Origin of the sequence: Methylophilus sp. UBA6697, from assembly GCF_002454655.1 — a bacterium.
Lineage (GTDB): Bacteria > Pseudomonadota > Gammaproteobacteria > Burkholderiales > Methylophilaceae > Methylophilus.
The window spans coordinates 1-53,519 of the sequence record NZ_DKJH01000040.1 but is presented as its reverse complement, the minus strand read 5'-3'; the positions used below and the strand labels follow the sequence as shown (position 1 = coordinate 53,519).

At 50.8% G+C, this 53,519-nt stretch carries 55 protein-coding genes; 21 read left to right on the top strand and 34 right to left on the bottom strand.

Going from position 1 to position 53,519, the window contains the following annotated elements; all coding sequences use genetic code 11:
* Positions 1-149: 149 nt before the first annotated feature.
* From B3355_RS10610 to B3355_RS10560, 11 genes are all read right to left on the bottom strand, one after another.
* Positions 150-788, bottom strand: a complete 639-nt coding sequence (locus B3355_RS10610) for a hypothetical protein (protein WP_292783602.1) — start codon at positions 786-788, stop codon at positions 150-152.
* A gap of 166 nt (positions 789-954) precedes the next feature.
* Positions 955-1,383 (bottom strand): EamA family transporter, encoded by a 429-nt coding sequence (locus tag B3355_RS10605; protein WP_292783599.1) that lies wholly within the window; start codon positions 1,381-1,383, stop codon positions 955-957.
* 129 nt (positions 1,384-1,512) lie between these two features.
* On the bottom strand, positions 1,513-2,202 hold the full coding sequence (aqpZ, locus tag B3355_RS10600; RefSeq protein WP_024929986.1) for an aquaporin Z: 690 nt from the start codon (positions 2,200-2,202) through the stop codon (positions 1,513-1,515).
* 251 nt (positions 2,203-2,453) lie between these two features.
* Positions 2,454-2,822 (bottom strand): VOC family protein, encoded by a 369-nt coding sequence (locus tag B3355_RS10595; RefSeq protein ID WP_292783596.1) that lies wholly within the window; start codon positions 2,820-2,822, stop codon positions 2,454-2,456.
* 65 nt (positions 2,823-2,887) lie between these two features.
* Positions 2,888-3,313 (bottom strand): VOC family protein, encoded by a 426-nt coding sequence (locus B3355_RS10590; protein ID WP_292783594.1) that lies wholly within the window; start codon positions 3,311-3,313, stop codon positions 2,888-2,890.
* Positions 3,314-3,322: 9 nt separating this feature from the next.
* The gene (locus B3355_RS10585) at positions 3,323-3,679 is read right to left on the bottom strand and encodes a hypothetical protein (RefSeq protein WP_292783592.1); all 357 of its coding nucleotides are present in this window, start codon (positions 3,677-3,679) and stop codon (positions 3,323-3,325) included.
* Positions 3,672-4,193, bottom strand: coding sequence for a GNAT family N-acetyltransferase (locus B3355_RS10580; RefSeq protein WP_292783590.1), 522 nt, complete (start codon positions 4,191-4,193; stop codon positions 3,672-3,674). Before B3355_RS10580 ends, B3355_RS10585 begins: the two co-directional genes overlap by 8 nt.
* Before the next feature lie 83 nt (positions 4,194-4,276).
* Entirely contained in the window at positions 4,277-4,597 is a 321-nt protein-coding gene (gene sugE / locus B3355_RS10575; protein ID WP_292783588.1) for a quaternary ammonium compound efflux SMR transporter SugE, read from the bottom strand.
* 105 nt (positions 4,598-4,702) lie between these two features.
* Positions 4,703-5,140, bottom strand: a complete 438-nt coding sequence (locus B3355_RS10570) for an SRPBCC domain-containing protein (RefSeq protein WP_292783585.1) — start codon at positions 5,138-5,140, stop codon at positions 4,703-4,705.
* A 105-nt stretch (positions 5,141-5,245) separates the two neighbouring features.
* Positions 5,246-5,872 (bottom strand): hypothetical protein, encoded by a 627-nt coding sequence (locus tag B3355_RS10565; RefSeq protein WP_292783583.1) that lies wholly within the window; start codon positions 5,870-5,872, stop codon positions 5,246-5,248.
* 16 nt (positions 5,873-5,888) lie between these two features.
* Entirely contained in the window at positions 5,889-6,275 is a 387-nt protein-coding gene (locus B3355_RS10560; protein WP_292783581.1) for a hypothetical protein, read from the bottom strand.
* A gap of 137 nt (positions 6,276-6,412) precedes the next feature.
* Between B3355_RS10560 and B3355_RS10555 the strand changes: the two genes are divergently transcribed.
* Positions 6,413-7,396 carry an integron integrase gene (locus tag B3355_RS10555; RefSeq protein WP_292783579.1) on the top strand — a complete coding sequence of 328 codons (984 nt, stop codon included), beginning with the start codon at positions 6,413-6,415 and terminating at the stop codon, positions 7,394-7,396.
* Here B3355_RS10555 and B3355_RS10550 read toward each other — a convergent pair.
* The 7 genes from B3355_RS10550 to B3355_RS10520 form a co-directional block, all read right to left on the bottom strand.
* Positions 7,393-7,914: an HPP family protein gene (locus tag B3355_RS10550; protein WP_292783577.1), complete on the bottom strand. Its 522-nt coding sequence runs from the start codon at positions 7,912-7,914 to the stop codon at positions 7,393-7,395. The genes B3355_RS10555 and B3355_RS10550 overlap by 4 nt on opposite strands.
* Positions 7,915-7,992: 78 nt before the next feature.
* Positions 7,993-10,176, bottom strand: coding sequence for a putative bifunctional diguanylate cyclase/phosphodiesterase (locus tag B3355_RS10545; RefSeq protein WP_292783574.1), 2,184 nt, complete (start codon positions 10,174-10,176; stop codon positions 7,993-7,995).
* A 150-nt stretch (positions 10,177-10,326) separates the two neighbouring features.
* On the bottom strand, positions 10,327-11,253 hold the full coding sequence (locus B3355_RS10540) for a rhodanese-related sulfurtransferase (RefSeq protein ID WP_047518234.1): 927 nt from the start codon (positions 11,251-11,253) through the stop codon (positions 10,327-10,329).
* A gap of 108 nt (positions 11,254-11,361) precedes the next feature.
* Positions 11,362-12,033, bottom strand: coding sequence for a formylmethanofuran dehydrogenase subunit C (locus B3355_RS10535; RefSeq protein WP_292783568.1), 672 nt, complete (start codon positions 12,031-12,033; stop codon positions 11,362-11,364).
* Positions 12,030-12,956 (bottom strand): formylmethanofuran--tetrahydromethanopterin N-formyltransferase, encoded by a 927-nt coding sequence (gene fhcD, locus B3355_RS10530; RefSeq protein ID WP_024929962.1) that lies wholly within the window; start codon positions 12,954-12,956, stop codon positions 12,030-12,032. Before fhcD ends, B3355_RS10535 begins: the two co-directional genes overlap by 4 nt.
* Positions 12,956-14,623, bottom strand: coding sequence for a formylmethanofuran dehydrogenase subunit A (locus tag B3355_RS10525; protein WP_292783566.1), 1,668 nt, complete (start codon positions 14,621-14,623; stop codon positions 12,956-12,958). The genes fhcD and B3355_RS10525 overlap by 1 nt, the downstream gene beginning before the upstream one ends.
* Positions 14,620-15,828, bottom strand: a complete 1,209-nt coding sequence (locus B3355_RS10520) for a formylmethanofuran dehydrogenase (RefSeq protein ID WP_292783563.1) — start codon at positions 15,826-15,828, stop codon at positions 14,620-14,622. Before B3355_RS10520 ends, B3355_RS10525 begins: the two co-directional genes overlap by 4 nt.
* Before the next feature lie 265 nt (positions 15,829-16,093).
* Here B3355_RS10520 and ndk point away from each other — a divergent pair, with 265 nt between their 5' ends.
* Genes ndk through der form a run of 12 tightly spaced genes read left to right on the top strand, consistent with a single transcriptional unit; the run spans position 16,094 to position 28,033 of the window.
* The gene (ndk, locus tag B3355_RS10515) at positions 16,094-16,498 is read left to right on the top strand and encodes a nucleoside-diphosphate kinase (RefSeq protein WP_019882099.1); all 405 of its coding nucleotides are present in this window, start codon (positions 16,094-16,096) and stop codon (positions 16,496-16,498) included.
* A 55-nt stretch (positions 16,499-16,553) separates the two neighbouring features.
* Positions 16,554-17,672 (top strand): 23S rRNA (adenine(2503)-C(2))-methyltransferase RlmN, encoded by a 1,119-nt coding sequence (rlmN, locus tag B3355_RS10510; RefSeq protein WP_292783560.1) that lies wholly within the window; start codon positions 16,554-16,556, stop codon positions 17,670-17,672.
* 3 nt (positions 17,673-17,675) lie between these two features.
* Positions 17,676-18,476: a type IV pilus biogenesis/stability protein PilW gene (pilW, locus tag B3355_RS10505; protein WP_292783558.1), complete on the top strand. Its 801-nt coding sequence runs from the start codon at positions 17,676-17,678 to the stop codon at positions 18,474-18,476.
* A complete protein-coding gene (locus tag B3355_RS10500; protein ID WP_292783556.1) occupies positions 18,477-19,715 on the top strand; it encodes a helix-turn-helix domain-containing protein in 1,239 nt (412 codons plus the stop codon).
* 2 nt (positions 19,716-19,717) lie between these two features.
* Positions 19,718-20,998, top strand: coding sequence for a flavodoxin-dependent (E)-4-hydroxy-3-methylbut-2-enyl-diphosphate synthase (gene ispG / locus B3355_RS10495; RefSeq protein ID WP_029512353.1), 1,281 nt, complete (start codon positions 19,718-19,720; stop codon positions 20,996-20,998).
* Between the two features lie 22 nt (positions 20,999-21,020).
* Positions 21,021-22,280 carry a histidine--tRNA ligase gene (hisS, locus tag B3355_RS10490; RefSeq protein ID WP_292783552.1) on the top strand — a complete coding sequence of 420 codons (1,260 nt, stop codon included), beginning with the start codon at positions 21,021-21,023 and terminating at the stop codon, positions 22,278-22,280.
* 24 nt (positions 22,281-22,304) lie between these two features.
* Positions 22,305-23,060, top strand: coding sequence for an SIMPL domain-containing protein (locus B3355_RS10485; RefSeq protein ID WP_024929955.1), 756 nt, complete (start codon positions 22,305-22,307; stop codon positions 23,058-23,060).
* Positions 23,057-23,881, top strand: coding sequence for an ABC transporter ATP-binding protein (locus B3355_RS10480; protein ID WP_292783547.1), 825 nt, complete (start codon positions 23,057-23,059; stop codon positions 23,879-23,881). The genes B3355_RS10485 and B3355_RS10480 overlap by 4 nt, the downstream gene beginning before the upstream one ends.
* 10 nt (positions 23,882-23,891) lie before the next feature.
* A complete protein-coding gene (locus tag B3355_RS10475; protein WP_019882091.1) occupies positions 23,892-24,701 on the top strand; it encodes an ATP-binding cassette domain-containing protein in 810 nt (269 codons plus the stop codon).
* 39 nt (positions 24,702-24,740) lie between these two features.
* Positions 24,741-25,379 (top strand): YfgM family protein, encoded by a 639-nt coding sequence (locus B3355_RS10470; RefSeq protein ID WP_047518246.1) that lies wholly within the window; start codon positions 24,741-24,743, stop codon positions 25,377-25,379.
* A 6-nt stretch (positions 25,380-25,385) separates the two neighbouring features.
* Entirely contained in the window at positions 25,386-26,600 is a 1,215-nt protein-coding gene (bamB, locus tag B3355_RS10465) for an outer membrane protein assembly factor BamB (protein ID WP_047518248.1), read from the top strand.
* A complete protein-coding gene (gene der, locus B3355_RS10460; RefSeq protein ID WP_019882087.1) occupies positions 26,600-28,033 on the top strand; it encodes a ribosome biogenesis GTPase Der in 1,434 nt (477 codons plus the stop codon). The genes bamB and der overlap by 1 nt, the downstream gene beginning before the upstream one ends.
* A gap of 42 nt (positions 28,034-28,075) precedes the next feature.
* Here the strand turns inward: der and B3355_RS10455 are convergent, their stop codons facing one another.
* From B3355_RS10455 to B3355_RS10435, 5 genes are all read right to left on the bottom strand, one after another.
* A complete protein-coding gene (locus B3355_RS10455; RefSeq protein ID WP_292783540.1) occupies positions 28,076-28,528 on the bottom strand; it encodes a GNAT family N-acetyltransferase in 453 nt (150 codons plus the stop codon).
* Positions 28,529-28,628: 100 nt separating this feature from the next.
* Positions 28,629-29,609 carry a S49 family peptidase gene (locus B3355_RS10450; RefSeq protein ID WP_019882085.1) on the bottom strand — a complete coding sequence of 327 codons (981 nt, stop codon included), beginning with the start codon at positions 29,607-29,609 and terminating at the stop codon, positions 28,629-28,631.
* Between the two features lie 124 nt (positions 29,610-29,733).
* Positions 29,734-30,084, bottom strand: a complete 351-nt coding sequence (locus B3355_RS10445) for a Rieske (2Fe-2S) protein (RefSeq protein ID WP_019882084.1) — start codon at positions 30,082-30,084, stop codon at positions 29,734-29,736.
* Complete coding sequence (locus B3355_RS10440; protein ID WP_292783535.1) at positions 30,081-30,734, bottom strand: HAD family hydrolase; 654 nt, start codon at positions 30,732-30,734, stop codon at positions 30,081-30,083. Before B3355_RS10440 ends, B3355_RS10445 begins: the two co-directional genes overlap by 4 nt.
* A gap of 63 nt (positions 30,735-30,797) precedes the next feature.
* Positions 30,798-31,916: a pseudouridine synthase gene (locus B3355_RS10435; RefSeq protein WP_292783533.1), complete on the bottom strand. Its 1,119-nt coding sequence runs from the start codon at positions 31,914-31,916 to the stop codon at positions 30,798-30,800.
* 618 nt (positions 31,917-32,534) lie between these two features.
* Here B3355_RS10435 and B3355_RS10430 point away from each other — a divergent pair.
* On the top strand, positions 32,535-35,234 hold the full coding sequence (locus tag B3355_RS10430; protein WP_292783530.1) for an Rne/Rng family ribonuclease: 2,700 nt from the start codon (positions 32,535-32,537) through the stop codon (positions 35,232-35,234).
* 69 nt (positions 35,235-35,303) lie between these two features.
* Here the strand turns inward: B3355_RS10430 and crcB are convergent, their stop codons facing one another.
* Complete coding sequence (gene crcB, locus B3355_RS10425; protein ID WP_024929945.1) at positions 35,304-35,681, bottom strand: fluoride efflux transporter CrcB; 378 nt, start codon at positions 35,679-35,681, stop codon at positions 35,304-35,306.
* Positions 35,682-35,770: 89 nt separating this feature from the next.
* Between crcB and glgA the strand changes: the two genes are divergently transcribed.
* Positions 35,771-37,222 carry a glycogen synthase GlgA gene (glgA, locus tag B3355_RS10420; protein ID WP_292783526.1) on the top strand — a complete coding sequence of 484 codons (1,452 nt, stop codon included), beginning with the start codon at positions 35,771-35,773 and terminating at the stop codon, positions 37,220-37,222.
* Between the two features lie 164 nt (positions 37,223-37,386).
* Here the strand turns inward: glgA and orn are convergent, their stop codons facing one another.
* Positions 37,387-37,971, bottom strand: coding sequence for an oligoribonuclease (gene orn / locus B3355_RS10415; protein ID WP_019882075.1), 585 nt, complete (start codon positions 37,969-37,971; stop codon positions 37,387-37,389).
* Positions 37,972-38,072: 101 nt separating this feature from the next.
* Here orn and B3355_RS10410 point away from each other — a divergent pair, with 101 nt between their 5' ends.
* From B3355_RS10410 to rsgA, 3 genes are read left to right on the top strand one after another with little or no spacing between them, the layout of a single operon-like run.
* On the top strand, positions 38,073-39,320 hold the full coding sequence (locus B3355_RS10410; RefSeq protein WP_292783521.1) for a M48 family metallopeptidase: 1,248 nt from the start codon (positions 38,073-38,075) through the stop codon (positions 39,318-39,320).
* Positions 39,317-39,616: a c-type cytochrome gene (locus tag B3355_RS10405; RefSeq protein ID WP_292783518.1), complete on the top strand. Its 300-nt coding sequence runs from the start codon at positions 39,317-39,319 to the stop codon at positions 39,614-39,616. Before B3355_RS10410 ends, B3355_RS10405 begins: the two co-directional genes overlap by 4 nt.
* Position 39,617: 1 nt before the next feature.
* On the top strand, positions 39,618-40,493 hold the full coding sequence (gene rsgA / locus B3355_RS10400; protein ID WP_292783515.1) for a ribosome small subunit-dependent GTPase A: 876 nt from the start codon (positions 39,618-39,620) through the stop codon (positions 40,491-40,493).
* Between the two features lie 108 nt (positions 40,494-40,601).
* Here rsgA and B3355_RS10395 read toward each other — a convergent pair whose 3' ends face one another.
* Positions 40,602-42,473, bottom strand: coding sequence for a PQQ-binding-like beta-propeller repeat protein (locus B3355_RS10395; RefSeq protein ID WP_292783512.1), 1,872 nt, complete (start codon positions 42,471-42,473; stop codon positions 40,602-40,604).
* 363 nt (positions 42,474-42,836) lie between these two features.
* Here B3355_RS10395 and B3355_RS10390 point away from each other — a divergent pair, with 363 nt between their 5' ends.
* Positions 42,837-43,946 (top strand): GntR family transcriptional regulator, encoded by a 1,110-nt coding sequence (locus B3355_RS10390; protein ID WP_292783509.1) that lies wholly within the window; start codon positions 42,837-42,839, stop codon positions 43,944-43,946.
* A gap of 318 nt (positions 43,947-44,264) precedes the next feature.
* Here B3355_RS10390 and B3355_RS10385 read toward each other — a convergent pair whose 3' ends face one another.
* The 5 genes from B3355_RS10385 to B3355_RS10365 all read right to left on the bottom strand — a co-directional run bounded on the left by B3355_RS10385 (position 44,265) and on the right by B3355_RS10365 (position 49,858).
* Complete coding sequence (locus B3355_RS10385) at positions 44,265-44,792, bottom strand: PepSY domain-containing protein (RefSeq protein WP_019882068.1); 528 nt, start codon at positions 44,790-44,792, stop codon at positions 44,265-44,267.
* A gap of 177 nt (positions 44,793-44,969) precedes the next feature.
* A complete protein-coding gene (locus B3355_RS10380; RefSeq protein ID WP_292783504.1) occupies positions 44,970-45,764 on the bottom strand; it encodes a thymidylate synthase in 795 nt (264 codons plus the stop codon).
* Between the two features lie 20 nt (positions 45,765-45,784).
* Complete coding sequence (thrC, locus tag B3355_RS10375) at positions 45,785-47,218, bottom strand: threonine synthase (protein ID WP_292783501.1); 1,434 nt, start codon at positions 47,216-47,218, stop codon at positions 45,785-45,787.
* A gap of 43 nt (positions 47,219-47,261) precedes the next feature.
* Positions 47,262-48,575 carry a homoserine dehydrogenase gene (locus B3355_RS10370; RefSeq protein WP_292783498.1) on the bottom strand — a complete coding sequence of 438 codons (1,314 nt, stop codon included), beginning with the start codon at positions 48,573-48,575 and terminating at the stop codon, positions 47,262-47,264.
* A 56-nt stretch (positions 48,576-48,631) separates the two neighbouring features.
* Positions 48,632-49,858 carry a pyridoxal phosphate-dependent aminotransferase gene (locus B3355_RS10365; RefSeq protein WP_292783495.1) on the bottom strand — a complete coding sequence of 409 codons (1,227 nt, stop codon included), beginning with the start codon at positions 49,856-49,858 and terminating at the stop codon, positions 48,632-48,634.
* A 173-nt stretch (positions 49,859-50,031) separates the two neighbouring features.
* On the opposite strand from B3355_RS10365, the gene B3355_RS10360 reads away from it, so the two are divergent.
* Positions 50,032-50,424, top strand: a complete 393-nt coding sequence (locus tag B3355_RS10360) for an Mth938-like domain-containing protein (protein ID WP_292783492.1) — start codon at positions 50,032-50,034, stop codon at positions 50,422-50,424.
* An 8-nt stretch (positions 50,425-50,432) separates the two neighbouring features.
* Here the strand turns inward: B3355_RS10360 and B3355_RS10355 are convergent, their stop codons facing one another.
* The gene (locus tag B3355_RS10355) at positions 50,433-50,912 is read right to left on the bottom strand and encodes a DUF1439 domain-containing protein (protein ID WP_047518267.1); all 480 of its coding nucleotides are present in this window, start codon (positions 50,910-50,912) and stop codon (positions 50,433-50,435) included.
* A 145-nt stretch (positions 50,913-51,057) separates the two neighbouring features.
* On the opposite strand from B3355_RS10355, the gene B3355_RS10350 reads away from it, so the two are divergent.
* The gene (locus B3355_RS10350) at positions 51,058-51,555 is read left to right on the top strand and encodes a type II secretion system protein (protein WP_292783485.1); all 498 of its coding nucleotides are present in this window, start codon (positions 51,058-51,060) and stop codon (positions 51,553-51,555) included.
* Positions 51,556-51,626: 71 nt separating this feature from the next.
* On the opposite strand, the gene fabB is transcribed toward B3355_RS10350, so the two are convergent.
* Both fabB and fabA read right to left on the bottom strand, forming a co-directional pair.
* Entirely contained in the window at positions 51,627-52,853 is a 1,227-nt protein-coding gene (gene fabB / locus B3355_RS10345; protein WP_024929931.1) for a beta-ketoacyl-ACP synthase I, read from the bottom strand.
* Positions 52,854-52,889: 36 nt separating this feature from the next.
* Positions 52,890-53,405, bottom strand: coding sequence for a 3-hydroxyacyl-[acyl-carrier-protein] dehydratase FabA (gene fabA, locus B3355_RS10340; RefSeq protein WP_024929930.1), 516 nt, complete (start codon positions 53,403-53,405; stop codon positions 52,890-52,892).
* Between the last annotated feature and the right edge of the window lie 114 nt (positions 53,406-53,519).

The following is a 53,519-nucleotide window of genomic DNA, read 5'->3' as shown; positions in this document are numbered from 1 at the left end:
CAGCCAAAGGCAACCACCGCAAAAGCGAAGCCAGGCCCCAGATGCAAAATACTCAAACCATAAATCAAACCACGTAACAACTCAGACTCCAACCATAAAAATTTAAAACGCTTTATCCTTAAGACAATATGCCTCTGGGCAACAGTGACTTACTGCATGCCTTTAAATATCTGGTAAGTGCCACCCGTGTAATTACCTTGAAATGAACTGGCCCTGACGCCCGCAGCGACTTCCATTTCGAACGGCACACGCTCATAAGAATAAAAATAGCGCCCTTTTTGCACGCAACGATCACAAGGACTATTGTCGTAACTATACACGTCAACCTGTGCATCGCCGACCCCTTGAATGCGCTGTTGGTGATACCCGGCAAGAATCACCTTCTCAATCACCACGCCAGGCGTGGTATTAACCTGCCAGGTCACGCCTTCATAGGCCATCAGGCCCAAAATAATCGGCGTCGTCTCATCACTGACATTCACGGTAATCGTGCGCTGATCTCTTCCAGGGTTCAACAATGCGTGACATGCATTCACAGCGGAAGGTTCTAGTTTACCTGCGGCCTCGTTCATCGCCTGGCACTGCGCCCACCATGGTCGTTTATCCGCGGTTTCCGGCAGCTGCCCCTGGTAAACGCCGATCACATGCAAAGCCGCTTGTGAGGCGGATTTGGGCTTCACAACAGGCGCCTGGATGATCGTGCTAGGCACTGTGCTGCAACAACTAGCTACCAGCAGTGGCAGGCAGGCAACAAGTAGATAAGCCATTAATTGACGCTGATTCGTCATTCTTACTCTTTCTGGTCTGCGAAAACAGATCACTCATTCAAAGTGATTGATATCATAAAAAAAGCCCCTGTCGGGGCCACATGGTTTGCAATAGCCAACCCTGTTTATAAATGAATCTCCCAGCTTTGCAATAGCCAGTTTGAGCTATGCCTCTGTGAATGTGTCGTTAACGTTTGATTGCCAACACCAGCACACCGACCGCCACCAGCGCTAAGCCCAGCCATTCACGCGCATTTAAGCGCTCGCCCAAAAACAGGCAGGCAAACACCGCAACCAGCACCAGGCTCAGCTTATCCACCGGCGCGACCTTGGAGGCTTCGCCCAACTGCAGCGCACGAAAATAGCAAATCCACGAGCCCCCAGTGGCCAAAGCGGATAAGCCGAGAAAAACCAGTGAACGGCTGGGTAGCGTGAATGGATTACTCCATTTACCCGCCAGCCAGACGAACGGGGCCAGCACCAGCGTAATCAGCACCGTACGAATCAAAGTCGCAAAATCAGAGTCTATGCCTTGAATACCGATTTTGGCAAAAATGGCCGTCAGTGCAGCAAAGCAGGCCGACAGCAGCGCCCAGAACAACCATTGACTCACCATAAATGCAACTCCCGAATTTTGTAAGAGACCAGTATAGCAAGTGCGCTCATGGCGGTTAAAGAGATGACGTTTGTTTGCATAGAAATAAAAAAGACTGGCCGTAGCCAGTCTTTTTTAACTAAAACGTGATTAAGCTTTCTCGCTACCGATAAAACGGTAAATGACCGCCCCTAACACTGCGCCTACAATCGGCGCCAGCCAGAATAACCAAAGCTGTGAAATCGCCCAGCCATCAACAAACACGGCCACGCCAGTGCTGCGCGCAGGGTTCACCGAGGTATTGGTGACCGGGATAGAGATCAAATGTATCAAGGTTAAGCACAAGCCAATCGCGATCGGTGCGAAGCCTTGTGGCGCGCGCTTGTCGGTGGCACCCATAATCACCACCAGAAACATCATGGTCATAACCACTTCAGTGACAAACGCCGCCAGCAGGCTGTAGCCGCCAGGGGAATGCGCATCATAGCCATTAGAGGCAAAGCCTGCGGTCACATCAAAGCCCGCTTTGCCGCTGGCGATCACATACAATACGCCACCGGCCACAATCGCGCCCAATACCTGCGAAACAATATACGGCAGCAATTCTTTGGCCTGAAAACGGCCACCAGCCCACAACCCGATAGACACGGCCGGGTTCAGATGACAGCCAGAAATATGGCCAATGGCAAAAGCCATGGTCAGCACGGTCAAACCAAACGCCAGAGATACCCCCAGCAAGCCGATCCCTACATCAGGAAAAGCCGCTGCCAACACGGCACTACCACAGCCCCCTATCACCAACCAGAATGTGCCAAAAAACTCTGCGACATATTTTTTCATTGCGCCCTCTCCTTTTTAAATAGCCGATGGTTTACTCAACATGCGCGTGTGCTGACTCGACAGCTGGTACCGACTCACAGCATGCTGTGCGCTCAATATAGCAAACTATCGCCCTTGCAGATGCGATCTGTTAAAAAATATTAAATAGCACTATCCCAATATCACATGCCAGGCATCACACCCGCCCAAAATAAAAAAGGCCGGCAACTGCCGACCCTTCAAAATCCCCTTAACCATCATATGGTTAATGATCAATCCACATTTTGCCCAATGCGCCACAACACGCCGGATGGATCGGCAATACAAAAATCGCGCATGCCCCAGCTTTGCAACTGAATCGGCCATACTTTGACACCATAGCTCTGAATAATCCCGCTCTCTTGTATTTTGTCCCACCAGGCGTCGACATCATGCACGAGTAAATGCATCATAAAATTCTCGGCCAGATTATCCGCACAAAAATCCTGCAACAGAAAGCTCACATGCGCATAATGAAAATAAGCCACGCCGCCGCCTTCTGACGCCATGGTAAAGCCCATGTCTTTATAAAACTGCTTGGAAAGTTCGAAATTCTTGGACGGAACGAAGGCTTTGATTTCTGTGACGGTGAGATTAGACATGATGAGATTTCCCGGATTTTTTGCTGATTAGCCCGCTAGTTTGAACGAATTCTATTTTAAAAAAATTATGCCACTTCAACAACCCAGGCCGGGTTCCAGACCACTTCCCAGACATGCCCGTCCGGGTCCTGAAAGTAGCCCGCATATCCGCCCCAGAACGTCTCGTGTGCGGGTTTGATCACTCTGGCACCAGCCGATAATGCTTGCGCCATGACATGATCGACCTCTTGTGCTGAAGACACATTATGCCCCAGCGTAAACGCAGTCGCGCTGGCAGGCGTCAAAGCCAGGCCGGTATCATGGCTAATGCTCTTGCGTGGCCACAGCGCCAGCTTTAAACCCGCGGCAAGCTGAAAAAATACCACGGCACCATATTCATACTCCTGGCCAATAATGCCTTCGGTTTTAAAACCCAGTCCCTCTCGATAGAACCGTAATGACCGCTCAAGATCCTCTACGCCCAGCGTAATCACGCTAATATGCGGCTTCATTGCCATGGCCTAGTGCTTACGCGCATGCTGGCGGCTCACCTGTTGGCAAAATGCAGCGGTTTTCGATGTATCTTCAGGCTCGATATCAGCCTCAAACGCATCCAATTTATTCAGAATCTCTTTTCTGCCACGGTATTTGCGCTTGAGTTTGGCAAGCCTGTCGTCCGTCCCTACACAAGACTGGCACACCGCATGATCAATATCGGCTTGCCGTTCTTCATCGTAGCCATATTCTCCGCGCCAATGGTCACAAGCCTCGCGCTGTTCCACAAACAGCGTCACGTCTTTGGGCAATGCACCGCCTGCACTTGCTGCACCGCAAAAACATAACAAAGCGAGTGAATAAACGCTGAAAGTCTTAGCCATCAACAGGGTGCTCCGGTGTGTCGAGGATATATTGATAAAACCCCAAATCCAGCCAGCGGCCAAACTTGAAGCCAGCTTGCCTGATGGTACCAGCATGGGTGAAACCAAGCCGCTTGTGGAGCGCAATACTACCTGCATTTTCTACATCTATGCCACCCACCATCACATGTACCTGTTGATCCCTGGCCGCTGCCATCAACTGCAGCATCAATGCCAGCCCAACGCCTTTGCCTCGATGCGCCGGATGCACATAGACTGAATGTTCTACCGTATATTTATACGCAGGCCAGGCACGGAACGACCCATAACTGGCAAATCCCAGCAGTACACCCTCATGATTCACTGCGCCAATCACCGGAAAACCATGCAAGGCTTTAGCCTCAAACCACGGCAGCATGGCATCAAACACACGAGGTTTGTAATCATACAGCGCCGTCGAATGCAGAATCGCGTCATTGAAAATATCAAGGATTTGCTGCGCATGCGCCTCATGATTGCAAACAACAAACTGCAAGTGGCTCTCCCAAACAACACCAGCGCATGTGCGCTGGTTATTTTTGAATCACAGGGAGCGTATCACGCCCCCTTCAATAAAGCTTACGCAGGCGTTGCAAACTTCAAGCCGATAATGCCGACCACAATGAAGGCCAGGCTGATCAGCCGTAAAGGATGTGCCGACTCTCCCAGCAGCACAATGCCGAGGATCACCGTGCCGACTGCGCCTACGCCTACCCAAATCGCGTAGGCAGTGCCCATGGGCAAAGACTTCATCGCCACACCCAGCAAACCAAGGCTAATCACCATAGAAAGCACCGTGCCCACCGTCGGCCACACTCGCGTAAACCCCTCGGTGTACTTCAGCCCAACCGCCCAACCAATTTCAAATAACCCAGCAACCACAAGAATGACCCAGTTCATAAACACCTCACAATGAGATAGGGCCGTCCCCAATTGAAGAAAGCAGTGAGGTCGTCCCCACGCCATACGAAGCATATCACCTCAAACTGCATAGGCGAAGTGCACTTATGCGAGCTTGCTCAGCACGCGCGTCAATCTATCCAGATTTTGTTCGTTGGCTGGCTCGACAATATGCCTAACAGCTTGGGCAGTCTCAACATCCGCAAACACTTGCACCCAACTCAGCTCAGTACCATTAGTTACTGCAGTCAGCTTTACGGTCAGTGTAAATAATGGCACACAAACATGCTCAACCACCACCATGCGATCCTGCTCCAGGGCGGCAAACACATTTTCATTGGCGTAGTCTTTGCCATCCGGCCCATGCATGACAAATCGCCACTGCCCGCCTGCCTTAAACTCGAACACCTCAAATATATTAGTGAACCCTTCCGGCCCCCACCATTGAGCAAGCAACTCTGGAGATGAAAAAGCAGCGTAAATAGCTGCTGGGGAGAATGGCAAAACTCTGGAAGTAAAAATGACGCTTTCTTCGACTGGCATATGATCACTCCGAATTTATCAAAACTCGTGAAGATTAACGTTGAGTTCAGCGGCGCGCCGCCGATAGGCGGAGCGTCCCTTGCATCGATGGCTTAGGGCCAAAGTTTATAGAGACCAAGTTGTATCTCCTGAGCGAAAACCACGAATCCCGAAATCCTCAACACCCTGACGAACTATGTATAGGCGGGAGAACCCTACAGCCGTTAGACCCGATACTAGAGCGCAGCTATGTTCAGTGCCCCCAATGGACTGAACATCCCTATCGCCTTTCAGCACGGGAAGAACAAGCTCGCGTGTGCGCTGATTTGTAACCCAGTCGAAGAAGATTGACTTAGCTTCTGGGGTTACATCCAGCAACTGTTTGAGCGTCCGATGGCAAAATCGCTGCCCAGAAGAGATTGCGTGGCGCTCTATGCAGTGAATCATTATCTCCTTCGTGGTGGGGACGAATTCCGCATAAAGATTCGGCGTTGAGCGCTGGAAATAATCGTTGAGAGCATCGGACGTCGTATTGAGATTGCCAAAAGTGATGAGATCATCAAGATTCCGTGAGCCTACGTACCCCCCATCCGGCTTACCAAAGCTCGTCTCGAATGCGATTCCAGACATATGCGTGGTGACCACTAGTTCGTAAATTGCATTGGGTCGTCGGCCATCTTCAGCAAGACGGACAGAAACCTCTAGGCCGACGCCGGTACCATAAGCAGTATCTCCTCGGTATCGTTCGATCACGCGCGAATCCTTGGCCCTAACGTTTGAAGTAAGGGGCTGGCTTTAGCCAGTCCCGCTTGAATGATGGGTTAGCCAGCAATGGCTGAGAAAGCCAGAAACTAGCTCGCTCAACTGACAACTGCTGGGTTAGCTGCGGATTTGCAAGTTCATGCAAAGCCTCATTAACCAATAATGGTTCAATTTTTATATCTTCTCTGCATTCAATTGCATTAGCCCAAGCCTCAACCTCGAATGATGAAATGGTTCCTTGCGTAAATAACTGCAATGCATGATGTATTTGCGCAGCCTCTAAGCTCACTAACTCAATTTCACTGTCCCACTCAAATTGAGCTAAATCAGAGATTGCCTGCTCAATTGGCAGTTTGAATTGAATCAAGTTCTCTAAGGCGGTTTTGCGGTTCATGGCTAACGTTAATTAGACCCCAAAAACGACAATAATATTTTATTTAGTCTGGGGGCTATAAAATTTATATATTTATTTATCATAATAAAATCAATGAGGTGTATCTTTATATTACACCTGAGCTTAGGAGTTACGCTATGGAAAACACACCTGAGGTAAAGCCAGTGCCAAAGTTGTTTCCCTCTATTGTAGAGCGCTTGCGAGTGAAGCACTACAGCAAGCGTACTGAAGAGGCTTATATACAATGGATTAAACGATATATTTTGCACCATGACAAGCGACATCCGCGTGATATGGGGGTGACTGAGGTGGAGGACTTTTTAACGCATTTGGCGGTGGCACGAAATGTGTCTGCCAGCACGCAAAATCAGGCGAAAAGCGCCCTGCTCTTTTTATATAAAGAGGTGCTGGAGATTGAGCTGCCCTGGCTGGACAATGTGACACAAGCAAAAGCACCTAAGCGCATGCCGGTGGTGCTTAACAAGCCTGAGGTGCAAGCCCTGCTCAACCGGCTGGATGGCACGATGTGGCTGATTGGTAGTTTGCTATACGGTAGTGGCTTGCGCGTGATGGAGTGTCTGCGTTTGCGGGTGAAAGATGTAGACTTTGTTAAAAGGGAGATTTTAGTGCGCGAAGGCAAGGGGTTTAAAGACCGGGTGACTATGCTGCCTGCGGCCTTAATTGAGCCTTTAAAACAACATCTGCTTAAAGTAAAACAGCTGCATGATGAGGACCTGGCGGCAGGGTTTGGTGAGGTGTTTATGCCGATGGCGCTTGATAAAAAATATCCGGGGGCTGGGCGCGAGTGGTCTTGGCAATATGTGTTTCCTTCTATCAAGCGCTCAATAGACCCGTCAAATAACCAGATTCGTCGCCACCATGCTGATGAAAAAACAGTGCAACGCGCAGTAAAAAAGGCTGCCAAGGCTGGCAATATCGCTAAACTGGCCACGCCGCACACGCTGCGGCACAGCTTTGCGACGCATCTGCTAGAAGGCGGTTATGATATTCGCACGGTGCAGGAATTATTGGGGCACAGTGATGTATCAACCACCATGATTTATACGCATGTGCTCAATAAGGGCGGGCGTGGCGTGGCCAGCCCGCTGGATGTGATTTAAAACCAGTATTTGGGGTAGCTTCCCTCACGCGTGAGGTTGTTATATACCAGCGCGACAACGGTGATGACAATGGCACCAAACAGGGTGGGAAACCACAAAAACTGCCAGCTTATGGCACCCTGGCTGGCGATCAACCAGACAATGACTGGATTGGAGCCTGCGGGAGGATGTACGGTCCGTGTGAACATCATGGCCGCAATCGCAAGGCCAACTGCAATCCCTAACGCCCACCAACCAACCCCCAGTTGCGACACCACCAGCAGACCGATCAACGAACTTAAAAAATGGCCACCAATCACATTGCGTGGCTGGGCAAACGGTGCATCCGGGTAAGCAAACAAAATGACACATGACGCGCCAAATGAACCCAGCACCAGCAACTGATCCAAGCGCGCACTCATCAGCGCGGCAATACTGATGGCAATCATGCCACCCAACCCAGCCATGAGGATGGCTTTGCCAGTGAACTTTGGCGGTAATGCCGCGTGCTCACCGGCAAGTTTATCTAACAATTTCATGTCTCTCTCCCTGAGATATTGTAGTGGACCATTCGTCCGCAATGTTGCCAGAAAGAGAGCCTGCCCGGCAAGGATAGGTTAAGCCGCCGATGAATACTGGTTAAGTCCGATCAGTTGCGCAAACTGATTTGCGGGCATAGGCTTGCCAAACAACTCGCCCTGCCCCTCTTCGCAGCGTTTGGCGCGTAGATACTCGTATTGCTGCTGGGTCTCTATGCCTTCTGCAATGGCTTGCAAATCGAAAGCATGCGCGATATCCAGCGTCGCACTGACTACAGAATCGTCCTTCTTCTGCTCAAGCATGCCTTGCACAAAGCTACGGTCAATTTTAATACGCGTCAGTGGATAGGTTTTGAGCTGACTGAGCGATGCGTATCCGGTGCCAAAATCATCAAACGCAATGCCAACGCCATAGGCTTTCAGCCTGTGCAAAATATTCAGCACCACTTCATCGCCATCGAGGGCAATATTTTCTGTGACTTCCAACTCCAGGGCAGAAGGCGGCAGACCATGCCTCGCCAGTGTGGAAACTACCTCTGCATATAAATCCCCCGCCTGGAACTGCGCGCCAAACAGGTTGACGCCGATACGCAAATCAGCGCCTGTATGCCTGCGCCAATAAGACACTTGCGCACAGGCCTCATCCAGCACCCATGCACCGACGGTGGCAGCCAGCGTGCCATTTTCGAGGGCAGGTAAAAAAGAAATCGGGGCCAGAATGCCGCGTTTGGGATGGCGCCAGCGTATCAACGCCTCAGCCCCGGTCACGGTGCCGGTGGTCAGGTTAACCTGTGGCTGGTAATAGAGCAAAAACTCGCCTTCATTGACTGCGCGGTACAGCTCCATGGCATACAAGCGCCTGGCGACAGCCTCCAGGCGCAATACTGGGCTGAACACACAGGCGCGCCCACGCCCCATGGCTTTGGCTTTAAACAGGGCCAAATCAGCATCGCTGACCAGTTCCAGCGTTTCGTGGGCATGAATGGGCGCCAGCGCCACACCGCAGCTTGCAATGACGCGTACTTCATCTTCACGTATCACCATCGGCTGGGCAATTAAATTAATGGCCTGCTCCGCGAGCGCCAACGCGTACTCCGGGCTGGCTACATCAAGCAGCACAATCGCAAACTCGTCGCCACCTATACGTGCCACCACGCCTGCTGCCCCCACCATCTGGCTCAGGCGATGAGCCATTTCCTTAAGAATACTATCCCCACAGGCGTGCCCCAGGGTGTCATTGATATCTTTAAAGCTATCAAAATCAATCATGAGTACCGCAATCGGGATATTGGCAATAATCGCGTCTTCGACGACTCGGTAATACCTGGCGCGGTTAGCCAACCCAGTGAGCGGATCCAGCGTATTTTGCTGATCAGTCACAGGCGCTGTCAGTCGCTGGGCCGTAATGTCTTTCAGGATGACTTCAAAACGCATTTCACCTTCGGCTTTCCAGCCAAACAGCGAGAAGCCAAGTTGAAACTCGCTGCCGCCTTTACGTAAACCGCGCGCTTCAAAAGACATATCAAGGTCATCAAGGGATCCGGCAGCCACGGCGCGCGCAACCATGTCGCGGAAAGTCGCGCGGTCACGCTCGACCAGCAGCATTTCAACCGGCTGGCCGATACCTTCTGCCAGACTGTAGCCATGAGATTGTGCGGCAGCCGTGTTCCAGGCGGTGATTTGCCCGTGGTCATTAAACCAGACCACTGGCGTAGAAGAGTGCCCCGCATAAGAGGCAAAATCAGGCCGGGAGCGATTGGTATGCGTTTCGATGCGCTTAAGCTCCAGACGGTCAGAGACCATCTGTGCCAGTTCCTGTAAACGGCGTTGATCATCAGGAGAAAAATCGAAATGTGGCTGGTTATCCACCACACACAAAGCACCCAAGGCCAGGCCATCGGGCGAAAGCAAGCGGACACCGGCATAAAAGCGTAATTGCGCCTCGCCAGTGACCAGCGGATTATCATGGAAGCGCTCATCCTGCGTGGCATCAGGCACCACCATTACTTCCATCTGATTGATAGCGTGCGCGCAAAAAGACACGTCGCGACGCATATCGACTTCACCGACACCGGTGACCGCGGCAAAAAAGACATGGTCACTGCCTATCATATTGACAGCAGCCACTGGCATGTCAAACATGCGGGCAGCAATTTGAACCACAGGGTCCAGGCTTTTCACTAAACCTTCATTATTCAAACCATGGTCATACAAGGCTTGCAACCTTGATTGCTCATTGGCCAGTATTACAGGGCACTTCATCACAATCTCCTTATTTGAGAGCTTTTGACTGATGTCTTGGTGATCTACGGATGTATTGGTGGTCTAATGTAGTGGTTTAATTTAGCATAAATATAATTATTTTAAATGATGCCCTACAAAAAAAGCCGTAGCGGATGCCTCAGCGTGATGTTAGTCGTGATGCTTTTGCACATCCCCAATGTGGCTCTGGCCGCGCAATCTGGCCAGTTTGACTTGCTTCTGGCGTTCACGCAGCGACTCTTTTTTGTCTGCGGATAATTTATCAAAACAATAAGGGCAAGAGATACCTGCTTCATATTGTTCGCTTTGCATTTCTTCCTGGGTCAATGGCATGCGGCAGGCATAGCATTGGTCATGGTCGCCCACTTCCAGGCCATGTTTGACGGCCACGCGCTGGTCAAACACAAAACAATCCCCTTCCCACAGGCTTTGCTCTTGAGGAATGGTTTCCAGGTATTTGAGGATGCCGCCTTGCAGGTGATACACCTCTTCAAACCCCTGCTGCTTCATAAAAGAAGAGGCTTTTTCACAGCGGATACCGCCGGTGCAGAACATGGCCACTTTTTTGTGTTTGTTTTTATCCAGGTTGTCGGCCACATATTGTGGAAACTCACGGAAGGTCGTTGTCTTCGGATCGATGGCGCCCTTGAAGGTACCGATATGCACTTCGTAATCATTGCGCGTATCCAGCACAATCACGTCCGGGTCGGAAATAATGGCGTTCCAGTCTTCAGGCTTTACATACGTGCCCACCACGTCATTCGGATCTACGCCCTGCACACCCATGGTGACAATTTCTTTTTTCAGCTTGACCTTCATGCGGTAAAACGGATGACTATCCGCCCATGACTCTTTATGCTCCAAATCCACCAACCGTGGATCCTGGCGTAAATGCGCCAGAATGGCACGGATATCCTCAGGCGCACCAGCAATAGTGCCGTTAATGCCTTCATTTGCCAGCAGCAAGGTGCCTTTGATATGCAGCTTCTGGCAAGCCTCTAAAATCGGTTGTTGCAGGTCTTTGTAGTCATTCAGGGTGACGAATTTGTAGAGGGCGGCAGTGAGAAATTGGCTCATGTGAGAATGTGGTTCATTGCAAAAACGCGATTTTACCACTGTAACTCTATGATGCAAAAAGAAAAACGGGCGCAAGGCCCGTTCATCAATCATCGCAAAAGCAGTCTCTTAAGGCTGGATCACCAGGATTTCAGCTTTGCCCAGGCCACCCATATCGCCCATCCAGCGCTGCACGCGTTGGCTGCTGACCTGTGCAAAGCGGCTATCCAGCCGCTTGAAAGACTTATACAAGATATTGAGGAAAGGCAGTGTGTGAAAACCGCAGTCTATCCAGGTCGCTTGCGCGGCCGGTGTGTTCGCCAATAACAAGGTACCACGCTTCATGCCATAGCCCAGGTATGCGCCCGTTGTACCCAGTACACCCAGCGTGCCAGCCATCATGTCAGAAGCACAATAATCGCCGACGTTGCCTTCAATCAGCAACATGCCACGACGCATACGGTCGCCCGCACGGGCGCCGACGTTACCTTTGCAAATCAGCACGCCGTTTTGCAGTTGGGCGCCTAAAAAATCTCCGGCATCCCCTGTCACATTAATTTGTCCGCTGGTCATGCCAAAGCCGATATATTGATGGACAGAAGTGGTGTTTTTGAATGTCACGGCCGGGGCTTCTGAAGCCGTGTCGACACTCACTTCAAACACATCAGCCACGCTTAAGTTTGCAGCCAGTTTCATGGCTGTAATCTCGGCCACGGTTTTACCTTGCAAGGCTTGTGGCAACAAAGTGCGGCAATCGACACTGCGAGAGACAGCTTTCGCCGTTAAAGTGATGTGACTCATGCGGTGACCTCCCCGCTTAAAATTGGCCGCAGTTTAAAGTGATGCTGACCTAACTTGCCGCCGTAATTACCGGCAGAAACACGAAAAATGCCGTTTTCCTTGCCCAAGCGGCAGGCCGCTTCAATACCCGCTTTCATGGAAAGCGCAATATCTTCAAACGTCAGGCCGTTGACCACAATTTCCATCACACTTTCGACGCGCGGATCGAGCTCGCTTTTCACGACGCCTTTGAGCGTCGGGCAGAATGCATCATTGGTACTGGCAAACATTTTCGGGTATTTACTACCCACCTTGGAGCCAGAGCGCACCACGCCTCCCGGGAAAGGCATAATCACGTTAGGCAATTTGCGCATGGCATCGATCGCCGCTTCGCAGGCAGTGAGTACCTGTGCCTGGCTGGCGCCCAACACCAGGAAATTGCCGCCGCCAATGGCACGCACCATGCCGGTGGTTTCTTCGGTTAAAAACTCACCATCCATGACCGGGATACGCCAGTAGCGCTTGAGTTTGCCCGAGGCATCGGGGATTTGTTTGGACACCTGGTGACCATCGCCAAAAAAGCGTAAATGCTTGCCCAGGCTGATCATGTCTTCGGACTCAATGCCAGCAAACGCAGCCGCTGTCGGGCAAGTCAAAATACATTGTCCCATGCGCGTTTCCAGTTGCTGCATCAGCACCTTGCTGCCCATGGCGAACATCAACACACTGAGGCCTGGACGGCCATCCGGCGTTTCATCTGCAGTCAATTCACGCTCGATGCCCGCCTCTACGCCGCAGCCAATCACACTGGTGGCAAAACCAGTCATGGCATTGGCGGCGTTATACGCCCAGCGCAGATTTTGCGCGGTAATCAGGATACGCGTACCGCGCATATTGAATGCTTCGGCAAAGGTATCGTCAATCTCTACTCCGTTAATAACCATCATGACCCCTGCGTATGGTTAATGACATGGTTGCGGCCATCTTCCGCAATCTGGTCATTGGAAATTTTAAAATTATTCATTTGCATGGTGTGGTAGCGGTCAAAATACTGCTTGATATCTTTTTCTACACCCACATCAAACGAAGGCTTGGCGGTATGCGTTGCGCCCCATACTACTTTCACCACTTTGCCCTCTTTTACCACCAGTTCGCCGTCTTTAAACACCAGGTCAGGTTTGGCAAACATGGCTTCTTTATCGGCCTGATCGGTATACACCGTAATATCTGCCGCTGCGCCTATGCCCAGATGACCGCGGTCTTGCAGGCCAATCAATTTGGCTGGTGCTGAACGTGTCATGGTGGCGATTTCATACAAACTGTACTCACGATCCAATGACTTTAGGTTGCTCATGGCTTGCGCATCCAGGTTGAGCTTATCAAAAGCATCATTACGGAAGGTTTTATCCATCAGCAAGCGGATCAGGTGTGGATAGCTGGTAAACGGTGCGCCATTCGGATGATCGGTAGTCAGGAACACGCGCCAAGGATCATCGACACTCAAGAACACTTCGAGGCCAATCGCCCATTGCAAGGCATTGACGTAGTTTTCATCGCGGTATTTAAATGGCACGACACCACAGCCAGCATCGCACTCAATGTCCATAATCACCGACTTTTTCGGATTGGCAACTTTGGCGTTTAAATGCTGCATCATATTGTCACCAGAAGCGGTGACCGTTTGCCCAAACAGGATCTGGCCGACATCGGCGGTGATATGTTTATTGCTATTGATCGCCTCTGCAATATTGGCCGCAGCAGAAGAAAACTTTTTATCGCCCTCGGTGCCGTAGCTGTGAAACTGGATATGCGTCAAATGCATGGGCAAGCCATCGCTAGCCCCCATGGTATCCAGCGTAGTCTGGAAGTTACCGGCCACGCCCAGGTTGTTACAGTGCACATGCAAGGGCTTGGCAATACCAATCTCGTTCACGGCGCGGCTCAAGGCCTGCAAGATACGGCGCGGCGTAATGTGGTAATAGCTATGTTGCTGGTCTAAATCCTGGCGACGCTCATTAAACTTGAAAGCAGAAATACCGCCCGGGTTGACCACTTTAATACCGATGGTTTGCGTCGCGTGCAAGGTCCACGCCACGTAGTCGTTAATGGTTTTCTGGTCGGCGTTCTGGCTCAGCAGGCGCAACAAATAATCATCGTTGCCCAGCATGGCGTAACCGCCTTTATCGATCATGGGCGTATCACCCATCTCCATATGCGCCTGACGTGCATTCACCGCCAGAATTGCCGGTTCAAACGCCGCGGTGTAGCCCATCTCGATATAGCGCATGCCGGTATCAGTGGTATTCGGCGTAGCGTGATGGCTACAGTTGGCACCACAAATATGTGCTTCAGGTTCGTCCAGTTTGCGCATGGCCTGATATTCCGGCAGCAGCATACGTGCAATATTGACCTTGCCACCCCCAATATGGCTATGCATATCAATGGCACCGGCCATGACAATCTTGCCATTGAGGTCGTGCACCTGGCCGATCTTTTCACTGTCGGCCGGTTTGACGATAATACGGCCATCGCGGATATAAATATCCTGTACCACGCCATCTTTGTGATGGGCAGGATCAATCACTTTGGCATTTTTGAGTAGCGTAATCATGCCAAATCTCCTTTTAATTGGGCTTCTATCAGGGCCACCACTTGCGACAAAGTTGGTAAGTCAGAAGGCTTGGCTGCAGTCAGTGGCAAAGTCACCGAACCGTCGACACGAAATTGTTGGCCGTTACAGTCCAGGCCTGGTGTCGCCACCGGGATAACCACGGCAGGTGCCGTGTCAAATGTGCTGTCAGCTGCACCCAGTACAATCACTGGGGCTGTGCCTGCGGGCGGCATGGCATTGGGGCTGTAGCTATTCACCCACACGACTGCATCATGACTTTCCCATTCCGGCGCATCAATAATGACGCCGTTGAGCCAAGTATGCGCATAATTCACACTGGTGTCACCATCACTACCACCCATGGATAGGCCCATAGCGCGGCTCTTCTGGTTTAGCGCAACCACAGTTTCAGTAATATTTTCAATCGTGAGTTCAGCGTGCGCGTAATGCAGGTCTTTGGATACCCACACCAGCGTCGCATATTTGGCGGTTTTCAAAGTGTCCGCCAGTGATTTCAAACTGCTCACCGCCACACCGGCGACGGTTTCAGCCGTCACGGGCTTACCCATCACCAGCGCGCGCAAAGTGGCGACGACTTCTGGTAAAGACTCAGAAGCACAGGCAATCACCTCAGGGGCACGACCATCCGGCGCAACGCCAGGCTTGGTATTTAGCTTATCGCCGCCCAGGTAAATAATCTTGCGCGCAGCTGGTTCGGTAAACATGGCTTCATCCACCCACACCACACGTTCAAAGAAACGGGTGTTATGGCTGACAACATCCGTGCCTATCATCAAGATCACATCAGCGCGGTTGCGTACTTCTGTCAGCGTCGTCGTCTGCCAGCCGCGATGTTGCAATACCTTCATATTGCGCAAGGTGCTACTGGCGTTGATATGCGTCATGGCCGCACCGGTCGCATGAGACAGGCTGACTAGCGCGCGTGCCCCATGGACATCAGTACTGCTGCCCGCCACCAGTGGTGCGCTTGCCTGCTTGAGCAAAGCCGCTGCCGCTTTCACCGCTTCTGCCAGCGATGCGGTGCTGCCACCCACAGCGGGCGCTGCGCCTGCGCTCACCCGCGCATAGAATTTTGCTGCCTTGCCACACGAAAACTGCTGTCTGGCAATGGCATCCCCCGAAATATCGTCACATAGCAAGCCACAGGCCGGGCATGCATGCATGATGTCTTGTTGATTTGTCATGGCTTATAGGTCTCTCGTTTTGATCGTCCATCTCAATGGCGAATATGCACGTGATCGTTAGAAACCATCACATCATAAAACAACTCGCTGGGATAGATAAAAAAAATAAAGCAATGAATGCCTGCTATTTAAAGCAATAAACGGATACAAGTCATCACTTAGGTGTGTGAATACGACTTAGGTGCATGAATGCGGTTTATCAATCACGTTAAAAATAGTAGAATAGTCGTTTGTTTTTCTTGTTAATTAATTATTTGGAGTTCTCATGGCTTTAGAGCGCACACTCAGCATTATCAAACCAGACGCAGTTGCAAAAAACGTGATTGGTCAAATCTACACCCGTTTTGAAAACGCCGGTTTGAAAATCGTGGCTGCTAAATTCGCACAATTGACACAAGCAGAAGCTGAAGGCTTTTACGCTGTGCACAAAGAGCGTCCTTTCTTCAACGACCTGGTGAAATTCATGATTTCCGGTCCAGTGATGATTCAAGCGCTGGAAGGCGAAAACGCAGTATTGAAACACCGCGAACTGATGGGTGCAACTAACCCTAAAGATGCAGCGCCAGGCACTATCCGTGCTGACTTCGCTGAAAGCATTGATGCTAACGCTGTGCACGGTTCCGATTCATTGGAAAATGCAGCGATCGAAATCAAATACTTCTTCGGCTAATCACAATTTTCGTCAGTGATTGACGTTTAAATGAATACCGAACTAGGAAATACACTTGGTTAACTTACTCAACTTTAACCAACCGCAACTCGCCGAGTACTTCGCAAGCCTCGGCGAGAAGCCTTTTCGCGCCAAGCAATTGATGCGCTGGATGCATCATTTCGGGATTCTTGATCTCGAACAGATGACCGATATTGCCAAAACCCTGCGCGAAAAACTGCGCCAGGAAACCGAATTCAAACTGCCGGATATCCAGCTGGAGCAAGTGTCTGATGATGGCACACGCAAATGGCTGGTCGGCACCAACAACCTTAAAGACGGCACCAGCAATAGTGTAGAAACCGTTTTTATCCCAGAAGATGACCGTGGCACGCTGTGTATTTCCAGCCAGGTGGGCTGTGCGTTGGAATGCACATTCTGCAGCACCGGTCGTCAGGGCTTTAACCGCAACCTCAATGTGTCCGAAATCATCGGCCAGTTGTGGATTGCCAACCATGCCTTGCGCCAGGCGCCAGGCTACGACTTATTGCCTCCAGGCGAACGCATTATCTCTAACGTGGTGATGATGGGCATGGGTGAACCGCTGGCCAACTATGACAACGTGGTCACCGCCATGCAGATCATGCTGGATGACAGCGCCTATGGCCTTAGCCGCCGTCGCGTGACCTTATCGACCAGCGGCATGGTACCAGCGATGGACCGCTTGAAAGAAGACTGCCCGGTCGCTTTGGCTGTTTCACTGCATGCGCCTAACGACGCCTTGCGCGACGAGATTGTGCCCATCAATAAGAAATATCCGATCAAAGACCTGATGGCTGCCTGTGAGCGTTACCTGGTCAAAGCACCACGTGACTTTGTGACATTTGAATATGTGATGCTGGATGGCGTGAATGACACGCTGGAACATGCCAAACAACTGATTAATATTGTGCGCAATGTGCCGTGCAAATTTAACCTGATTCCTTTCAACCCGTTCCCTAACAGTGGTTACGGCACGTCCAAACCAATGCAGGTGCGCGCGTTTCGTGATATGTTAATGCAGGCTGGGTTTGTCGTGACTGTGCGCAAGACACGCGGCGATGATATTGATGCTGCCTGCGGACAACTTGCTGGCAAGGTGCTGGACAAAACCCGACGTACAGAAAAAACCATTGCGATTCATCCGGAAAAGTAAGCCATGAAAACAACCTTCTTCACGCCATCCGCGGTCATGCTTACCCTGGCCTCTGCGCTGTGGCTGGCAGGTTGTGCGCAAAACCCATCGTCGAATAGCAATAACTCACCGTATGAACAGCAACCCATCGGCCGCGAAACCGGCGATGTGGAATCTGCACGCGTGCACACAGAATTAGGCGCAGAATATTTTCGCCTCAGGCGTTATGAAGTAGCCCTGGAAGAGTTCAACACGGCTGTTGAGCGTAGCCCCAACTATGCACTTGCTTACAATGGCCTGGGCCTGGTATACGCCGCCCTTGGCGAACAAGGCCGCGCTGAAGAAGCGTTTAAACGCGCGATCCAGCTACAACCGGCAAACTCTGAATCGCATAATAACTATGGTCGTTTTTTGTGCGACCAGGGCAAATATGACGCCTCACAAAAAGAATTTATGCAGGCGGTGAAAAACCCGCTGTATAAAACACCACAAATTGCGCTTTACAATGCGGGCGTCTGTGCCTTGCGTGCACAACAGAAAACCCAGGCAGAGAACTATTTCTTTCACGCCTTGCAAGTCGATCCATTGGCGCATGCCAGTGCTTATCAACTGGCCAATCTGCAATTTTCACGTGGCGAACCCGCGCTGGCGTTGAATACCTTGCAAAATAGTGTGAACGTTGCCCCCACACCAGAGTCATTATTTTTGGCAGTACGCATTTGCCGGGCATTGCAAATGCCGGATGATGCCAGCTACTACAGCGTTCAATTGCATAAATTGTTCCCCAATGCCAACGAAACCAAACAATTGCTGAAAATGGAGTAAATGCACGTGACGTCAGAAGACAAAACCAACGTCAATCCTGTACCGGCAGAGGCAACAGACAAGCCTAAACGCGGTCGTAAACGCAAGGCAGAGACCGACCAGGTATCTGGCCAGGCCTACCAGGTGGCTATGGAGAGTCAGCAGGGACAAGCCAGTGATGAATTTATCCAGACGACAACCCCTGCCGAACACGCGACGGCATCTGATGCCCCTGAAGAATATGGTGCTGCGATGGCATTAGAGAGCGCCCCACAACCAGCAAGTGCCACCCTGGCCTATGGTTCAGGTTGCGGCAACGTACTGAAAGCGGCGCGTGAAGCACAAGGCCTGAGCATACATGAGGTATGCAGCCAACTGAGACTGGGCATCAAACAGATTCAGGCGATTGAACAGGATGACTTTGAGAAATTGCCACAGCCAAGCATTGTGCGTGGTTTTATTCGCAATTATGCGCGCTTGCTCAATATCGACGTCAACCCAATTCTTGAAGCCTATCAGCGCATCGTGCCCAACAAAGCACCGTTGCCACTCAGCGTGCGCTCTAATGCCAGCCGATCAGTGATCGATAAGCCGGTACCTGTGTTTCGCCCGCAACGGCTGTTAACATTCCTGATCTTCCTGATTCTGGCAGGCATTGCGGCCTATTTTTATATCAACCATATCAAGCCACAAGCCTTGAAAGATGCCGCTTTGGCACTTGATGTGGATGAAATCGGTGAAACCACCGGACAGGAAATTGCCATCCCGGCACCTGAAGCGGCGCCCGCGCCAGCCACAACAACACCCGTTGCTCCAGTCACAGAAAATGTAGATGCCAGCACGACAACGACTGCCGACAATGCAGTGCCGGCAGCAACAGTGACTGGCAATGACGCAACAAGCAATGCAGCCAATACACTGTCTACGAGTAATGCCATTGCCAACAACACCATTGTGAGCACGCCTACGCCAGCCACCACGCAGGCCGCAGAAAGTACCACCCTGCAAGCCAGCGAGCCGCAAAAAGCCAGCCTGGTGTTTAAAGTCAATGAAGACTCCTGGGTTCGTATTGAGGATATGCAAGGCAAGAAAGTATTTAGCGAAGTGATGCCTGCAGGTTCCGAGCGTCAGGTCACAACCGAAAAACCGGTCAATATCACAGTTGGTCATGCCAGTGGCACCCAGCTGACGATTGATAACCAGCCTTATGATTTAACGCAGGCTACCCGTGGCCGCGTTGCACGCATTCAATTGAAATAACCATGATATCCCGTAGAAACAGCCTTCAGGTCATGGTTGGACACGTTGCGGTTGGCGGTGGCCTGCAAGGCTCGTCCACCGCATCCGTGGTGGTGCAAAGCATGACCAACACTGACACGGCAGATGCCGCAGGTACGATAGCCCAGGTTTATGAACTATGGCAAGCCGGCTCAGAAGTAGTCCGCATTACCGTCAACAGCGCCGAAGCAGCGGCACAAGTGGCGACGATTCGTAAGGGCCTGGATGCACTTGGCTGCAATGTGCCGCTGGTAGGCGACTTTCACTTTAACGGCCACAAACTGTTACAAGCCTATCCGGACTGCGCCGAAGCACTGGCCAAATACCGCATCAATCCAGGCAATGTCGGCAAAGGCAGCAAGCGTGACGAACAGTTTGCCGCCATGATTGAAGCCGCCATCCACTATAAAAAAGCAGTGCGTATTGGTGTGAACTGGGGCAGCCTGGACCAGGCCAAAATGGCGCAGATGATGGATGATAATGGCAAAGCGGCTAATCCTTTATCCGCCGATGCCCTCATGCGTGAAGCGCTGATTCAATCTGCACTGGAAAGCGCGCAACAAGCGGTCGACTTGGGTTTAAGCCCGAATCAAATCATCATTTCTTGCAAAGTGAGCAATGTGCAAGACCTGGTGCTGGTATACCAGGAACTGGGCAAACGTTGTGATTACCCCTTGCATTTAGGCCTGACTGAAGCCGGCATGGGCTCTAAAGGCATCGTTGCGTCTACCGCAGCGTTAGCCATTCTGTTACAGCAAGGCATAGGCGACACCATACGCGTGTCATTAACGCCTGAACCGACCGAATCCCGTACCAAAGAGGTGGTGGTTGCGCAGGAAATTCTGCAAACCATGGGCATACGCTCATTCACACCATTGGTCACGGCCTGCCCTGGCTGCGGCCGCACCACCAGCACTTATTTCCAGGAGCTGGCATTACAAATCCAGACCTGGTTACGTAATCAGATGCCGGTCTGGCGCGCCCAATACCCTGGGGTGGAAACCCTGAATGTGGCCGTCATGGGCTGCGTGGTCAACGGCCCCGGTGAATCCAAGCTAGCCAATATCGGCATCAGCTTACCTGGCACGGGCGAAGTCCCTGTCGCACCAGTATTTGTCGATGGTGAAAAAACCGTTACCCTCAAAGGTGACCATATCGCCGAAGAGTTTCAACAAATTGTGGACGAATACGTCCGCACACATTACGCCGATGGCGGCAAGCTGCGCGCTGCCAAATCCAGCATCATTCCCATCGTCGCACTCTAGAATAATCGCACTTTAGTATCTCATGACACAAAAATTTCAATCGATTAAAGGCTTTTACGACATTCTGCCGGAGGCCACGCCGCTCTGGTTCAAACTGGAAGATACCGCACGCCGTATCCTGGGCCAGTATGGTTACAACAATATCCGCATGCCGCTGGTCGAACCCACCGAGTTGTTTGTGCGCAGCGTTGGCGAGCACACCGATATTGTTGAAAAAGAAATGTATGCCTGGGAAGACAAACTCAATGGCGACAAACTGACCCTGCGTCCGGAAGGCACTGCTGGCTGTGTACGCGCGGTGGTAGAACACAACCTCACCTACAATGGCCCACAGCGCCTGTGGTATATGGGCCCGATGTTCCGCCATGAAAATGTGCAAAAAGGCCGCCAGCGCCAGTTTCACCAGATTGGTGTTGAAGCATTTGGCTTTGAAGGCCCGGATGTTGATGCCGAGCAAATCGTTTTACTGGCACGCCTGTGGCAAGCGCTAGGGATTGCCGACGTTGAATTACAGTTAAACAGTATCGGTGATGCAGATGAGCGCGCGCAATACCGCCAAACACTAATTGCTTATTTTGAGCAGCACGCAGACCTGCTGGATGAAGATGCCAAGCGCCGTCTGCAAAGCAATCCTTTGCGTATCCTGGATACCAAAAACCCACGCATGCAAGCCATGTGTGAAGCAGCGCCTAAATTGATGGATTGCCTGGGTGACACCTCCAAACTGCACTTTGCACGTCTGTGCGCCCTGCTCGACCAGGCTGACATTGCTTATACCATTAATCATAGGCTGGTGCGCGGGCTCGATTACTACAACCGCACCGTGTTCGAGTGGGTCACCACCAAACTGGGCGCCCAGGGCACGATTGCCGGTGGAGGCCGCTACGATACCCTGGTAGAACGCATCGGCGGTAGCGCAACGCCTGCCTGTGGTTTTGGCATCGGCCTGGAGCGTGTTTTCCTGCTCATGCAAGAATACGGCGTCACTGCAAGCAACCAGGCAGATATCTATCTGGTCAATGTCGGTGCACTGGCCGAGCAGAAAGCCTTTACCGTCGCCGAAAGTCTGCGTAGCATGGGCTTGAATGTCGTGCTGCATGCCGGTGGTGGCAGCTTCAAATCGCAGATGAAAAAAGCGGATCGCAGTGGTGCCAGATTTGCGGCCATTTTAGGCGATGACGAAGCGGCAGCCAATGAGCTCAGCCTGAAACCCATGCTGGGACAAGGCGAACAAGCACGTGTGAGTCTTGATCAGGTATTGAACATCGTACAATCCAGTTAATTGTTTCATGCCATAGGAGGCCGGATGTCAGAGCAAAAACACTTTTTTAATGCCATGACGGCATTAGGCCTGCTTCTGGCAGTGGGCATGGCGTCCGCAGCATTTATTCTTGGCGTGCAGGCAAAACATGCCGTCTCCAGCCAGCAATCCATCACCGTCAAAGGCCTGGCAGAAAAACCTGTCAAAGCCGACCGCGCGCAATGGACGATTAATATCGGCGTGGTCGCCCCTACGCAGGCAGAAACACTGCAGGCGATTGATCGCGAGCGTGCCGTACTGGCAAACTTTTTAGACCTGCAAGGCCTGGATTCCAGTATGCGTACCGTGGATGTACAAACATTGGGGCCGCATTACGAAGAAGAATATGTACATGACAGCCCGCGCCAGGTACAACGTGGCTTTGAGGGCTACCAAAGTGTGCATATCAGTACCAAAGACCTCAAAAAAATCGCGGCCGCCAACCAGGCTATTTTAAGTTTGCGTGCAGACAATCACCCTGTCACTTCACAACCGCCAGAATTCCTGGTCAGCAACCTGGAAACCGTCAAAATGTCACTGATTGCCGATGCCACTAAAAATGCACGCACGCGGGCGACTGAGTTTGTCAAACAGGATGGTGTCAAGGTAGGCGTCATGAAGTCTGCCAGCCAGGGCGCGTTTTATATTTTGCCTGCCACCGGCGGTGAAGACAGCGACAACAGCTATGGTGGCATTTATGATAAATCCACTGTAGATAAAATTGCGCGCGTGGTCGTCACTGTGGTCTACAACATCGAATGACAGAAATCCTGCGCATCCATCAACTCAGCATTAGCCCGACACAGGCACCTGAGCGCAAGCTGGTCAACCAGGTCTCACTGACCCTGGCACGTGGCAAAACCACCTGCATCGTCGGTGAGTCTGGTAGCGGTAAAAGCCTGACTGCACTGAGTGTCATGAAATTACTTTCGCCGCAATTGCGCATGCAAGGGCAAGTGTTTTTTCAGGGCCAGGATATCAGCCAGCTCAATGAAACCGCCATGCAGCACCTGCGCGGCAGACAAATGGGCATGATTTTCCAGGAGCCGATGACTTCGCTGAACCCGGTGCTGACCATTGGCTTTCAAATCGGCGAACCGTTGCAAACACACTTGGGCCTCAAAGGTCAGGCGCTCAAACAAAAAGTAGCCGCATTGCTGGAGCAAGTTGGTATAGATCCCACGCGGGCAGACAGTTATCCGGATGAGCTTTCTGGCGGCCAGCGCCAACGCGTGATGATTGCAATGAGTATTGCCTGCGAACCTGTTTTACTGATTGCGGATGAGCCCACCACGGCCCTGGATGTCACAGTACAGGCGCAAGTATTACGCTTGCTGGACGATTTGAAAAACCGCCTGCAGATGGCCATGTTGTTCATCACGCATGATTTCGGTGTCGTTGCCGATATTGCTGACGAAGTCATCGTCATGTTCAGGGGCGAGATTGTCGAATCCGGCAGCGTGACGCAAGTGCTGCAATCGCCACAACACCCTTATACACGCGCCCTGCTTGCCTGCGTACCAGATGCCGAAGGCAAAAAAGTGTTGCAGCCCATGACCTATGACTGGCTGACGCCAGCCTGATGGAACCACCATGACTGATATTTTGCTGCAAGTACGCCATCTGCATAAAACCTATCGCCAGCGCACCGGCACCTTGGGCCTTCACGCGCATACCATACACGCACTGGACGATGTCAGCCTGCAACTCAAACAAGGCTCTACCCTGGCAGTAGTCGGTGAATCCGGCAGTGGAAAATCTACTCTAGCACGCGGTATCTTGCGTTTATTACCGTTGGATAGCGGAGAAGTCATTTTCGACGGCCAGGACTTCCTAGCCCTGGATAAATCGGCATTACGCACAGCGCGCCGCCATATTCAAATGGTGTTTCAGGACCCGTTTGCTTCACTCAACCCCAGAATGCGGGTCGGCGAAATTATTGCAGAAGGCCTGGTCATCCATGGCATCGGCAATACACAGCAACAGCATGACAGCGTCGTGCAGATGCTGGAAAAAGTCGGCTTGCAAGCTGACGATGCAAGCAAGTATCCGCACCAGTTCTCTGGCGGGCAACGCCAGCGTATCGGCATTGCCCGTGCCCTGATACTGCAACCAAAACTATTGATTTGTGACGAACCAGTATCTGCACTGGATGTGTCGGTACAAGCGCAGATATTGCTGCTACTCAAGCAACTACAGCAGGAAATGGGGCTCAGTTATTTGTTTATCACCCATGATTTACGCGTGGTCAGGCATATTGCAGACGAGGTACTGGTGATGCAAAAAGGCAAAGTAATTGAGCAAGGAAGCGTAGAAACCATTTATAATGCTCCCCAGCAAAAATATACACAACAGTTACTTAGCGCGATTCCCGGCCATGGGTTACGTGCAATAACCGCTTAATCTCACCTTCATTCAATAAGAACACGCAGGAACATTGCAATGGCATACGATTTGGAAGAACAGGAACAACTGGACGAGTTTAGAGCCTGGTGGAACAAACATGGAAAACTGGCCACTCGCCTGGTGATTGCCGCCGCAGTGGCATATGGTGGCTGGCAAGGCTACCAATCCTGGATGAACAGCAAGGCTACCGCTGCATCCACCGCTTACCAAACCCTGGTCAGCACATCGCTGCTGGATGTTGACAGCAAAAAAGCCGAGCAAATCAGTAAAGATGCGCAAGCCATTGAAGCAGACTACAGCATGACACCATACGCAGGCCGTGCTGCGTTGTTTGCTGCCCGTGCATTGCATGAAGCCAAGCAATCAGACGCTGCAGAAAAGCAACTGCGCTGGGCCTTGGCTGAAGCTAAAGAGCCAGCCATCAAGCAGATGGCCGCGGTTGAAATTGCCGGTTTGCAAATTGAACGTAACGCGCTGGATGACGCCAAAAAAACCTTGTCCGCGATTGACGACAAAGGCTTTGATGGCATCAAAAACGCCTTGCTTGGTGATATTTACATTGCTAACAAGCAAGAGAAAGAAGCCAAAGACGCTTACAACAAAGCTCTGCAAGGCCTGGACCCAGAAGGCAAACTGTTTTACCTGACCCAGCAAAAGCTGGATGCCTTGGGGTAATTGCCAATGAGGTCTCTCTTACCTGCACTGCGCAACCAGCCGCACTCACTTAAACATGCCACGCTCGCCGCCTTGTTTTTACTCGGTAGCGGGCTGTCTGCATGCACGGCATTCAATGATGTTAAAACCAATATCAGTGAAAGCATTTTTGGCGCAGAACCGGCCAACCCGCCTGTCGAGCTGGAAGAGATCAAGTCCTCTTATGAAACACGCATTCAGTGGTCAGTGGATGTAGGTTCACCCGGGCGCTTCACTTATACGCCAGTGCTGGCAGACAACCTGATTTACACCGTCAACGCTGAAGGCAGCGTAATGCAATTGTCGGCTGAAACCGGCAAAACAATCTGGGAAACCGAACTTGGCGAACCCATTAGCAGTGGCGCAGGGCTGGGTGGTGGGCTGGTATTGGTCGGCACCAGCAAGGGACACTTATTTGCTTTAAACGTCAATGGTAAAAAGCTTTGGAGTGCCGTACTCAGTAGCGAAGTACAAGGACAACCCCGTTATTACGATGGTACGGTCATTGTGCGCACCAGCGACCACCATATTTACGGCATTGACGCCGCAGATGGTCGTCGCAAGTGGTCTTATGAGCGCGCCACCCCTTCCCTCTCACTCAAAACACAAGCGGGCATTGTGGTTGATAGCGGCGCAGTCTATGCAGGTTTCCCTGGCGGGAAACTGGTCGCGATTCGTGCTGATAATGGCAAACTGGTATGGGAAGCAACCGTTGCCCAACCTAAAGGCGTGACAGAAATCGAGCGTATTGCCGACATCACCAGCCTGCCATTTGTCGATGGACCATTAGTCTATGTGGTCGCCTACCAAGGAAAAGTGGCCGCCGTTGACCGCCAGCGTGGCCAGGTGGTGTGGAACCGTGACATTTCCAGCTATGTCGGCCTGACCGCAGAAAATAACAAAATCTACCTAAGCCATACCATGGGTTCAGTCTATTCACTGGACAGCACCAATGGTAAAACCTTCTGGCGCCAGGGCAACCTGGGCTACCGCCATTTGACAGTGCCGCTGCCTTTGAGCAATGTGGTCGCTGTCGGCGATCTCGAAGGTTATATCCACTTACTCAGCCAGGATGATGGCAGTTTTGTTGGCCGACTACAATTGGGTTCCAAACCCCTGATGTCGCTGATTGCAGGCAGCAATGCCAATCAGTTCTTTGCGCAGTCGCGTGACGGCCACCTTTACGCAGTCACATACAAATAATGCTACCTACCATCGTACTTGTTGGCCGGCCTAACGTCGGCAAATCCACCTTATTTAATCGTTTAACCAGATCGCGTGATGCACTGGTTGCCGATTTACCTGGCCTGACGCGTGATCGTCACTATGGCCGCGGCCTGGGTGCCAGCCAACCTTACCTGGTGATTGATACCGGCGGCTTTGAGCCAACCGCAGACACTGGCATTCTGAAGGAAATGGCCAAGCAAACTCTGCTGGCGATCGACGAAGCCGATGTCATTATCTTTTTGGTTGATGCGCGTGCTGGCCTGACGCCACAGGAATTCACCATTGCGCAAACCTTGCGCAAAGCGCAGCGCCCTATCCTACTTGCCGTCAACAAAACCGAAGGCATGCGCAAAGCCATCGTCAGTGCAGACTTTCATGAACTGGGCATGGGCGATCCTTTATCCATTTCATCTGCCCACGGCGAAGGTGTGCGCGACCTGATCGAACTGGCCCTGGAAACCATCAGCGAAAAAGAACCCGAAGCCGCTGAGCCAGTCAATCATGACACGCCAAGAATTGCGATTGTTGGCCGCCCTAACGTCGGCAAATCCACACTGGTCAATGCCCTGTTAGGTGAGGATCGCGTGATTGCGTTTGACCAGCCGGGCACCACACGTGACTCTATCGAAATCGCGCTCGAGAAGAATGGCAAGCAATACACCATTATTGATACTGCCGGTGTACGCAAACGCGGCAAAGTGTTTGAGGCTGTTGAAAAATTCTCTGTCATTAAAACCATGCAGGCAATTGAAGACGCCAATGTGGCTATTCTGGTGGTGGATGCCAAGGATGGCATTACCGAACAAGATGCACACGTGGCCGCTTATATTGTTGATGCCGGACGCGCACTAGTAGTTGCCATTAACAAATGGGATGGCCTGCAAGATGATGAGCGCGAGTGGATCAAGCGCGAAATTGACCGGAAACTACAGTTCCTCGACTTTGCCAAGTTTCACTATATTTCAGCGTTACGCAAAAAAGGCCTCAATGAGTTACTGGCTTCAGTAGACGTGGCCTTTAAGGCCGCTATGATCGATCTGGCCACGCCGCAGTTAACGCGTGTATTAGGCGAAGCAACAACGCAACATCAACCGCCAATTAGCCGCGGCATTCGCCCCAAGTTACGTTATGCGCACCAAGGTGGCTCAAACCCACCTATCGTGGTGATACATGGTAACCATATTGATGGCATTAAAGCCAGTTATACGCGCTATCTTGAAGGTATTTTCCGCAAGGCTTTCCAATTAGTGGGTACGCCTTTACGCGTGCAATACAACCAGGGTGAAAACCCGTTTGACAAAGAAGAAGAGCGCAAAAAAGGTGAAGGCCTGGTGACCATGCGTCGTCGCAAAAACGAGATGCGCGCCAAGCTGAAACAGCGTAACGAGCAAAATAAAACTAAAAAATAATACTGATGTGGTGAGCAGTCGCCCTGCTCACTCATCTTGGCATCAATTTAATATCGGCAATTTAATTTCATAAGTCTGCCAATGCGTGTGTTCAGCCAGCTTGTCATAACAGGCTCTTGCACGCAGATTATTTTCTGCAGTCATCCAGCGAATCACTGACCATTTATTTTCCCGTCCAATCTGGGCGACTGCCTGGATCAATTGCTGCGCAACACCTTGCCCCCTGGCTTCCGGCGCGACAAACAAATCATCCACATAAGCGCCCAGTGACGCCGCTAATGGCCGCACAAATACGCGGTAATGCAAAAAACCTAATACCTGCCCCTCTGCATTCTCTGCGACCAATGCAGAGATCACAGGTGGAGATTGCTGCAGCCATTGCCAGACCTGGTCGCGCATGGCGGAGGTTTGTCTGACTGCATAAAACTCCGCATAAGCGGCATATAACAGGCACCAGCGTTCATAGTCTTCTAACGCGATTGGTCTAACTGTCACGAGTGGTTGTTTAAGCATCTCTATTTTCGCCTGGTAATATGTTAAAGATATGGGCAATAAAAAAGGGACCACGAGGTCCCTTTTAAATATATTGCTCAGGTTATCGCAGTGTCGGTAACAGGTTCTTGGCACTCACGCCCAGCTCCTGCGCCATACTGGCACCCAGCTTCTTGGCAAAACGGTCCACCACGGTTTCCTGATAAGTGAAATCAACAATATCAGACTCTTTAATCACCTCACGCGCGACATACTCAGCACTGCCCTGCGCATCTGCCAGGCCCAATTTGATACTTTCTTCGCCGTTCCAGAACAAACCACTAAAGGTTTCTTCATTTTCTTTCAGGCGACTGCCACGACCTTCACGCACCACCGTAATAAACTGTTGGTGAATCTGATCCAGCATGCTTTGTGCAAAAGCCTGTTGCTTAGGATTCACGGGTGAAAACGGATCCAGCATGCCTTTATTAGCACCAGCCGTCATCAGGCGGCGCTCAACGCCGACTTTTTTCATGACTTCGGTAAACCCATATCCATCCATGAGCACGCCGATAGAACCGACGATACTGGCTTTATCGACAAAAATTTTGTCAGCGGCGACAGCGATGTAGTAACCACCAGATGCACAAATGTCTTCCACCACCGCGTACACTGGAATTTCCGGGTGTAATTTACGTTGACGGTGAATTTCGTCATTAATAATACCGGCCTGTACCGGACTGCCGCCCGGGCTATTGATACGCAAAATAATGCCTTTGGTACCTTTGTTATCATAGGCATCATTCAGGCTACTGATCACCGCATCAGCATTGACCTGGCCACCGGCCTCGATCACCCCGGAAAGATCAATCAAGGCCGTATGCGCGGTAGAAGCATTTTTGTTTTGGCCGACCCAACCCAGAAACGTCATGAGCAGGAAAAACAGGTAGATAAAGGTCAGTGACTTGAACAATACCGACCAGCGTCTGGCGGATTTTTGCTCTTGCAGCCCGGCCAGCGCAATTTTCTCCACCGTACGAATGGCCCAGTCCGGCGATTGATTCGCTTGCTTCGGGTCAGATGACTGCTGATTTTCTTCTTGCATAACTCAACTTTCGTCAATAAATTTTAGCTATTCTAACAACTTTTAGCGGTTTGCCAGGATTCTATTTTTAATCCCGAAACAACCCACTAGAATTGATCCCACACATTAGGATTCATCCCACACCCTAGAATTGATCCAGGTGCACCTTAATCACACCCGCTTCCTCTGTCACCGGTATCGCAGATAAACGCTTGCCCTGGCAAGGACCGACCACACAGTGCCCGGTTTGTGGCGCATACATCGCGCCATGCGTGGCACAAATAATCCACTCCTGCGTCATATTAAAAAACTTGCCATGTTCCCAGTCCAGTTCGACCGGCACATGGGCACAGCGATTGACATAGGCATAGGCCTTGCCTTCAAAACGCACCAGAAAACCGGTCGCATGCGGCCCTAACATGGGCATGGCAAACCGCAAGCCATCGCCTTTTTCCTGTAAGGCATCGCTGTTAAACGTTAACGCGGTCTCACTCATGCTTGTTCCAGCAACCAGGCGCTTAATGTTGCCACATCGTGAAACAGGTGATCTGGCGAATACTGCTGTAAATGGCTGGCTGTTTGCGAGCCATAACTGACTGCAGCTGTGATGACGCCAGCATTTTTACCCATTTGCATATCATATTGCGAGTCGCCTATCATCAACGTACGCTCAGGCATCACCACCAGATCGTCCATGAGCTCATCCAGCATTTGCGGATGTGGCTTTGAAAAGCATTCATCGACGGTTTTGGTCGCATTAAAAAATTTGGACAACCCTGACTGCTGCAACGCGGTGTTTAATCCACGCCGCCCTTTACCGGTCGCCACCGCTTGCTTGCAACCTTTACGGTCTAAGGTGGCAATCGTGTCTGCAATACCAGCAAACAATAAAATATTGTTTTCGTTGGCGTAATAAAGACGCTGGTAGTTGTTTGCTAACGCCTGCGCCTGGAACTCGGGGATATCGCCATACAGCACCTCGATCGACTCCCGTAAACCGAGGCCAATGATGCTACGGGCGCGCTCTTCGCTCAGTGCGGGCAACCCGGCCTCATCAGCCGCTTTGATCAATGCCTGCGTAATCATGCCAGTCGAGTCGGCAATGGTGCCGTCCCAATCCCAAACCACTAAATCAAACTGTTTCACTGCGTTATTTTCCTAATATACTTTATAGGCAACACTGGCCACTTTGTCGCCTATCACTAACGATTACTTTACTGACTTAAGTTGACGTTGTTGTTGCAGAAAATGTTCCAGTTCTGCTGGCAATGGTGCGACCAGGTGCAAAGGTTCTCCGGTTAACGGATGGGCAATACGTGTTTCACTGGAATGCAAAAACATCCTTTTTAAGCCCTGCTTGCTTAACAGCTTGTTTAAGGCAAAATCACCATATTTGTCATCGCCCAAAATCGGGAATCCCAAATGCGATAATTGCACGCGCAACTGATGCGTGCGGCCAGTGATTAACTTGGCTTGCAAAAAGCTGCATTGCCCCAGCACCTCCTGCAAATAAAACCAGGTTTCAGAGGTCTGCGTTTCTACCTCAAACTTGCCTTTGGCAGCATGGCGTTTGGCAACCAGGCCACTTGCTTTGAGTGATTTTCTGCCGCCGGGTTCTGCATTGAGCAAGGGCTCATCAACCACTTGTACGCGACGTTCGCCACTTTCTGTCACATATTTTTGCAAATCCAGCGTGACTTTCTTTTTGGCCTCTTGCCATTGTCCCTGCACCAAGATCAGGTAACGTTTATCCATGTGGTGATGACGCATGGCTTCATGCAGTGCAGTCAACGCCGAGCGTTTTTTTGCAATCATTAATACGCCTGAGGTTTCACGGTCCAGCCTGTGCACCAGTTCCAGGAACTTGGCTTGTGGCCGCTCCAAACGCAATTGCTCAATCACGCCCAGGCTGATGCCGCTACCACCATGTACGGCCATGCCAGACGGTTTATTCAACGCCAGCATGGCGTCATCTTCATAAATCACTTGCTCAGCCAGTTTAGTTTTAATCGCAGGTGCATCCGGTTTTGCAGCGGCTTCAGCCGTGCGGATAGGCGGCACCCTGACTTCATCTCCCAGTTGCAAACGATGTTCGGCGTCGACACGCTTTTTATTCACGCGCACTTCACCACTACGCAAAATACGGTAGATATGACTCTTGGGCACGCCTTTGAGCACTTTGGCTAAAAAGTTATCCACGCGCTGCGTTTCCGAGGCTTCATCCACCAGCAAGTAAGTGACACGATCACTGGCGGGTCCAGCCTCAGAACCAAGGCTGGAAGCCGTTTCCGCAGGCGGTAATGACGAGGGTCGAAATTGTGAGCTCATAGTTGCAGGTCGTGCTTTGCTTTATCAGGACTTATAGATATACTGTCGAGATTCTGAATCATCGCTCTTTCAGGCGATAGCGGTCATATATACATGCAGGCTATCGTCATCACTGACATCCAATCCCAGCGTTTTCAGGGCCCAGATTTTAAAAGCCAGGTTTTCCTGGCTAGTCAGCGCATTCAGAATCAAAAAAATTTTGGTGAATACCGCTCGCCATCAAGTAGCGATAATTAATTAGAAATGATTTAACGCGAAGCTCACGCAGAATAAACAAAGAAATGAGCTCGGCGTTTGCCAAACCCGAATTTTAACGAAATTACCCTCTGTTTAGGGTTTTATTTTTGCAGTCAATCGCGGTGGATAATACAGGTGACAACCTACCTGCCACGCACTCACTGCACCCTTGCAGAAACCGAGTATCCAGCGGGCAGTCACACACTGCGCTTTGACACTCAAACGTGTGCATATTGATGCCTGTCATGCTGTGCTGAGACCCAGACACTAGCATCGCAAAAGCCATTGCACACACCTCCTCGTTAAATTCTGGTGGTTAATTCATAACCACGGCCCGCCCTGCGCTCATGTCTATTCTGTGGCTTCGATTAGGAGCCTTACATGAAAAGAATGTTGTTTAACGCAACGCAATCAGAAGAATTGCGCGTTGCGATTGTTGATGGACAAAAACTCATCGACCTCGATATTGAACACGCTGGCAAAGAACAGCGCAAAAGCAATATCTACAAAGGCGTGATCACACGCATTGAACCCTCACTGGAAGCCGCATTTGTCGACTATGGTACCGACAGACACGGCTTTTTGCCTTTTAAGGAAATCGCCCGCAGTTACTTTCAGGACAAGCCTGAAGGTCGCGCCCGCATTCAGGATGTGATCAAGGAAGGCCAGGAAGTCATTGTCCAGGTAGACAAAGACGAACGCGGCAGCAAAGGCGCGGCACTGACCACCTTTATCTCACTGGCTGGCCGTTACTTGGTGCTGATGCCAAACAATCCACGCGGAGGCGGTGTTTCCCGTCGCGTGGAAGGTGAAGAGCGCAACGAATTACGCGACACCATGGCACAACTGGACGTGCCTAACGGTATGAGCATTATTGCGCGTACCGCTGGCATTGGCCGTAACGCCGAAGAGCTGCAATGGGACTTGAACTACTTGTCACAATTATGGCAAGCGATTGAAGATGCTTCTAATTTCCAGCCTGGCGCCTACCTGATTTACCAGGAAAGCAGCCTGGTGATTCGTGCCATTCGCGATTACTTCAGCGCGGATATTGGCGAGATCCTGATCGACACTGCTGACGTGCATGAGCAAGCCTTGCAGTTTATGAATCACGTCATGCCGGGCAACGTCACCCGCGTCAAACTGTACCAGGACGAAATTCCGCTGTTCTCCCGCTTCCAGATCGAACATCAGATCGAATCTGCATTTGCGCGTGAAGTGCGTCTGCCTTCCGGTGGCGCCATTGTGATTGACCATACCGAAGCCCTGGTGTCTATCGACGTCAACTCCGGTCGCTCCATCAAAGGGGCCGATATTGAACAAACGGCGTTCAATACCAACCTGGAAGCCGCTGAAGAAGTCGCGCGTCAAATGCGCTTGCGCGACCTGGGTGGCCTGGTGGTGATCGACTTTATCGATATGGAAAACCAGCGCAACCAGCGTGACGTGGAGAACGCCTTGCGTGACGCCCTGCATCATGACCGCGCACGTGTCCAAATGGGTAAAATCTCTCGCTTTGGCCTGCTAGAAATGTCTCGCCAGCGCTTGCGCCCAAGCCTGGGTGAAACCAACCACATGACCTGCCCACGCTGTAACGGCACAGGCCACATCCGTGGCATTGAATCTACTGCATTGCATATTCTGCGCATCACGCAAGAAGAAGCCATGAAAGACAACAGCGCCATTATTCAAGTGCAGTTGCCAGTCGAAGCCGCGACTTTCCTGTTGAATGAAAAACGCGCCGACATCCACAAAATCGAGCAACGCACTGGCGTTGAAGTGGTGTTGATTCCAAACATCCACCTGGAAACCCCTAACTACAACATCCTGCGCATTCGCCTGGACGATGTGAATGAAGACACCATGCAGGCCAGCTACAAAATGGTAGACCTGCCTAGCGAGTCCGATTACCAGCACAGCCTGCAACAAGCCGCTGCGCCAGCCAAGGCTGAAGCCGTGGTCAAAGGCATTACGCCCGCCACTGCTGCGCCGATTGTTGAAGAGAAACCTGCTGCGGCCCCTGTGACCGAGCAGAAAAAATCATTCTTTGGCGTGATTAAATCCTGGTTGGGCCTGGAAGAAAAAGAAGCGGTGCAAGAAGTTGCAAAACCAGCACGCGAAACCAAAGAGCCTGGTCGTGACCGTAACAAGAATCGCAACCGCCAGCGTGATCGTCAGCGCGAACGCCAGCAAGACCGTACCGATCGCCCAACAGGTGAGCGTCAACCTAAAGAACAGCAGGAAAACGCGTCTAACAAGCCTCGCCAGGAACGTCAGCAACAGGAAAGACCAGCGCAGAAAGAAAGACAGGACCGTCAACAGCAACCGTCACAGGAAGTGAAAGCAGATGCCAATCAACCGGCATTAACTTCACCAACTGGCGAAAACAAACAGGAGCGTGGTGAACGCGGCAATCGTCGTAACCGTCATGGCCGCCGTGATCGCCGTCAACGTGAAGATGCGCCAAACCAGGCAAATGCTGAAGCGGCAGTCAACACCACAGCCGCTGAGGCAGTTGCACCAAGTAATGCAGCACCGGTAGTGGTCGCGGAAACTGCAGCGCCAGTAGCTAAAACAGAAGCCAAACAGGCCGCCGCTGAACCAGTGGTAAAAGCAGAGGTTGTACCAGCCAGCACTGAAACTGTTGATACACCAAACACGGCTAAAACGGATGCGCCTCAAGCTGATGAAGCTGTCGCAGAAAAAACGCCACGCAGCCGTTCACGTGGCGGGAAAACCAGCAAAGCACGCGGTAAACGCGCGCCAGAAGGCAGTGATGTGCCAGCAATCGAACTGGTTGAAACTGCCGCAGCGGCCGTTGTAGAGACTGAAGCTACGGCAGAAACCGCACAGAAAAAACCTGCGCGCAAACGCAAAGCCACCACCAAGGCAACTGCTGCAAGCACTAATGAAGGTGCCACAGATGCAGGCATTCAATTGGTAGAAACCAAGTCTGAACCTGTCGCAGCTTCAGCAGAAACTGCGGCGAAAGCGAAAAAACCACGTAACGCTGCCAAGTGGAAGAAAGACGAAAAAGCGGCTGAAGAACCAAGCCTGGTGATGGTTGAAACCCAGAAGTAACCAGTCCCTGGACTAGTCGCCATAAAAAAGAGGGCCTGATGGCCCTCTTTTTTTACACCATTGATGGGCTTATGCTGCTTGCCAGCGCATGACGCACCAATAGCCGATAATCGTCAGCAATACAGACACCACAACATGCGTGAAGATATGCAACCCTACCCACACATAGGCTTGTTTTTGCAGTAATACAAATGCTTGTGCCGAGAATGTAGAAAAAGTAGTTAAGCCACCTAAAAAACCCATTGCAATAAACAAGCGCCACTCATGGCTTAATTGTGGCATGGTCTGAAAAAGCGCTAACGCAATGCCCATTAAAAAACCACCGATGGCATTTGCCATCAAGGTACCCAAGGGAATCATCCCTATCGAATTGAGCCAGATGGAGAGCCCCCAACGTGCCCATGCACCCAATGCCGAACCTAATCCGACCATCAACCAAGATTTCATTTTATTGCCCTTCTAAAACGTTAGCAGGCAATGTATCATAAGTTTTAAAGCATTCAGCTCCCACCGCCTGTTGATTTAAAGAGATTCCCTTGCGTTTACTATTTGTTACCTCAGAAATTTTCCCATTAATCAAAACAGGCGGTTTGGCAGATGTCAGTGGTGCACTCCCAGCAGCCTTGGCCACTACGGGCCTGGATGTTCAAATTTTGCTGCCCGCCTACCGCGGCATCCTGGCACAGTGTGATGCGCCGCGCTTACTTGGCTCACTACAGGCATTTCACGATATACGCTGCGAGCTCTACCAAACCACCCTGCCCGGTACTGACATCCCGCTGCTATTAATTGACTACCAGGCGCTGTATGACCGTGAAGGCGGCCCTTACCACCACCCGCAACATGGCGAGTGGCAAGACAACCCCTTGCGTTTTGGTTTGTTATCAAAAGTGGCCGCCATGCTGTCCGTCCCCAATATGCTACAGCCATGGCTACCAGACCTGGTGCATTGCAACGACTGGCAAAGCGGACTGACGCCCTACTACTTGCGGCAACTGGCCAGCCCGGCCAAATCGTTGTTCAGTATTCATAATCTGGCGTTTCAAGGTAATTTTCATGCTGACTGGCGGCATAGACTCATGCTCAGCGAGCAGGACTTTCAGCCCGCAGGTTATGAGTTTTATGGCCATCTGTCATTTATGAAAGCCGGACTATATTACGCAGATGCGCTTGCCACCGTGAGCCCAACCTACGCCAAAGAAATCCAAACCGAGCAGTTTGGCTTTGGCTTCCAGGGTTTGTTACAGCACCGAGCGGACGATTTAACCGGCATACTGAACGGGATAGATACCCAAGTGTGGGATCCCGCAAGCGACCCTTATTTACCGGCGCATTACACCAGCAGCGCCTTGGCCAATAAAAAACAAGTTAAACAGGCCTTGCAAGCAGAGCTAGGATTGCATCAGGACGCCACTGGCCCATTACTTGGTGTCGTCAGCCGACTCACGCACCAAAAGGGCCTGGATATGCTGGCCGACATCGCGCACGAGCTGCTGGCCAGTGGCTGTCAGCTAGCAGTGCTTGGTAGCGGCGAGCCCGCGCTGGAGCAGCAATATCTGGCATTGATGCGACAATATCCCGGGCAAGTGGTAGTCACCATCGGCTACAATGAACCGCTGTCACATCGCATCATGGCTGGGACAGATATTTTTGTCATGCCTTCGCGCTTTGAACCTTGTGGATTGAACCAGATGTATGGCTTGCGTTACGGCACGATTCCGCTGGTCGCCAATACTGGCGGCCTGGCAGATTCTGTGCACGGCGGCGCCGTCATGGCTGATGGCACATTGCCTGAAACGATGACAGGATTGGTAATGCCGGAAAATAATCCATCGACACTTTTGGTCACATTAAGGCAAGCCGTACATATTTATGCCAATTCTGGTCAGTGGCAACAGCTGCAAAAACAGGCAATGCGACAGGATGTCAGCTGGGAAACGAGTGCAAAACACTACTTTGAGCTATACCAGGACTTGTTAGATATTTAAAAACAATTACTTACAGATATTGACGAAAAGGTGAAGAAAAGTTGGCACAGAAGCTGCTAATTACTAATCAAGCTTCTCCAAAGCTAACTTCTCCTCCCTCAAGACGCCAAATAGGCGTCTTTTTTTTCGCAGTGTTTTTTACTGAATGCAGATTTTTTGAATCGTTACTCAGCCTTGGCTGGCGGTGTCATATTCAAAAAGTGTTCACGGTAATACTTCAGCTCATCAATCGACTCATAAATATCGGCCAATGCTTCATGACGGCTGGCCTTTTTAAACCCGGCATAGATATCCGGACGCCAGCGGCGGGATAACTCTTTGAAAACACTCACATCCAGGTTGCGATAGTGAAAAAATGCTTCCAGACGCGGCATATAACGCGCCATAAAACGCCTGTCCTGACAGATAGAGTTACCGCACATCGGCGATTTGCCTGCAGGCACATGCTCTTTTAAAAATGCCAGCATGGCATCGGTTGCAGCCTCTTCATCCAAAGTGGACGCCTTGACTTTATCGATCAAGCCACTGCGGCCGTGTGTGCCTTTGTTCCAGGCGTCCATGCCATCCAGTACGGCATCCGATTGATGGACGACCAGCACCGGAGACTCTGCAATCACATTCAGTTGCGCATCGGTGACGACGGCGGCCAGTTCGAGAATGCGGTCTGTGTCAGGCAGCAAACCACTCATTTCCATATCCAGCCAGATTAAATTGTCCTGATTACTTGCCAATTGTGTGCCTCTCGTCATGATTTCCATTAAAATGAAACATTATATTCAGTTCAGTGAACAAGGTGGATATAAATCCATCAAAATAGCTAACCGTCACCACTCACAAACCACTCATTGCCATGTCCGCACTCTTTACTCAAATTTTTGTCGCTGTGATTGTCGTTAGCCTTGCTATCCGTGTCTGGCTGGGGCTACGCCATATCCGCCACATTCAGCAACATCGCCAACAAGTACCCGCAGCATTCGATCAAACCATCAGCCTGGAGGCACATCAGCGCGCAGCTGATTACACCACAGCCAAGGTCAAATTACGTTTGAATGAAACAGTGGTGGAATCTGTTATTTTACTGGCCCTGACACTGGGCGGCGTATTGCAGATGCTGGACCAGGCCTGGCAACAATGGTTACCTGCGCACGAGATCATTCGCGGCGCATTGGTCATTTGCTCTGCCATGTTAATTTCTGGCGCAGCGACTCTGCCATTCGATTACATCCAGACCTTTAACGTAGATGAAAAATTCGGCTTTAATAAAATGTCACGCAGCATGTTTTTTGGTGACCTGGTAAAACATACCATTGTTGGCCTGCTGCTTGGTGGCCCTATCCTCTTTATTGCGCTATGGCTCATGCAAGGGGCTGGCGACTGGTGGTGGCTCTACCTGTGGCTGATCTGGAGTGCATTTAACCTGTTTATGCTGGCAGTTTACCCGATCTGGATTGCGCCCTTGTTTAACAAATTTACGCCCATGCAAGATCAATCCCTGAAAGCACGCATTGAGGCCTTGTTGCAAAAGTGTGGTTTTGCCAGCCAGGGCTTGTTTGTGATGGATGGCTCAACACGTTCAGGTCATGGCAATGCCTACTTCACTGGCTTTGGCAAAAACAAGCGCGTGGTGTTTTTTGATACCTTGCTGGAAAAACTCAGCGCCGACGAAATCGAAGCCGTACTTGCGCATGAATTGGGCCACTTCAAGCATCAGCATGTGATTAAACGCATCATCATGATGTTTGGCCTGAGTCTGCTAGGCCTGGCGCTGCTGGGTTACCTGATCAAGCAAGAGTGGTTCTTTACCGGCCTGGGCGTGGCAGAAGCCAGTAACCATATGGCATTGCTGTTGTTTGTGCTGGTTTCGCCTGTGTTTATGTTCATTTTGCGCCCAGTGTTAGCCGCTTATTCGCGCACCAACGAATTTGAGGCCGACCACTATGCGGCACAACAATCCAGGCCACAATTTTTGATTGATGCACTGGTCAAACTGTATCGCGACAATGCTTCTACGCTGACACCTGATCCATTGCATTCAGCGTTTTACGACTCACACCCGCCTGCCAGCCTACGCATTGCCAAACTGCAAACTTACGCATGAGACATACCCTGCTAATCAGCTTGATCCCGGCGCTTGTAAGTTTCAGCACAAGCGCTGCGGATAACACGCTGCAAGCAGGTAAAAAACTGGTGGACGCACATTGCATCAGTTGCCACGCCAGCAGTTATGGCGGCGATGGCAGTGGTATTTACACACGCGATTACCGAAAAGTGCGCTCGCTGAATGGTCTAAAAGCCCAAGTCACCAACTGTAATACCATGCTTAACCTGAAATGGTTTGATGATGAAGAGCAGCAAGTGGTACAGTACTTAAATCACTCCTACTATCATTTCTAGCATGTCTCAAGAAGGTCTCATTGTCGCTGCCTATGGCAAGCGCTATAACGTTGAATTGCCAGATGGCCGCATTCTCAGTTGCGTCACCCGCGGCAAAAAAGTCGATAACGCCGCAGGCGACAGGGTCACAGTGACCTTAACGGCTGATAAGGAAGGCGTGATCGAAAAAACCGCAGAACGCAATACCCTGCTCTATCGCAGCAATGCATTCAAAAGCAAAATCCTGGCGGCTAACGTCACGCAAATCCTGATTGTATTGGCCACCCAGCCCAGCTTCTATGAAGACCTGTTGAATCGTTGCCTGGTCGCGGCTGAGGCCGCGGGCATACGCGCGGTGATTATCCTCAACAAATGTGATTTACCTAATCCGCAAGCCATGCAAAAGCTGACGCAATATGCGGCGCTGGGTTATCACACCTTGCAACTCAATGCCAAAGAGTCTGTAGACAGCTTAAAACCTTTACTGAGCGGCCACACCAGTGTGCTGGTCGGCCAGTCTGGCATGGGCAAGTCGACCATCATTAACAGCCTGTTACCTGAGGCACGTAGTAAAACGCAGGAAATCAGTGCCACCCTCGATAGCGGCAAACATACCACCACGGCAACGCATTTGTATCATCTGGATAGTAAAAGTGCCATTATTGACTCACCCGGATTACAGGAGTTTGGCCTCTACCATATTGATGAAGCTGACCTGGAGTATGCATTTGTCGAATTCCGGCCATTGATTGGCCATTGTAAATTCAATAATTGTACGCACACCCATGAGCCGGAGTGCGTCATTTTGCAAGCACTGGCATCGGGGAACATCGCGCCTGAGCGCTTGCAGATTTTCCAGCAAATCCGCGCTGAAAACACCGTGCAAATCTACGGCTAAACGCCACACCGCTATTTTCTAGCATCCTGAGCACAAATAAAAAACACCCTGCCGAAGCAGGGTGTTTTTTCACCACACGTATTGCTACGTGTGATCTAAATCGCCAGATTACAGAGCGAAAACGTTCAATGCACCGCCGCCAGGAGCAGCGTTGTACTTAGTCAACTCTTTGTAACCACCAGCAGCACCCAGTGCATCGGTGTCAGTGGTCATACCCAAGTTCATCGCAACACCAGCCCAACCACCGATACCAGACAAGATACCGACGTATTGCTTACCTTTGTTGCCATAGGTGAAGGCGTTACCAATCGCACCAGAACCAACCTGGAATTTCCACAGCTCTTTACCTGTTTGTGCGTCAACCGCTTTGAACCAGCGATCCAAGGTACCGTAGAACACGATGTTAGAAGCTGTAGTCAAGGCACCACTCCAAGCAGAGAATTTCTCTTTGTTGTACCAGACTTTTTTGTTGGTCATTGGGTCATAAGCAGCAAAACCGCCCATCACACCGTCTGGACCGGCAAACATGGTCAATGTCGCACCAACCCATGGTTGACCAGCCACATATTTGGACTCAACTGGCTCGTATGTCATACATACGTGGTTCAGTGGAGAATACATCAAACCTGTTTTTGGAGAGTAAGCAGCAGGCTGTTGGTCTTTAGTACCCAAAGCAGCTGGGCAAATACCTTTAGCGTTGTAGTCCTGGTGCGTAGAAGCTGCAGCCAGTTTGTCAGGCACACCTGTTTTCAGGTCAACGTTGTTGGCCCAGTTCACAAATGGATGTACTTTTTCAGCCGCAATCAAAGAACCAGTGCCTGCATTCCATGTGTAAGCAAAACCGTTACGGTCATGGTGCCAGGCGTAAGTTTTGCCACCTTTGTCGAACAGGATGACTTCGTTCACGCCATCGTAGTCCCACTCATCGTGTGGTGTCATTTGCATCGCCCATTTAGCTACGCCGGTGTCCAGATCACGTGCAGTCACAGTCATAGACCATTTGTTGTCGCCTGGACGTACGTCTGGGTTCCAAACAGATGGGTTACCTGCACCGTAGTAAACCAGGTTTGTACGTGCATCATATGGCCACCAGCCCCATACGGAACCGCCACCATGTTGCCAGCCGTCTTTGATCGCTTGTGGTTTCAACCAAGTACGTGTACCCAGCTCTTTTTCACCACCTTTGATTTGGTCAGCAGACAGGCGTTTGAAAGAACCCCCCTCTTTGTTACCACCGTTGACGTCTTGGTAAACGGACAAAGCGTTGTACAAAGGATTGTCTTTGTTGGTGTTAGCATCGTGCAGTGTTTCAGCATCCGGGCCAGTTGAGTAAGCCTTCCATGCCAAAGAACCATCTTTTGCATTGTATGCAGCGATAAAGCAACGTACGCCGAACTCAGCACCTGAGCAACCGGTCAATACTTTGTCTTTGATCACGTGTGGCGCGTTAGTGTTAGTTGCACCCACTTTTGGATCAGTGTTTTTCACTTCCCATACTTTTTTACCATCTTTGGCATCCAAAGCAACCAGCAAGCCATCGTTCTGTTGCAGGTAGATCTTACCATCACCAAAACCCAGGCCACGGGTCACGTTGTCACAGCACAGCACCGCTTGAACGCTTGGGTCTTGTTTCGGGAAATAGGACCAAACGATTTTCTGGTTGTCGTTCAGATCCAGAGCGTAGACGTTGTTTGGGAAAGCAGTCACGATGTACATCATGTTGCCCACAACCACTGGTGAACCTTCGTGACCACGGTTTACACCGGTCGCAAATGTCCAGGCCATTTTCAGGTTTTTGATGTTGCCTTTGTTGATTTGTGCCAGTGCGCTATAACCCTGGTTATTGTGCTGACCACGTGGATGTGCCCAGTTGTTTGAGTCTTTCATTGCAGCTTCCTGGTCAGCAGCAGCATAAGCCATTGCTGGCAAGGCAAGCGCGACGCTGGCTGCAATACCAAAAGCAGTTTTAATTTTCATCATAGTTATATCTCCGGAAGAAAAATCCCAAAAGGATCCATCACAAATTGCAATTAAAAATTGCGCTGTGCTTAAGTTTGCCACTGGCACTAGGATTTCCAGAGCTGTAAATTATCCCGTCAGGGATAGATGTCACTTGATTAAGCGCTTGTAACTGTAATATAAATAGACCCCCGAAGCAGCCAGCCAGTTTTGGGTTTTATTCATGGGCCAGATAAGGAATTTTTCCGAAAACTTTATAGAATTGCTTTTTTTTTGTATCATTTTGCAATCGAAGGCCATGTCCTAGTGTGCCCTTCAGGTAATGGTGTCGCCCAATGTGAATGGCGGCCCCTGCTTACTTGATTATGAAGGTAGACACTGACTGTGCTGAGACCCTGGCATTACTCGCTGGTATTGGACAAAGCTTCCCCGCATTCCATCCACCAGCAACTCATAGAACATTTCCGCGCCATGATAGAAGGCGGTGCCTGGCTAGGCGGCAGCGCCCTGCCCAGTTCACGCGACATCGCGCAACGTTTGGGCATCAACCGGAAAACGGTTTCACGGGTGTATGAAGAGCTTTCTGCACAAGGGCTGATTTATACCCAGCCCAAGCGCGGTACCTTTGTCTCGCAGACGCCACGTTCAGAAACACCTGGTCCACCGCGTCCTCGCACATTGATACATGCGCGACCAGAACTCGACAGTGCCTCCAGCAGTATTTATCAATTAATCCAGAAAACCACGGTGCACCATATTCGCCGGGTGGCCTTGCACATGCACAAATTACGGCCACACGACTATGACGTGACTGGCCTATTCAATCTCAAACATATGTTGGCCAACCTGCTCGCACACGAAAGACGCTACCTGGTTTCGCCCGATCACATCACCTGCGGTACCTGGCCGGTATTGCAGACAGCACTGATGCATCACCTGAGCCTGGCAGACGGATGCCTGCTATTAGACGATCGCGCAAGCATAGACCTGGAAAGAAGCCTGGTAAAACATGGCATACAGGTACTGCGCCTGCCTGACATCTCAGACGGCCAGGCACACGTTTTTATAGAGCAAGTTGAAAAATATTGCATCAACTATCCAGTGTCCGCATTATGGTGCGACACATCGACATTGTTCGAGGCGCAGACCATAGAAACTGCACAGGCACTGGTTGCACAAAAACTGGCCGATTATCGCTTGCTGCTGATTGACGATCAGCGCTCACAACTGCCGTTTGTGCAACAACATCAACCGCTATCCAGCAGATACGCCAAAAGCATATTGCTTGGCAGCTTGTATGGAGAGTGTTGTGACATGTTTAACTTATGCTACCTGGCCAGCAACCTTGGTTTTTCAAGCGATTTTATTAACGAACTCAATGTGCAGCAACAGCAATCATCCCTACTCAATATGTTGGCGCAAAGCGAGCTCATCAAACGCGGAGAATATAAAAAGCTGCTGACGACCATTCATCGATTTTTGCAGCAAACTTAGGCTGACAGCAAAGAGATTGCCGGCTCACAACACTCAAATAACAACCAATATGGCTGATATCAACCACCAAAAATTCAGGAAAAACTCCTATTTACACAAAAATAGGCTTTCCAATCATTCAGTTAAATTTTGTTCGCGGCATGGCACGCTAAATGCTAAACAGTGACTGGGAGTGAGCTATCACTAGGACCGATACCAGCAGACTGCATATCAGCTGGTATCGGGGTAGACACTCCCTCACTTGCATATTGATCTCATGCAAAAAAGGCACCGCAATTGCGGTGCCTTTTCATTGGCAAGAAACAGAGGAATCAGAGATTACTCTTGGCCGATTTGATACACTTCGTAGCTGGTTTCCACGATTTTACCGGTGGTTGCATCTACTTCAACTTTCACTTCTTCGTTGTCAGCTTCCAGGATGTCAAATTCGTAAGAAGCTTTGCCGTCTGGCTCTAACTCATACTCAACTTCAACCACTTTGCCTGGATGTGCCGCCAATGCTGTCGCTTTGGCATCTGCTTCAGACACTTTGGCCAAAGCCTTAAATCTTTCGTCATCTGCAGTCACTTCTTCTTCTACTTCAGTTATTTTGCCAGTTTTCGCATCGCACTCGATGTCCCAGGCTTTACCATCATTGGATTGCACGTCAAACTCGTACACCAAGTGCTTGCGCTCAGACTTGGCTTCAAGCTTAACGATTTTGCCGTCGTGCTTGGACAACGCGGCTTTCACGCATTTACCCAGGCTGTCGTAAGCTTTTGGTTTAATGGTTTCGTGGTCGGCGAATGCCTGACCGGATAACACACCGCATAACGCGGCTGCCAGTAATGACGCTTTCATTTGCATAATGATCTCCTTGTTTAAAGTCATGAATGAAAAACGCGAAACACGCGCTAGGGACGCATGCTTCGTGAATTCATAACGCGAAAAGGATATCAAAAACGCAGTAAGCTTTTTAAAATATTACACCTTGTTAACAAAATGGCTACAAACAGCCGTTTAATAAGCAAGCAGCCCACTGGCCTACACCGCGACTGGCGCCTTAATGGCCGGATACGGGTCGTAATTTTCCAAGCTGAAATCTTCAAACTTGAAGGCGAAAAGATCTTTCACCTCAGAGTTAATGCGCATGTTAGGCAAGGCGCGCGGCGTACGCGACAATTGCTCTTTAACCTGCTCCATATGGTTGCTGTAAATATGCGCATCGCCCAGGGTATGCACAAAATCGCCTAGCTGCAAGTCACATACCTGCGCCACCATCATGGTCAACAAGGCATAAGACGCGATATTGAATGGCACGCCCAGGAAAATATCTGCGCTGCGCTGATACAACTGGCAGCTCAGTTTGCCATCCGCCACATAGAATTGGAAAAATGCATGGCAAGGTGGCAACTTCATGCGCTCGACGTCCGCCACGTTCCAGGCGGAAACGATTAAACGGCGCGAATCAGGCGTGTTCTTGATCTGGTTAACCACTTGTGTGATCTGATCAATGTGCGTGCCGTCCGGCTTGGGCCAGTTGCGCCATTGATAGCCATACACCGGACCCAAGTTGCCTTGTTCGTCTGCCCATTCATCCCAGATTTTAACGCCATGCTCTTTGAGGTAAGCAATATTGGTGCTGCCCTGCAAGAACCATAACAGTTCGTGGATAATCGATTTCAAATGGACTTTTTTGGTTGTCAGCAGCGGGAAGCCTTCAGCCAGGTTAAAGCGCATTTGGTAGCCGAATACCGAAGTGGTGCCAGTGCCCGTACGATCCGTTTTCACATGACCATGCGCAAGTACGTGGTTCAATAAATCATGATACTGCTGCATAGACCGGCTCCCGCTAAGCGTTAAGTATTGGCGATGATAAAGGCTTTAATGGCATCGACACTGACATCCATTTCCGTTGAGGTTTGTGGCAAGTCTTCCAGGCCCGCCAGGCTGGCAGGACGCTCAGGCACTTCGCCCAAAGCCTCAACAATGGCCTCTTCAAACTTGGCCGGCAAGGCGGTTTCCAGTACCAGCATAGGCACATCTGTTTTGCGATGCTCCAGCGCCACTTTCAGGCCATCTGCGGTATGTGTATCAATCGTGACACCATATTGTTCTTTAGTCGCGCGTATGGTTTGCATGCGACTGGCGTGATTGCTATGGCCGGACACAAAACCAAAACCAGCCACCTTGGCAAAATAACCTTGCACATTTAAATCAAACTTGCCGCCAGCATCCACCGCAGACCATAACTCGCGCACTTTATCACCATCCTGGCCGACCAAATCATAGACAAAACGCTCGAAGTTAGAGGCTTTGCTGATATCCATGGACGGGCTGGAAGTATGGTAAGTATTGGCTGAGCCACGCGGTGCATAAACGCCGGTATTAAAGAACTCGTCTAGCACATCATTTTCATTGGTGGCCACCACTAACTGGTCAATTGGCAAACCCATCATACGCGCAATATGTCCGGCGCAAATATTGCCGAAGTTGCCGCTAGGCACGGTAAAGCTGACCTTTTGGCTGTTGCTAGTGGTCACAGCCAGATAGCCTTTGAAGTAGTACACAATCTGCGCCGCAATACGGCCCCAGTTGATAGAGTTCACGGCACCGATTTTATATTGCGCCTTAAACGTGTGGTCATTGGACACGGCTTTCACCATATCCTGCGCATCGTCGAACACGCCCTTCACAGCAATATTGAAAATATTGTCGTCTTGCAGGCTGAACATCTGCGCGGTCTGGAAACGGCTCATTTTCTGATAGGGCGACAGCATAAAGACGCGCACGCCTTGTTTGCCACGCATGGCGTATTCAGCGGCGGAACCAGTATCACCTGAAGTCGCGCCCAGGATATTGGTGGTCTGGCCGGTTTTAGCCAACACGTATTCAAACAGGTTACCCAGCAACTGCATGGCCATGTCTTTAAACGCCAATGTTGGGCCGTTGGACAGGCTTAACAGGTAGAGATTATTTTCCAGCTTGAGCGTAGGCGTAATGTCTTCAGCGTTTTGGCCGGCACGTGCGTATTGATAGACTTCTGCACGATAGGTTTTATCAATGATCGCCTTCAGGTCTGTATGCGGAATATCACTGTTATCCACCAGGCGTGACAGGATGGCAAAGGCCAGTTCACGGTAATTCATACCGCGCATGGCGTTCAGATCGGCATCACTGAACTGCGGATATTGCTCAGGCAAGTACAAACCGCCATCCGGCGCCAGGCCACCCAGCAAGATTTCACTAAATGTTAAAGCAGGCGATTGCCCGCGGGTACTGATATATTTCATTGCATTTAACCTATGGCATAAAACATGGCATCAAAAATGTCAGTTAGCGTGACAAAGCTTCCATGCGGATTTTTGTCACGCCAGCTGCGATGGCAGGCAGCGCCTCAATATTGGCAATCGCTGCATCCATGATTTTCTCTTGCGTGGTGTGCGTCAGAATCACGATATCAGCCTCTGACTCGCCCTCGGCAGGCTCTTTTTGCAGCATGGCATCAATCGAGATTTGCAGATCCGCCAGCACCTTGGTGATATCTGCCATCACGCCTGGTTTGTCAGAAGCACGCAAGCGCAGGTAGTAGGCAGAATGCACTTCGGCAATCGGCAAAATCGGTAACACTTGCTGCTGGTCTAACTGATAGCCCAAATAAGCCACACGCTGTTCAGCCTTGGTGCCTTGCAAACGCGCAATATCGACCAGGTCGGCCACTACCGCACTGGCGGTCGGCTCTGCCCCGGCACCGGCACCGTAATACAACGTTGGGCCAACCGCATCGCCTTTAACCACGACAGCGTTCATGGCGCCATCCACGTTAGCAATCAGGCGCTTTTCAGGAATCAGCGTCGGATGCACGCGCAGCTCAACACCGGCTTCAGCTTTTTTACTGATACCCAGCAATTTCACGCGATAACCCAACTCCTGCGCATATTGAATATCTTTAATGGTGAGCTTGGTAATACCTTCGGTATACGCATGCTCAAACTGCATCGGCATGCCAAAGGCAATGCTGGCCATAATCGTCAGTTTATGCGCGGCATCTATACCTTCCACGTCAAAGGTCGGGTCGGCTTCGGCATAACCCAAACGTTGCGCTTCTTTCAGCACATCGGCAAAGGCCAGCCCCTTGTCACGCATTTCAGTCAGGATAAAGTTGGTCGTGCCATTGATAATACCCGCCACCCACTCTACCTTGTTGGCACTCAAGCCTTCACGCAAGGCTTTGATGATAGGAATACCACCAGCCACCGCCGCTTCAAAGGCGACGATCACGCCTTTGTCAGCCGCGGCTTTAAAAATCTCGTTACCGTGCACAGCCAGCAAGGCCTTATTGGCGGTCACCACGTGCTTGCCATTGGCAATCGCGGTCAACACCAGCTCTTTAGCCACGGTGTAGCCGCCGATCAACTCGACAACGACATCGATTTCCGGGTTATTCACCACCGCGAAGGCATCGTCAGTCACGGCCACCTGGCCGCCAGTCACTTGCTTTGCCAGCTCAACATTGCGGTCAGCCACTTGCACAATACGGATATTGCCACCAAGACGGCGTGCGATATCTGCCTGGTTACGCGTGATCACGGTATACGTACCGCCACCCACTGTGCCTATGCCCAACAACCCTACTTTTAATTCTTTCATACTCATACTCACCATTAATGGCTTGCGCGCACGCTTACCTTATTTTGAATGTTTCTTTATTTTGCATGCTTCTTGCGATAGCTATCCAGATAGCGGCCTATGCGCGTCATGGCTTCAGTCAAGTCGTCTACATTGGGTAAGAAAACCACCCTGAAATGATCAGGTGTTTTCCAGTTAAAACCGGTACCCTGCACCAGCAACACTTTCTCTTCCAGCAACAGATCGAGAATAAACTGTTGATCGTCCTCAATCGGATACATCTCTGGATCGAGCTTGGGGAACAGGTACATGGCCGCCGCCGGTTTGACACAGGTCACACCCGGCATGGCAGTCAACATGTCATAGGCCAAATCACGTTGCTTGCACAAGCGGCCGCTAGGTGCCACCAGGTCGTTAATACTCTGGTAACCACCAAGCGCAGTTTGAATTGCTAACTGCCCGGGCACATTGGCACACAAGCGCATGGAGGCCAACATGTTTAAGCCTTCGATATAATCTTTGGCATCTTTTTTATCGCCGGAGATAATCATCCAGCCTGAGCGGTAGCCACAGGCGCGGTAATTCTTGGACAAGCCGTTAAAGGTCACAAACAGCACATCATCGGCCAGTGAGGCGATAGAGGTATGTGTGTGGCCGTCGTACAGCACCTTGTCGTAAATTTCGTCAGCAAAAATCACCAGGCCATGATGACGCGCGATCTCGATAATACCTTCCAGTGTTTCCTTGGGGTATAAGGCACCGGTCGGGTTATTCGGGTTGATAATCACGATGCCTTTGGTGTTGGCCGTGATCTTGTTTTCAATATCAGCCAAGTCAGGCAACCAGCCGGATTGCTCGTCACAGACATAATGCCGCGCCGTGCCGCCCGCCAGGTTCACCGCTGCCGTCCATAAGGGATAATCCGGCATAGGCACCAGAATCTGGTCACCATTATTGAGCAGGCCCTGCATGGCCATCACAATCAGCTCGGATACACCGTTACCGATGATGATGTCGTCTATGGTCACGCCCGCAATATTCTTTTGCTGGGTGTAATGCATGATGGCTTTGCGCGCCGCGAACAACCCTTTGGAATCCGTATAGCCTGAGGCGTGATCCATATTGTGGATCACATCCTGAACGATTTCTTCTGGCGCATTAAAGCCGAATGGCATCGGGTTGCCGATGTTCAGCTTGATAATGCGCTGTCCGTCTTCTTCCATCTGACGCGCACGTTGCAATACCGGGCCGCGGATGTCATAACAGACATTACTGAGTTTGCTGGATTTATTGACTGGCTTCATCGCTGGTTAACAAACACATCTGGCGTGTGTTAAGCTCTTAAAGTAAAACTTTCATTCTACCTGCAAACCCTTGCTACATCAATGAACCTTAGGCCTTTGCCAGACTCTGAATCGGTAGATTTAAACGGAATTTTCATCATGGGCAATTTGCAGGCGCGTCACGATTACAGCTTATGAAACTACACCTACATACCAGCGAACAGCAATATCAAATTAACGGCGTCGATAGCGACGCGGTGATCATTAATCGCCAGCGCTATGTGCAGCCGGTGATTGTCAGCGAACAGGCCTTAAGTACAGACTGGTTTCAGGGAGCGTGGGAAACATTGGATGCGCAGCAATTAGCGGCGATACTGGATTTTAGTCCGGAAGTGGTATTGCTTGGTACGGGCGATAAACAGCGTTTTATTCACCCTCGGCATACACAGGCATTCCTGTCAGCGCACATCGCCGTAGAATGCATGACCACGGCTGCTGCCTGCCGCACCTTCAACATCCTGACCGCTGAAGGCCGCAAGGTGGTTGCGGCCCTGCTACTGGAATCCCACCTGGCAGAATCAGTATAAACGCCTGACTACTGCGGCTTGAGCGTCACCTGTAAACCATCAGCCGTCACTTGCAAATCCGTTGGCTGATATTGGCGCCCCGCGTAGCTTAAATCCTCGGGCTTGACTTCATATAACACCAACTGGTTCAGCCATTTGCCACTCAGACTTTGCGCCAATTGCTGCACCAGGCCATTCCACTCGCTATTGGCGCCATCCAGCTTGAAGGAATCCACGGCAGGCTGGTCAAGCACAACCGCATTGCGTGCCTGGTCAAACTTGACCAAACCCGACACACCCAGTTTGCCGGTGGTGGCACTGGATAACAAATCACTTTGCACACTGGCATCCATCAAGGTATGAATTCTGCCCGATGCAGGATCCAGTGAAACCAGCGCGTTAGACAATTGGACATGAAACACCTTCATCACAGTGAGTGGTTTTGCCAGCTTGTGATTGAGTTTTTGCTGTAACTGGGCGGTATTCATTTTCACTGTACGATCGCCCATACTCACACAGTGAGTCAGCAACAGTCCTAGCAAAACTATACGACAGAAGCCTTTTAAAAGACGCATTTGTAAGCCTTATTTAACACTTGCAACATTCGACAAAAATTGACAATCATGCAGACTGCATACGATAAGATCGCGTGCAATGAAAAAAATTTCACGCATCCAATCTGGTTTTACGCTGATCGAAATGATCGTCGTCATGCTGATTCTATCAGCGCTAGCGGTGACTGCCTATGCACGCATCTCGCAGATTGATACACAAGCCAGGCTGGCAGCCTTGCAATCGTTCAAAGCCACTGTGCTGTCGGTCGCGACGATGGCCAAGGGTGTATGCATGTCAGACCCGCAATGTGACGGCAACCAGACTACACCATCGGCCGTCATCGAAGGCAATACGATCTATTTTAGTCACGGCTACCCGGTCGGCTGGCTAGGTAATGAAGATGGTGCTGGTAGCTTGTCTCAACTGGTGGATGCTGGCAAATTCTCTGTGCAAGCAGCGCTGTCTGATACCAATCGCGCCACCTATACCCTGCAAGGCGCCAGGGATAGCAATCACTGCAAACTGGAATACATCATTTCCACAGGGTCAGCCAACACGGCCGGCCTAAGTGTCTCCATAGACAGCACTGGCTGTTAACGAACCAAGCCTACAAAAAGAAAGGCAGTGTGCCTTATCAACACACTGCCTGTTCAATGCTTGCAGAGACTTTACAGATTTTTGGTCGATAAAGTCAGTGTGGCATTGGTGCCGCCAAAACCAAAACTGTTGGACAATGCAGTTTGAATCCGCGCAGAAGCAATCGGGCTCCGCACGATATTCAAGCCTTCTGCTGCCGGATCCAGCGTTTCAATATTGGCAGACGCCGCAATAAAACCGTGTTGCATCATCAGCAAGGTATAAATGGCCTCATTCACGCCAGCTGCGCCTAAAGCGTGGCCGGATAAGGATTTTGTTGAGGCAATTGCCGTCTTACTATTGTCGCCAAACACCGCACGAATCGCTTCCAGCTCCTTGGTGTCACCCACCGGCGTGCTGGTGCCATGCGTATTGATATAGTCAATCTCTTCGGGATTAATGCCCTGCAATGCCTGTTGCATGCAGCGCACAGCGCCTTCACCACTTGGTGCGACCATATCGTAACCGTCTGAGGTTGCACCATAACCGATCACTTCGGCATAGATCTGTGCGCCACGTGCTTTGGCGTGCTCATACTCTTCCAGTATAACGATACCGCCGCCGCCAGAAATCACAAATCCATCACGATCGGCATCATAGGTACGCGACGCTTTTTCAGGCGTTTCGTTATATTTGCTCGACAATGCACCCATGGCATCAAACAGATAGCTCATGGTCCAGTGTTCTTCTTCACCACCGCCAGCAAACACGATATCCTGCTTACCCAGCTGAATTTGCTCAACACCCGCGCCAATACAGTGCGCACTGGTTGAACAGGCAGAACTGATGCCGTAATTCACACCCTTGATTTTAGCGCCAGTCGCCAGGCAAGCGGCAATTCCGCTGCTCATGGTTTTAGTCACCATATAAGGGCCAACACGACGAATGCCTTTTTCTGCCAGCGTATTGGTGCCGTCCAGCATACTTTCAGTAGACGTACCGCCTGCACCGACGATCAGGCCGGTACGCACATTTGAAACCAGCTCTTCCGGCAGGTTTGCATCAACAATCGCTTCCTGCATCGCCAGCCAGGCGTAAGCATGACCCTTGGCCATAAAACGCAACAGCTTGCGATCAATCAAGGCTTCAACATCCAGATTTTTGATCGAGCCTGCCACATGCGAACGCAAACCGCGCTCGGCATATTCAGGTTGATAAGTAATACCGGAGCGGCCTGCTTTGAGGCTATCCAGTACTTCCTGTTTGTTATTACCAAGACTTGATACGATACCAAATCCTGTAATCACTACGCGACGCATTGCGCCTCCCATTCACTTCAAAAACTGTAAAGACGACTAGAAATTGTCCGTGCTGGTAAATAAACCGACACGCAAATCACTGGCATTATAAATCTCGCGGCCATCCACTTCCATACGTGCATCGGCAATTCCCATCACCAGCTTGCGCATGATCACACGTTTTAAATCAATGTGGTAGCGTACCAGCTTGGCTGATGGCAATACCTGGCCGGTAAACTTCACTTCACCAGAACCCAGGGCACGGCCGCGGCCAGGACCGCCTTTCCAGCCGAGGAAGAAGCCAACCAGTTGCCACATGGCATCCAAGCCCAAACAGCCAGGCATCACCGGGTCACCAGTAAAGTGGCATTCAAAAAACCACAAATCAGGACGAATATCGAGCTCTGCAATAATTTCGCCTTGGCCGTATTTCCCACCCTCGTCAGAAATCTTTACGATACGGTCAAACATCAGCATTGGTGGTAATGGCAATTGTGCGTTACCTTCGCCGAACATTTCGCCGCGGCCGCACGCCAACAAATCCTCTTTGCTGAAACTACTTTTTCTAGTCATGTATTTTTAGATTTTTAGTATAAAACAATATTTTCGCCGGAAATTGCGTTTAGTGAAAGCTTTTTGTCATCCAATAACTATACCGACCTGTATACTTTTTAGAAGAATATAGGT

Bases quoted from the DNA above. Each gene is read 5' to 3' on its own strand.
- B3355_RS10610 (WP_292783602.1), bottom strand. From the start codon at position 788: ATGACGAATCAGCGTCAATTAATGGCTTATCTACTTGTTGCCTGCCTG.
- B3355_RS10605 (WP_292783599.1), bottom strand. From the start codon at position 1,383: ATGGTGAGTCAATGGTTGTTCTGGGCGCTGCTGTCGGCCTGCTTTGCT.
- aqpZ (WP_024929986.1), bottom strand. From the start codon at position 2,202: ATGAAAAAATATGTCGCAGAGTTTTTTGGCACATTCTGGTTGGTGATA.
- B3355_RS10595 (WP_292783596.1), bottom strand. From the start codon at position 2,822: ATGTCTAATCTCACCGTCACAGAAATCAAAGCCTTCGTTCCGTCCAAG.
- B3355_RS10590 (WP_292783594.1), bottom strand. From the start codon at position 3,313: ATGAAGCCGCATATTAGCGTGATTACGCTGGGCGTAGAGGATCTTGAG.
- B3355_RS10585 (WP_292783592.1), bottom strand. From the start codon at position 3,679: ATGGCTAAGACTTTCAGCGTTTATTCACTCGCTTTGTTATGTTTTTGC.
- sugE (WP_292783588.1), bottom strand. From the start codon at position 4,597: ATGAACTGGGTCATTCTTGTGGTTGCTGGGTTATTTGAAATTGGTTGG.
- B3355_RS10570 (WP_292783585.1), bottom strand. From the start codon at position 5,140: ATGCCAGTCGAAGAAAGCGTCATTTTTACTTCCAGAGTTTTGCCATTC.
- B3355_RS10560 (WP_292783581.1), bottom strand. From the start codon at position 6,275: ATGAACCGCAAAACCGCCTTAGAGAACTTGATTCAATTCAAACTGCCA.
- B3355_RS10555 (WP_292783579.1), top strand. From the start codon at position 6,413: ATGGAAAACACACCTGAGGTAAAGCCAGTGCCAAAGTTGTTTCCCTCT.
- B3355_RS10550 (WP_292783577.1), bottom strand. From the start codon at position 7,914: ATGAAATTGTTAGATAAACTTGCCGGTGAGCACGCGGCATTACCGCCA.
- B3355_RS10545 (WP_292783574.1), bottom strand. From the start codon at position 10,176: ATGAAGTGCCCTGTAATACTGGCCAATGAGCAATCAAGGTTGCAAGCC.
- B3355_RS10540 (WP_047518234.1), bottom strand. From the start codon at position 11,253: ATGAGCCAATTTCTCACTGCCGCCCTCTACAAATTCGTCACCCTGAAT.
- B3355_RS10535 (WP_292783568.1), bottom strand. From the start codon at position 12,033: ATGAGTCACATCACTTTAACGGCGAAAGCTGTCTCTCGCAGTGTCGAT.
- fhcD (WP_024929962.1), bottom strand. From the start codon at position 12,956: ATGGTTATTAACGGAGTAGAGATTGACGATACCTTTGCCGAAGCATTC.
- B3355_RS10525 (WP_292783566.1), bottom strand. From the start codon at position 14,623: ATGATTACGCTACTCAAAAATGCCAAAGTGATTGATCCTGCCCATCAC.
- B3355_RS10520 (WP_292783563.1), bottom strand. From the start codon at position 15,828: ATGACAAATCAACAAGACATCATGCATGCATGCCCGGCCTGTGGCTTG.
- ndk (WP_019882099.1), top strand. From the start codon at position 16,094: ATGGCTTTAGAGCGCACACTCAGCATTATCAAACCAGACGCAGTTGCA.
- pilW (WP_292783558.1), top strand. From the start codon at position 17,676: ATGAAAACAACCTTCTTCACGCCATCCGCGGTCATGCTTACCCTGGCC.
- B3355_RS10500 (WP_292783556.1), top strand. From the start codon at position 18,477: ATGCACGTGACGTCAGAAGACAAAACCAACGTCAATCCTGTACCGGCA.
- ispG (WP_029512353.1), top strand. From the start codon at position 19,718: ATGATATCCCGTAGAAACAGCCTTCAGGTCATGGTTGGACACGTTGCG.
- hisS (WP_292783552.1), top strand. From the start codon at position 21,021: ATGACACAAAAATTTCAATCGATTAAAGGCTTTTACGACATTCTGCCG.
- B3355_RS10485 (WP_024929955.1), top strand. From the start codon at position 22,305: ATGTCAGAGCAAAAACACTTTTTTAATGCCATGACGGCATTAGGCCTG.
- B3355_RS10480 (WP_292783547.1), top strand. From the start codon at position 23,057: ATGACAGAAATCCTGCGCATCCATCAACTCAGCATTAGCCCGACACAG.
- B3355_RS10475 (WP_019882091.1), top strand. From the start codon at position 23,892: ATGACTGATATTTTGCTGCAAGTACGCCATCTGCATAAAACCTATCGC.
- B3355_RS10470 (WP_047518246.1), top strand. From the start codon at position 24,741: ATGGCATACGATTTGGAAGAACAGGAACAACTGGACGAGTTTAGAGCC.
- bamB (WP_047518248.1), top strand. From the start codon at position 25,386: ATGAGGTCTCTCTTACCTGCACTGCGCAACCAGCCGCACTCACTTAAA.
- der (WP_019882087.1), top strand. From the start codon at position 26,600: ATGCTACCTACCATCGTACTTGTTGGCCGGCCTAACGTCGGCAAATCC.
- B3355_RS10450 (WP_019882085.1), bottom strand. From the start codon at position 29,609: ATGCAAGAAGAAAATCAGCAGTCATCTGACCCGAAGCAAGCGAATCAA.
- B3355_RS10445 (WP_019882084.1), bottom strand. From the start codon at position 30,084: ATGAGTGAGACCGCGTTAACGTTTAACAGCGATGCCTTACAGGAAAAA.
- B3355_RS10435 (WP_292783533.1), bottom strand. From the start codon at position 31,916: ATGAGCTCACAATTTCGACCCTCGTCATTACCGCCTGCGGAAACGGCT.
- B3355_RS10430 (WP_292783530.1), top strand. From the start codon at position 32,535: ATGAAAAGAATGTTGTTTAACGCAACGCAATCAGAAGAATTGCGCGTT.
- crcB (WP_024929945.1), bottom strand. From the start codon at position 35,681: ATGAAATCTTGGTTGATGGTCGGATTAGGTTCGGCATTGGGTGCATGG.
- orn (WP_019882075.1), bottom strand. From the start codon at position 37,971: ATGACGAGAGGCACACAATTGGCAAGTAATCAGGACAATTTAATCTGG.
- B3355_RS10410 (WP_292783521.1), top strand. From the start codon at position 38,073: ATGTCCGCACTCTTTACTCAAATTTTTGTCGCTGTGATTGTCGTTAGC.
- B3355_RS10405 (WP_292783518.1), top strand. From the start codon at position 39,317: ATGAGACATACCCTGCTAATCAGCTTGATCCCGGCGCTTGTAAGTTTC.
- rsgA (WP_292783515.1), top strand. From the start codon at position 39,618: ATGTCTCAAGAAGGTCTCATTGTCGCTGCCTATGGCAAGCGCTATAAC.
- B3355_RS10395 (WP_292783512.1), bottom strand. From the start codon at position 42,473: ATGATGAAAATTAAAACTGCTTTTGGTATTGCAGCCAGCGTCGCGCTT.
- B3355_RS10385 (WP_019882068.1), bottom strand. From the start codon at position 44,792: ATGCAAATGAAAGCGTCATTACTGGCAGCCGCGTTATGCGGTGTGTTA.
- B3355_RS10380 (WP_292783504.1), bottom strand. From the start codon at position 45,764: ATGCAGCAGTATCATGATTTATTGAACCACGTACTTGCGCATGGTCAT.
- thrC (WP_292783501.1), bottom strand. From the start codon at position 47,218: ATGAAATATATCAGTACCCGCGGGCAATCGCCTGCTTTAACATTTAGT.
- B3355_RS10370 (WP_292783498.1), bottom strand. From the start codon at position 48,575: ATGAAAGAATTAAAAGTAGGGTTGTTGGGCATAGGCACAGTGGGTGGC.
- B3355_RS10365 (WP_292783495.1), bottom strand. From the start codon at position 49,858: ATGAAGCCAGTCAATAAATCCAGCAAACTCAGTAATGTCTGTTATGAC.
- B3355_RS10360 (WP_292783492.1), top strand. From the start codon at position 50,032: ATGAAACTACACCTACATACCAGCGAACAGCAATATCAAATTAACGGC.
- B3355_RS10355 (WP_047518267.1), bottom strand. From the start codon at position 50,912: ATGGGCGATCGTACAGTGAAAATGAATACCGCCCAGTTACAGCAAAAA.
- B3355_RS10350 (WP_292783485.1), top strand. From the start codon at position 51,058: ATGAAAAAAATTTCACGCATCCAATCTGGTTTTACGCTGATCGAAATG.
- fabB (WP_024929931.1), bottom strand. From the start codon at position 52,853: ATGCGTCGCGTAGTGATTACAGGATTTGGTATCGTATCAAGTCTTGGT.
- fabA (WP_024929930.1), bottom strand. From the start codon at position 53,405: ATGACTAGAAAAAGTAGTTTCAGCAAAGAGGATTTGTTGGCGTGCGGC.